The organism is Thermodesulfobacteriota bacterium, assembly GCA_035325995.1.
In the GTDB taxonomy this organism is placed as follows: Bacteria; Desulfobacterota_D; UBA1144; order Nemesobacterales; family UBA2774; genus JADLGH01.
In genome coordinates this window covers 288,358-344,592 of record DAOKYU010000001.1, presented here as the reverse complement: position 1 = coordinate 344,592, position 56,235 = coordinate 288,358, and the positions used below count along the sequence as shown (strand labels likewise).

Sequence of the window (56,235 nt, the reverse complement as noted above, 5' to 3'; positions counted from 1 at the left end):
AAGGCGCGGATTCCGTCGGCTATCCCGATTACGGTATTAACCCCAAGCCCAAATACCCCATGATAGCCAAAAGATACGGCTACGAGGGCCTCGTCATCCTCAACGTATACGTCCTCGAGAACGGCCGCGTGGGAAAGATACAGCTTAAAAAATCGTCGGGTTACGACGTCCTCGACAATTCGGCTTTAAAAGCCGTCAAGGGCTGGGTGTTCGTCCCCGGCCAGAGAAACGGAAAACCCGCGTCGAGCTGGGTGGTCGTTCCTGTAAGATTTAATCTGACGAGCGGTTAATTCCCGATACAACCACGCATTAAGGAGAAACCATCATGGCCAGACATCCTCGCGCGAACCTTTCCGCGATCCCAATTGTGATTATGATTCTCATATCCTTTGTCGCCGCATCCTGCACGGGGGGCGACGGCTCTTCGGACACAAAGAACGAACAGGAAGTCCTAACGATTTATTCCGGGCGCAGTGAAAAGCTTATCGGTCCCATAATAGAGCAGTTCAGCGAAGTGAGCGGCATCAAAACCGAGGTCAAGTACGGCGGCACCGCCGAGATAGCGGCGACCCTGCTCGAAGAAGGCTCGAAGTCCCCCGCCGACATCTTCATAGCGCAGGACCCGGGCGGCCTCGGCGCAGTCGAGGCGCTGCTCGCGCCGCTTCCGGAGAACATTACCGGCCCTGTCGCCGCCCGCTTCAAGTCCGCAGACGGCAAGTGGGTCGGGCTTTCGGGGCGCGCACGCACGGTTGTCTACAACACGAACAAGCTCTCGGAGAGCGACCTCCCGGACGACATATGGGGCTTTACCGGCCCTGAATGGAAAGGCCGCCTCGGATGGGCCCCGACGAACGCATCGTTCCAGACGATGGTAACGGCGATGATAGACCTCTGGGGCGAAGAGAAGACGGCCGAATGGCTCGCCGGCATACAGGCGAACAACCCCAGGGCCTACCCCAACAACTCGTCCATAGTGCTCGCGGCCGAGTCCGGCGAAATCGACGCCGGCTTCGTCAATCATTACTACCTCTACAGGCTCCTCGCCGAAAAGGGTGAGAATATCCCCGTAAGGAATTACCACCCGCGCGCGGGCGGGCCCGGGGCGATCATCATGGTCGCCGGGGCGGGCATTACCGAAACCTCCGGCAATAAAGAGGCAGCCGAGAAGTTCATAAAATTCATGCTCTCCCCCGTGGCGCAGCAGTACTTCACCGGCCAGACCTACGAGTATCCGGTCATCGAAGGAGTCGTCACGAACCGCCTTCTCGTCCCGCTGAGCGACATCAACGCGCCGGACATGGACACGAAAGAGCTCGCCGACCCCGAGGCCACGGTCAGGCTCTTAAGAGAGCAGAACATCATCCCCTGATGAATGGAAGAACCGGGACAGATAACGTAACGTCCGGAGGCGGCGAGTCCTCGCTTCGCCTCCCCGACCTCTACTCTGTCTTCTATCTCGCGGCGATTTTCACCGCCCTCCTCGTCCTCGTTCCGATCCTCTATCTCGCCGTGAGGGCGGCCGGCTCCGAGGGCGCGTTTACGGACCTCGTTTCGAGGCCGAGGACGTGGGAGATTCTGAAAAGGTCCATACTCCTCTCCTTCTCGGTAACGTTCATCTCGGCGCTCGTATCCGTCCCGCTCGCGTGGATACTCGAACGGACGGACCTCCCGCTCAAAAGAGTGTGGACCGTCCTCACCACGGTGCCGGTCGTCATACCGTCCTACGTCGCCGGGTTCGTGACGGTCGCCGCGCTCGGGCCGAGGGGGCTCGTGCAGCAGCTTCTCGAACCGTTCGGCGTCGATAGGCTCCCCGAGATATACGGCTTCTGGGGGGCCCTACTGACGCTGACCCTGGTCAGGTACCCCTACGTCCTTCTGCCCGTGAGGGCCGCCCTTTCCAGGATGGACCCGTCTCTCGAAGAGAGCTCGCGGAGCCTCGGGAAGACACCGTTCCAAACGTTCGTGAAAATTATACTCCCCCAGATGAGGCCGGCGCTCGTGGCGGGCTGCCTCCTTACGGCGCTCACGGCCCTCGCCGATTTCGGCGCCGTATCGCTCCTCCGCTACGAGACGTTCACCTGGGCGATATACATACAGTACCAGTCCCTCTTCGACAGGTCGGCGGCCGCGTCGCTTTCCCTCGTCCTGGTAGCGTTCGCCCTCTCCCTGCTCATGCTCGAATGGCTCACCGAAAAAAAGGCCCCGACGTATTCGGCCTCCCGCGGCAACCGCCCGCCCCTCCAGCCGATACGCCTCGGCAAGTGGAAGGCCCCGGCGCTTTCGCTCTGCACCGTCATAACCCTCGGCAGCATCGTGGTCCCGGTCTCGATACTCGGCATGTGGCTCGTAAGGGGAATAGTCTCGGGCGAGATAATGCCGGGCCTGGCGGAGCCCCTTTTCAACTCGGTCTACATCTCCGCCATGGGGGCGCTCGCCACGGTCCTGCTCGCATTCCCGGTCGCCTGGCTCGCCGTCATGAAGCGGAGCAGGCTCACGTCCGTACTCGAAAGGGTCTCATACCTCGGCTTCGCCCTCCCGGGAATCGTCATAGGCCTCGCTCTCGTCTTTTTCGGCATAAGATACCTCGCCCCCGTATACCAGACGCGGACGATGCTCGTCGCCGCCTACGTCATACTCTTCCTACCGATGGCCCTCGGGCCGCTCCGGACCTCCTTCCTCCAGCTAAGCCCACGGCTCGGCGAGGCGGCGCGCTCGCTCGGGAAATCCCAGTCCGCCGTGATGGCCCGGATAACCATACCGCTCTCCGTGCCGGGTATAGTTACCGGTACATTGCTTACGTTTCTCGTTACCATGAGGGAGCTCCCCGCAACCTTGATTCTGTCGCCCATAGGGTTCAGAACGCTCGCGACTTCTACCTGGTCGGCGTCCTCCGAGGCCTTCTTCGCACAGGCCGCTCTCTACTCTCTCGTACTCATAGCTATTTCGTCCGTACCGATGGCGATACTCATACTCAAACGAAAGAACGGGGGATATGCATGAGCAAGGCCCTCGTCCTCACCGGGGTGTCGAAGAGCTTCGGGTCGGTGACGGCCGCCGAAAGGCTCGACCTCTCCCTCGAAAAGGGCGCGATACTTTCCCTCCTGGGATCGAGCGGCTGCGGGAAAACTACCGTCCTCAGGCTCATAGCCGGCTTCGAAACGCCCGACGAGGGAACGATAGAAATCGACGGCCTGACAGTCTTCGGCGCGGGCGTAAACCTTCCCCCCGAAAAGAGGCGGGCCGGAATGGTGTTCCAGGACTACGCCCTCTTCCCTCACCTCGACGTCTACAAGAACACCGCCTTCGGGCTCTCCGGGAAGGAGGAGCTAAAAAAGGCGCGCGTAGGCGAGGTGCTTTCGCTCGTGGGTCTCACGGGACTCGAGCGCAGGATGCCGCACCAGCTCTCCGGCGGGCAGCAGCAGCGCCTTGCCCTCGCGCGGGCGATCGCCCCCGCCCCCGGCGTAATGCTTCTCGACGAGCCGTTTTCGAACCTCGACACCATGCTCAGGGTCCAGATACGGGGAGAGATAAGGGACATCTTGAAGCGTAGCGGGGCCAGCGCCGTCTTCGTCACGCACGACAGGGACGAGGCCTTCTTCATGGGCGACAGGGTGTCCGTCATGAGCGGCGGCAGGCTCGAGCAGACGGGTACCCCTTACGAGCTCTTCCACCGCCCGGATACGAGATTCGTCGCCGAGTTCCTGGGAACGGCCGACTTTCTTCCGTGCTCCATACGGGACGGAATCGCCGATACCGGGATAGGTTCGCTCCCGGCCCCCGGCTACAGCGAAACCGGCGGCGAAGGCCTCCACGTTCTTGTCAGGCCCGACGACATAACCGTGACGGAATCCTATCCGGAGGGCAACGGCGAGGTCTCGTCGCTCACGTTCCGCGGGACGAATTACCTCTACCGCGTAAAGCTCGATTCGGGGACCGTCGTCCACGCGTACGGGCCGCACGATAAAACGCTCCCGCGCGGCGTCCGCGTAAAAGCGGCCTTCGATCCGCACTACGAACCTCTTGTTTTCAGGGATGGAATCAGGGTCAAATCCTGAGGCGCGCTAGAGCGGGCTGCATCGACGAGCTCCCCCCTGCCCCTTACCCGGCAGCCATTATATTCAAAAAAGTGTTACCCATGTCCCCGAACGTTTGTTGCCGCGCTCGCCGGTCTGTACACCGCTCTTTTACCGGCGGGGCGCATGCGGCGTCTCCCCGGAACGAAGACGCCGCATTCCCGGTTTTCAACGTCGCCCTACCAGGAGTAAGAGAGCGTCGCCAATATGTTTCTCTTGGCTCCGTAATAACAGTTATTCACGTTCGTACATGTAGATACATACGTCTTGTCGCCGATATTCTGCGCGTTGACGGCAACCTTGAGCCCGTCGAACCTCGAGCAGAATCCGCCGAAATCGTAATAAACGGCGGCGTCGAAAAGCGTCACCGACGGTATCTTTATCGTATTCGCCGGGTCGCCGTATGTATCCCCCATGTAACGTATGCCGCCGCCGATTCCGGCCCCCTTCAGCGGCCCCACCTGGAGCGTGTAATCCGCCCACGCGGAAGCCTGGTTCTTCGGTACCTGTATCACCTCGTTACCCTGCTGGCCGGGGACGTTGCTCTTCGTGTACTCGGCGTCGGTGTAGGCGTATCCGGCCACCACGTTAAGCCCTCTCACCGGGCTCGCCTGCCCTTCGAGCTCCACGCCGCGCACCCTTATCTCGCCCTGCTGCACCTGGAAGAACTCGTTCACGGGGTCGGGGGTGAGGACGTTTGTCTGTTTGAGCGTATATATCGCTGCGGTGAAAAGTCCCGGGAACCACTGCGGCTGATACTTTATGCCGCCCTCGAACTGCTGTCCGCGCGTCGGCTTGAACTGCTTTCCCTCGAAGCTTGTGCCCACCACCGGCTGGAACGACGTCGAAAAGCCGAAGTACGGCGCGAGCCCGAAATCGAAGACGTAATTAACGCCCGCCCTCCCGGAAAACGCGCTGTCGTCCTGCGAGCTCTTCGTATCCGCTATGACGTTCTTGTCCTTCGCGTCCACCCAGTCGTGGCGGCCGGAGAGCGTAAGTATGAGCCCCTTGAAAGAGATCTGGTCCTGTACGTAAATCCCGTACCTGTTCTGTGTCAGTATGTTGTGGAATAGCACGGGGGGCTGCTCGACGGGCTGCCCGTAGACAGGATCGAATACGTCCAGCGTCGGCCCCGTGCCGAACGCGAACGGCAGGTTTTGCCTGAACCAGAGGTACGTAAAGCCGACCAGCACCTCGTGCGTGACAGGCCCCGTGTTAAGGAACGCCAGCCCCTGGTTATCGACCTGGAACACCTTCGAGTCGCCGACTATGTCGTACGTCCCGCGGTTAAGCGTCCTCAGGTCGGGCTCGAGGCCGTTTCCGTAAACGGCCCTGTTCTGGTCGAGCTCGACGTCGCTGTACCTGAGATTCTGCCTGAACAGGAACATGTCGTTGAACCTGTGCTCGAACTCGTACCCGATAAAATACTGGCTCTTGTCGAAGCGGTCAAAGCTCGGCTCGCCGACGTATCTCTTAACCGGTATCTTGCCGTTCGGGTTAAAGAACAGTGTGCCCTGGGAAGGCAGAAACTGCGTCGCGAGCCCGCGGTTGTCGTCCTTCTGGAAATAACCCATTATGGTTATAGACGTCGTATCGAGCGGCTGCCACGTAACGCTCGGGGCGATGAAGATACGATTGTTCTCCACGTAATTGGTCTGCGTGTTGCTGTCGCGGACGAGCGCCGTAAGCCTGTAGAGTAGCGTCCCGCCCTTGTCTATCGGGCCGCCGAGGTCTATGGCCGCCTGGTAGCGGTCGTAGCTCCCGTATTGCAGAAGCACCTCGTAGAGCGGCACGGGGGTCGGCCTCTTGCTTATCATGTTGACGAGCCCGCCCGGCGGGACCTCGCCGAACAATGCCGACGACGGCCCCTTGAGCACCTCTATCCTTTCCAGGCCGTAAGGCTCGATGTTGGGCGAGCCGTGGCCCGTGCTGTCGGGGAACAGGAGCGTATTGAAATAAAGCGCAGGCGAGAAACCGCGCACCGTCAGGGACTCGAAGCGTGTATCCTGCTCGAACGGCACGGTGAACACGCCCGGCGTATATCTCAGGGCCTGGTTCACGCTCTGGGCCGACTGGACCTCGATCTGCTTCTCCGTGACGACGGATATCGACTGCGGCGTCTCTATGATCGGGGTTTCCGTCTTGGTGGCGCTCGACGCATCCTCGGCGACGAACTCCTCGTCGGCCGTCTCCTGCTGCTCCTCGACGGTCACCTCCGGAAGGGTGAAGTCGGGCGGCGGCGCGCCCTCCGCCTGCGGAACCTCTCCGGGCCGGGCTTCTTCCTGCGCCCGGGACGGGCCGCCGGCCAATGAAACCAATAAGAACGAAGCGACGAACATAATCCTGAACAGTGTATTCATCTTATACCTCCTTTTGTTTTACCGGGACCTCAAACGACATCGCCGCGGACGCGGAATCAGGCGGCCGCGGTCTCCCTTCTTTCAAGCTCTGTTATACGATCTTCCGCTATACACACGATCTTCTGCGGGACGCTTCCTGTGAGTCAGCCACAGGTATAATCCGCTCCCCAAAACCACGATGGTTACAATATCCAGCGCCGCCCAGATTATCTTCATCGGCATGCCTCCGTAGTCCCCGAAATGAAGCGGCTGCGAGATGAAAAGCGCCGTCACGTACCACGGCATCGCCCGGGAATCCGTAAACTCCGACGTCTCGGCGTCGACGAGAACGGGCGTCCTGATCCTGGACGTCAGCGGTGTGCTGCCGTGCATGAACAGCGTATAATGGTGATCGCTCGAAAACGCCGAGCCCGGAAAGGCCATGAACGACGGCGTCATTCCCGGCGCCGCCTTCCTTGCGTTCTCGACCGCGAGGTCTATGGACGAAAATTTTTGGGCCGGGGGCGTCCCCTCGTACGCGGACACCATTTCGGCCAGCTGCCCGTTCCGCCACCCGGTGAGCACTATGTCCGAAAGTGTATTTATAACCCCCGTCGCGCCGACGACCAGAGCCCACGTGAGAGTCACGATCCCGAGAAGGTTGTGAAGGTCGAGCCACTTCAGCCTCGACTTCCCCTCCATCCTTACGACGCCGAAATCGAGCTTCCTCATAAACGGGCCGTAAAGCACCGCGCCCGAAACCAGCGACACGACGAAGAGAAGCCCCATGAATCCCAGGAACAGCATCCCGTAGAGTCCGGCGAAAAGATCCGTGTGGAGCTTGAACATAATCCGGAGAATGCCGTCGAACCTGGGCTCGGCCACAACCTCCGCCCTGTAGGCATCCACCGCGACCGACCGGAACTCTCCCGTCATGTCGTAGCGCGACGGCACGAGAGTCACGAACATAAGGCCCGGCTCGTGGTCGTCCCAGATGAGGAACCTCGCGTACTCCCCCGGGTACTCGTCCCGGGCTGCATCGACCACGTCGTCGAGACTCGCCTTCGGAGTCCCCTCCGGAACGGCGGCGGTATGTATCTCGCCTTCCACGAGATGCTCCAGCTCGTGCAGGAATATAAGGGGAAGGCCGGTAAGGCACAAAAGCAAAAGAAACGCCGTGCATACGAGGCTCGTCCACTTATGCACCAAAAACCATATTCTTATTGTTTTGGCTCTAAGCATGTTCCGTACGGCTCCTCATGCCGTGTTCTCACGGATCACATTCCTCCAGGCGCAGCCCGGACGCCGCCTTCTCGCCAGTCGAAAGTGAGCACCGCGGGAATAAGACAGCGGCTTCCCGAAGAAACGTCGGTCCGCGCCGGAGCACTCGCTGCGAACCTCTTACCGAAGAGGTTCCGTTCGCTTAATGCGATGAGTTTCGGGAAAACCTGTGCCGTGGCAAGCGCTCACGCCCGCCGTTTTCGCTGCGGCTGCTTCGCGATCCACACGTACCAGGCAACGACGGCGACTATATACCCGAGAGCGATCCACGAAACGACGTCCAGCAGCCCGTCACCGACGAGCGCCGCAATGAGGCCGGCCATGCTTATCAGAGCGAGAATCATCGGCCTTCCGAATACGTGAAGAAATACCGAATTATGCGAATTTGAATCAGGTTTCATCATCGGGCCCCCCTGGCCGGAGCCCCGCTTCTTTCGAGCTCGGATATGCGCTCCTCTATCGGCCGCTTCCTGTGAGAGAGCCATAGATAGAGCCCGCTCCCTAAAACTACGATCGTAATCACGTCGAGGACGGCCCATATTATCTTCATCGGCATGCCGCCGTAATCGCCGAAATGGAGCGGCTGCGATACGAGAAGCGCGGTCACCCACCACGGGAGCGTGCGCGAATCGGTGAATTCGGACGTCTCGGCGTCGACGAGAACGGGCTTCAGGAGCCGCGATGTCAGGGGCGTTTCCCCGCGCATGAATACGGCGTAGTGATGGTCGCTGGTGAAGAACGGGCCGGGAAACGCCATGAACGAAGGCGTCATTCCGGGCGCGGCTTTATGCGCGGTTTCGATGGCCGCGTCTATGGACGAAAAGTCGACTGCCGGCGGCTTGTCCTTGTACGGCTCCACCATCTCGGCGAGCTGCCCGCTCTGCCATGCGAAAAGGACCACCTCGGCGAGCGTGTTTATGACCCCTGTAGCCCCGACGACGAGGGCCCAGGTGAGCGTCACGACGCCGAGGAGGTTATGAAGGTCGAGCCACTTAAGACGCGTGACCCCGCCCTTCCTGACGACTCCGAAATCGAGCTTTCTCATGAACGGGCCGTACAGCACCGCTCCCGAAACGAGCGACGCGACGAAAAGGATCCCCATGAGCCCGAGAAAGAGAGTTCCATAAAAGCCCGCGAACAAATCGACGTGCAGGTGAAACATAATGTCCAGGAACTTGTTCAGCGAGAAACCGTGAACGTCCCCCGTATGGACGTCTACGGCGACGCTCCTGAACTCGTCCGACGTGTCGTACCGCGACGGGACGAACGTTACAAAGAGAAGGTCCGGCTCGTGGTCGTCCCACGCGAGGAACCTCACATATTCGTCCGGGTACTTCTCACGGGCGTTCGCGACCATCTCGTCGATACTCTTCCTGGGAGTCCCGGGCGGCGGCGCCGCCGTCGCGACCTCTCCGTCCAAGAGATGCGAGAGCTCGTGTATGAATATAAGCGGCAGCCCCGTCAGGCACAAAAGGAGAAGAAACACCGTGCATACGAGGCTCGTCCACTTATGCACCGCGTACCAGATTTTTATCGTTTTAGCGCTAAGCATGTCCCTACACCATACTGGTTTTATCCTACCAGTTGTAGCTCAAGGTCCCCAGCACGTTGAGCTTGTTGCCGTACGAACAATAGTTCTCGTTAAAGCAGGTTACGTACGTTTTGTCTAAAAGGTTGGACGCGTTCACGGCGAGCTTTAGCCCCTCGAACCTCTGGCAGAGGCCGCCGAAGTCATAATAGGCAGCCGCATCGACAAGCGTAACCGAGGGCATCTTTATCGCATTATCGGTATTTCCGAAGAAATCACCGACGTAACGAACGCCCGCCCCGAGGCCGAACCCCTTCAGCACCGACGTCTGGAGCGTATAATCGGCCCACCACGACGCCTGGTTTCTGGGTACGTTCGGCATCTCGTTCCCCTCCTCGCCGGGGATGTTGCTCTTCAATATCTCCGAGTCCGTGTAGGCGTACCCGCCGACCATGTTCAAGCCCGGAAGCGGGCTCAGCGTAGCGTCTATCTCGAACCCGCGCACGCGCACCTTCCCCGTCTGCACCTGGAAGAATTCGTTCACTGGGTCGGCGGTGAGGGCGTTCTTCTGCTCGAGGTTGTAAACGGCGGCCGTCACTATCCCGGGAAACCACTCGGGCTGATATTTTATGCCGGCTTCGTACTGCTCTCCGCGCGTCGGCTTGAACGCCTTGCCGGCGAAATTCGTACCCACAGTCGGCTGGAACGAGCGCGAGTACGCTATGTACGGAGCGACGCCGAAATCGAAAACGTAGTTAAGACCCGCGCGATACGAAAATGCGCTGTCGTCCTGTGAAGACTTCGTATTCATAAGCAAGTCGCGCGTCGATATGTCTACCCAGTCCTGGCGCCCCGTGAGCGTGAGCACGAATCCTTTAAAGAAGACCTGGTCCTGGAGATATACGCCGAACTGGTTCTGCTTCTGTATCGTATCCTGGAACGGCGCCGGCGTATCGAACGGCTGTCCGTACACGGGATCGTATAAATCTATCGGAGGCGCAAGGCCGAAATCCATGGTGAACTTGTTCTTCGTCCACAGGTAATCGAAACCGACCAGGACCTCGTTCCGGACCGGCCCCGCGTTAAAGACCGCAAGCCCCTGGTTATCCACCTGGAAGTTATCCGCGAAGTCCGTAATATCGTAGACGGCCCTGTTTAACGTCCTGAGGTCGGGCTGAAGGCCTTCTCCCCTCACTGCATCGTGAACGTCCAGGTTGACGGTGCTGTAACGAAGGTTCTGCCGGAACGCGAATATTTCGTTGAACGTGTGCTCGAGGCTATACCCTACAAAGAAGGTCGTCTTGTCCACGCGGTCGTACCCGGGCTCGCCGACGTACCTGCCCACGGGTATTTTCCCGTTCGGATTCGGCTGAAGAGTGCCCTGGGCCGGAAGTGTCTGGGGCGAAATCCCCTTGTTGTCGTCCTTCTGGAAATATGCGCTCAGCGTAATGGACGTATTCTCGAACGGACGGATGGTGACGCTCGGCGCGAGGAATATGCGGTTGTCCTCGGCGAATTTCGTCTGCGTATCGCTCTTCCTCAAAAGTCCGGTCAGACGATACAGTATCCGGCCGCCGTCGTCTACCCGGCCCCCGAAATCGAAAGCGCCCTGGTACCTGTCATGGCTCCCGTACTGAAGCATAACCTCGTGAATCGCATAGGGCTTCGGGCGTTTGCTCACCATATCTATAAGACCGCCCGGAGGAACCTGCCCGTAGAGCCCCGAGGACGGCCCCTTCAATACCTCTATACGCTCGAGCCCGTACGGCTCTATGCGAGGGGCCCCGAATCCCTGGCTGTCCGGCAAAAGGAGCCCGTCCAGATACAGGGTCGGAATAAACCCCCTGACTACCGGGGCGTTATCGTAACGGACGTCGCTCTCGTAAGCCGCGAAGAAGCCGGGCGTATATCTGAGCGCCTCGGACATCGTCTGAGCCTGCTGCTGCTCTATCTGCTCTTCGGTCACGACGGATATCGACTGCGGTATCTCGATGAGCGGCGTATCCGTTTTCGTAGCGCTCGTGGCCTCTTCGTCTACGAACTCCTCTTCGGCGACCTGCTGCTTGTCCTCGACCGTCACCTCGGGAAGGCTGAATCCGTCCGTCCTCTGGCCGGCCCCCGGCTGCGAGGGCTCGGAAACAGCCCCCGGAGAGCCTTCCGCGTCCTTATCCTGCGCCGAAACCAATCCCGGGGCGATAAAAATCGAAATTGTGAAAATACATAAACTTATGGCTTTAACCAGCTCCATTCCTTTAACCTCTTCTTTTGGAAATTAATCGACGCCCCAACCTTAACACCCGGATCGGAACGCCGACATACTTAATGTTTTATTTATAAAATTAGACTTAATCACCCTATTTTGTTCACAATTCTAAAATCGATTAAATCTTTATGTATGAGTATAGGTATATTACGATACTGATTATCATTATCAATTCAGAGCTAGAAAGATAACTTTCGCGATAGAGCGTGTCAAGGTTGGAGCGCGGCGCCGCGCGGGCCTCGCTCCAACCTGCATTCAGCGAAATCGAGACGGGGTCTTCAGAACGTGAATCCGACCTCTCCCCTTATCATGAACGGGTCACCGGGGATCACGTACTCATAGCTGTACGAAGCCGGGAAGTAGCGCTTGTCGAACAGGTTTTCTATGTTGACCTGCGCCCTGAACCGCCCCCTCGTGTAATACGCCGCCGCTTCGGCCAGCCAGTACGAAGGCAGGTCAAAGGTATTCAGCAGATCGCCCGACTGCTTACTGTAATACTGTCCCCCTACCCCCGCGCCGAGCCCCCTGAGCGGCCCCGTCTGGAGCACGTACTTCGTCCAGAGGCTGAGCGCATTCTTGGGCACGTTGATCGTTGGGGTCCCCTTCGGGATGAACGTATCCTTCAGAACCTCGGCGTCGGTGTACGCATAGGCCCCGATAAAATCCCACCCCGGTGCGGCGTTCGCTGCAACCTCCACCTCGAAACCGCGGCTCCGCTGCTTCCCCGTGTTTATGGAGAACCCGGGATTGAGCGGGTCTTCGATCGCCACGTTCTCCTTCGTTATCTGGTAAACCGAAACGGTGGACTGAAGCCTGCCTTCGAAATAAAGGGTCTTGAATCCTCCCTCCCACTGCTCCCCGGTTTCCGGGGGAAGAGGCTTGCCCGATGCATCCGTGGACCCGACCTGCGGATAAAAAGACCTGCTGTAATTTCCGTACACCGATACGCCCGGCACGAATTCCCACGCTATTCCCACTCGCGGCGAGAATTTATTGTCGTCCTTCTTGTAATTGATATCGAGTATCCTGTCTTCGTTATCGGTCCATACGAAATCCCAGCGCCTGCCGACCAGTATCATGAGCTGGTCCCAGAGGAGCGCCTGCTCCTGTGCGTATATCCCGAGCTGCTTCTGCGTATCCCGCTGAAGCGCAATCGGGGCGAACTCTCCCGGCTTCGCGCCATACACAGGATCGAATATGTCTATCGGCGCGATCCCGGCGAACGTCGCGGAAAAATCGGCCGTCTCGTAGAAGAAGTCGGCGCCGATAAATGCGTAATGCTTTACAGGGCCGGTCTCGAACCTGGCCGACCCTATATTGTCCACGTTAACAGCCTTGTTCCTTTCGTGGCTCTCGTAAACGAAGCGCGTAAGGGTCCGCATGTCGGGCTCGAGAATCGAGTTGTATATGCCCCCGAACTTCGTCTCCTGCCATCTGAAGCGGAAGTTCTGCCTGAATGAGAACACCTCGTTAAAATTGTGGGAAAACTGATACCCCAGCAGCGCGCGGGTGCTGTCGGTTATGTTCTGATATCCCGGCTCGCCCAGGTTACGCGATATAGGCAGCCTGCCGTTGGGGTTGTTAAGCACGGTCCCCGGGGCCACGAGCGGCATGGCCACGGGAACGTTGTCGTGAACGAACTGTGTCAGGATAGTAAGGTTCGTGTTGGGGCCGAGCGCAATGCTCACTGCCGGGGCCGCGTAGATCCTCTCTCCGGTACTCAGGAAATCCGTGAACGTCCCCTGCCTCCTGTAAAGCGCGTTAAAACGCCCGGTGACGGCACCGGATTCCACGAGCGAGCCGCCGACGTCCGCCCCCACCTCGACAAAGTCGTAATTCCCGACGCCGACGTGAAGGTCGGCGAAGCCCCCCGGCCTGGGCCTTTTGCTCACCATGTTCACGAGCCCCCCACGTTGCTGTACCCGTAAAGCGCCGACGCCGGCCCCTTAAGGACCTCCACCCGCTCGAGCCCGAACACTTCCTCCGAGATCGATATGTAACGGCGAAGGGGGAGCCCGTCCAGGAATGTGTTGTTCCCGGACTCAAAGCCCCTTATCCGGTAATAGTCGTAATTCTTGTAATAGCCTCCGGGTATGACTCCGGCGACATTCCTTAAAACGTCGTCGAGATTTGTCGCGTACTGGTCGTCCATGAGGTTACGGTCCACGACCTCGACCGAAAACGGTGTCAGCAATATCGGGGCGTCGGTCTTGGTCGCGGTGTTGGCGTCCTCGGCGATATAGCCCTCGGTCCCGCCTTCCTCGGCCGCGTCGGTTACAGTAACTTCCGGCAGCTGGAACTGGCCCTGGCTGTCCGTTTCGCCGGTTTCTGGCACCGTTTCCGCCTCGTCCGCCGCATATACGAGATGCGCCCGGGTACCCGCCCCGAGGATTAACATAAGACACAAAAATATCCGGTTGACTCTCCTCATTTTTCTCTTTCCCCCTTATTTCTCTGGTCTGTTCTTCACGATTAATATTCAGGCTGTATTTTCTACGGGCCTATTATGATAATGAATATCATTATTATAATTATCAGGCTGGACGGGCATTGTCAAGGAATGGCGGCAGCTTACATTTATATCTTAAGGAAGCACTTCTTATTTATGTAGATACATGAATCGATAGAAACTACTCGTTGGGCCTGATAATAAAGGAAAATGTATATACAATTCTATTTGGTGTAGCTACATTGATTAGCCACGGAATTAACCCCGGAAAATTTTGCTTGATAAGGCCGGGGCGCATCGTAGACTATTACATTGAAAGAGGGAATTTAGTCACATGAAGACACCTTCCGCAAACGATAACTCCGCCTCGCCTATAGCGAGACAGTCAGTGCTCGTCCTCCTTTCAGCGGGCGCGCTCATTATTTGCGGAAGCTATGTCCTGGACGGTTTCGGCGAAAACAGCGGCTCCGCCCGGGAGCCGCACTCGGTCTCGCATCACCTCAATTCCCGGGCCGGGCAGTACGCCGCAAGCACGGACACCGGGGACGAAGACGGAGGAGGCTACGGCGCGGGGTGCCAGCTCGCAAGGCTCTCCGATTCCGCTGCGGGTTACGTGTTCGCCGGCTCTCTCAGCCCGTATTGGTACTCCGTACAAATACCGGTCAATCCGTTTAAGTACGAATCTCATTTCGGCTTTTCTCCCCTTAGATCACCCCCGCATCTCTCCTGACACAACTCTTTTCAGCCGAATGGATATACACGAGACCCTTCGGGCCTTTTCCGTCTGGAAACGGGTTCGGTGCGGTCGTCAAATACAAACGTAAACGGAGGTTTTACGACAATGAAGAGATTAGCGAAAATAGGAAACATATTGATGGTGGTAATGCTCCTGGCCGGCGGGGTGACTTCCTTCGCCGCCGCAAAGAATTCCATGAGCCAGGCCTCTGCCAGGCCGCATGTAATGATGGGGCAGATAACCTCGATCGGCAACCACAGCCTTACGCTCAAGGACAAGAACGGGAAGATGCAGACAATACAGCTCACGGACACCTCGATGACGAGCGGGCTCAAGAGCGGTGACAGGGTGAGCGTCGCCGTCGAGAACGGCCATGCGTCCTCCATCAGGAAACTCGCGGGGACGTCTACAGGTTACAAGTAAAATCACTCTCCATACGGGTGAACAATACCAACCGGAAGGGGGCGGGCCGAAAGGCCCGTCCCCTTTTTTGTTTGCTCCTCCGGGGTATTCATCCGATAATAAATTATAATCTGCGAGCATATGGCATACGACGAAACTCTAGCGAAACGATTGAGGTATGCGCTCCGCGGCGCGGGGGCCGTGTCTGAAAAGAAGATGTTCGGCGGTCTGGCCTTCATGCTAAGCGGCAACATGTGCTGCGGAATCACGGACGACCTGCTTATGGCCAGGGTCGGGCCGGCGGCGTACGACGACGCGCTTGCAAGGCTGCACGCGAGGCCGATGGATTTTACGGGAAGCCGATGAAGGGATACGTCTACGTCGAGCCGGGCGGCATCGAGTCCGACCGCGAGCTCAGGGAATGGGTCGGCAGATGCGTCGGGTTCGTTCGAACCCTTCCGGAGAAATAGAAACCCGGCTGATACTACTGTCAGGCGGAAGGCTTAGAGAACCGCTCCGGCCTCAGCACCACCACCGGAATCTCCCTCTCCCCTGCCCTTTTCCGGTATTTCTCGTATCCGTCATAAACGCCGACGGCCTTTTCCCAGAGCCTGTCACGCTCCTCGCCCACGGCGTCCGACGCCGTGCATTTCACAGTCTCACCGTCGACGAAGATTTCGACCTCCGGATTCGCCCTGAGGTTTACATACCACGCCGGGTGCCTCCTGTTCCCTCCCCTGGACGCTATAAGGACGAAATTATCCCCGTCCCTCAGGTACAGGAGCGGGATGGTCCTCTCTTTTCCAGTTTTCGCGCCGGTGGTTTTAAGGAGAAGGCACGGCCACGCGAACGTCATGTTGAGCTTCCCGCCCGAAGCCCTTATCAGCCGCCTGTCCACCGCCGAGCCGACGTTGATTATGGTCCACGCCCCGGCCCGTGTCGAGCCGAACCACCCGAGAAGCCTTTTCCCCGCGCCGTCCCTTTTTTCGTTCATTGCCGGGACCCCCGCTATATGATAAAACATGCGCGGCAAAGTCCGCAAGAAGCCTCCAACATTAGCGTCAAGCCTCCTGTATAGTAAATAAACGCACGCACGCCACACATTATGAAAAGAACGCACCTCACAAAGCTCGCCCTGACGCTGGTTTTTTCCCTGACGGCAGCGTCCTGCGCCAACGTCGGCAGGTTCACCGACATAATGAACCCCGAGGAGCTGTCGAAGGAAGAGCTACGGAAGCTCCCTTACGAGACCACGCCGGGATACCGGTTCATGGTAGCCGTCGAGCCCGGTGCGGCGCCCGGAGGGGGCGAAGGGCTGCTCGAAGACATCGACGCCCGGTTTACGGAATTCAGCAGATGCTTCGGAATCACGGACGGCGGGAAGGAAGTGTCGGACTACCTTATAACCGTAGTCCACGGAACGTTTACCTGCGTCTACCACAGGGGGAGGTGTAACGGCGAGTTCGACCCGGACTTTTCCCTTATAATCGTCAGCTACAAGGCGTTCAACCGAAAAGGGACCCTGCCTCTCCTCGAGCACGAATGGGCGCACGCATACGGCATACTCTCGAGCGATCACGAAAACCTGGACGAAGTCCAAAAATGCACAAGATATTGAAAGCGGCCGGGATATGCGCCCCGCCGGACGCCGGAATCAATACCCTCTATATCCCGTCGGCTTACTGTAGTTCCCGTCGATGAACATTTCCCTTGCGGGGTCGGGGTCTTCCCCGCTGCCCCGGAGCTTGTTAAGCTCGTCTTCGCGCTTGGCCTGGTTAACCGGCTCGTAGGTGTACACCATCTTCACGGTATGGTCCTGCGTGTTCGTATGAAGGACTATCCTCACGTCGGGGATGTGCCAGGTCCACGTCTTGAAGTAAAGCATGCTGTCCGAGCTCGCGGGCTTGCCGTAGGTTTCGGTCAGATACTGATTCAGCATCTTCTGGTACTCACGCTCCTCCGACGAATCCTTCGCCGAGAAAATAAGGGCGGACGACAGGAGCTTCTTGTCGTAAAATTCGAGCCCCGTGCTGACGTCCGTACCGTCGAGCGCCAGCGGAAGCTCCGTGATTACGCCCTGCATCTGTATGGTTCTTATCTCCTTCGAATCCACCTCGTCGTTCATTATCCTCTTGCCCCGCGATTCGATTAACTTTTTGGCGTCTTTTTCCGACATGCCGAACGAAAACCCGAGCGGCGCGAGGTTCGCCTGATCGGCGGACGCAAAATGAGAAAAAGCGAAGAACGATATCACGGTGATTATTAAAAAGGATTTAAGCGGACCCGGCATAGGACTATCCCCCCGTTTTATATCTCTCGTTACGGCTCGATTGTAAAAAGCCTTAACGTAAAAAGTTAAAAGATGACCCGCCCAAAATCAAGTTTTTATTTGAGCCAGTACCTGTCGGCCAGGTAGCTCAGGAGCAGTATCGCCGCCATGTACGAAACCAGCCACACATACCTCGCTTTCCACTTGCCGTGCCCGTGCGAGGCGTCGTAAACCCCGGCCGTGTAGCCGCCATAAGGGTATATAAGGCTCACGCCGTACCCCACCGCGACCGCCGAAACGCAGCCCGTAAGGTTCCACCAGAGCCACGAGACTTCAGGGAACCCCAGCCATAGGACGAGATTAACCGCGATCCCGGTCGCTACCCCCGGCTTCACGCCCGAAGGGCCCGATCTTTTGAAAAGAAGGCCGAGCAGGAACGCCGCCAGGACCGGGCCGTAAAAAATCGAGCCCACCTTGTTGACGGCCTCTATAATCGTGTCCGAGATCCCCCCCACGACGAACGCGAACCCCGTGCAGACGACCCCCCAGAAGACGGTCATTATCCTCGACCACCTGACGTAATGCGCGTCGTCGGAATCCGAATTCACGTATTTCTGATAGATGTCCTTCATCGACGCCGCGCTGAGTGAGTTGATTGACGAATCGAGGCTCGACATGAAGGCCGCGACGATCGCCACGACGATGAATCCTATAAGCCCGTGGGGAAGGTAGTTGAGCACGAATATGGGAACCATGTAATCGAGCTTGTCCTTGGGGATGAGGCTCATGAACTCGGGATTCTCGTACGCGTACGCCCCCACTAAAAGCCCCATGCCGACGTAAGCCGATACGAGCAGGAACCTCGCGAACCCGTTCAGCAGCAGCGACTTCCTCGCGTCGTCGAGCGAGCTTGCCGACATCTCCCTCTGTATCTGGCTCTGGTCGCATCCGTAATAAGAGACGTAAAGGAAAAACCCGCCCAAAAAGAGCGCCCAGAAGCTGAAGTCGTCGCCGTCTCCGAAGCCGTGGGTCCCGAGCTTCATTATGTGAAGCCGCTCGGCGTCGAATCCCGAAAGGACGCCCTCCCGGCCCCCGGACAGCATATAGGCCGCGCCGCCGCATACGAATATCCCGAGCGTGAGAACGACCATCTGGAGCACGTCGCTCCACACGACGGCCTTCATCCCTCCCCACGCGTCGTAGATAATGGTTATAGCGCCTATCGCGAGAATGGTCGGCGCGAGGGGGAGCTTCCAGACGGCGGACAGCACGAGCCCTATGGCGTATATCGACACCCCCGTGGCGAGCGCCCTCCCGATGAGGAAGATCGAGCTTACGATAGACCGCGTTCCGGAATCGAACCGCTTCTCCAGGTACTCGTAAACGCTGACTATATCCTCCCTGTGGATTACGGGAATGATAAAGATCATCACGAATACCACGGCCGCGGGTACGGCGAATTCGTACCCCAGCCACGACAGGCCGCCCCCGGGCTTGAGCGCGACGAACGCGGGGGCGGATATGAAGCTTATGGCCCCGAGCTGCGTCGCCATGGTAGACATCCCTATCGCCCACCACGGCATCTCCCTTCCGCCCAGGTAATAATCCTCGACGGTTCCCTGCCCCTTGCCGAAATACCGCCCGAGGAAAAGGAGGACGAGTACGTAAACGGTTACGACGAGCCAGTCGAGTGCGTTCATAAAAAGATCACGGTCCTCCCAAACGGCCGGAGACGGCAAAAGGCTAATGTATCAGGTGCCCGATTCCGAATATTCGACAGGGGTCTGATCGATTTCGGACAGCGTCAGCTCCCCTATCTCTATCCGGTTAATGAACTGCTCCGCCGTCAAGACCCATCCGTACGACTCCGCTATCTGGCCGAGGGACGCCTCGTGGTACTTCCGCTCCCGCGAAGCGACGCAGTCGCTAAGGAGTATGACGTCGTAGCCCTTGTTGAAAGCGTCCCTTACGGAGCTCTCGACGCAGATATACGTGTCTATTCCCGTGAATATTATGGTGTTCGCCCCGAACGACCTCAGCCACAGCTCGAACTCCGTATCCTGGAAAACGGAGTCGCGCCTCTTCTCGACGATATAATCGTCGTCCGTCGGGTAGATCTCGTCTATGACGTCGGCGTCCCATGTGTCCCTTATGCACAGATGCATGCTGCCGAGCTTCTCCTGCCTGCTTTCCGGGAGTATCCTGTGCACCCTGTCCAAAAGATCCAGGCCCGAAGCCTCCCTTATCGCCTTCGCATAGTACACCGGGACGCCCTTTATGCGCATGAAATTTATCATCTTCCCGAGCGTCGGAATTATGGCCCTGTAGGGGGCGATGTTGAATCCGAACTTGTCGAACGAACCGCCCACGCCGCAGAACCCGTTCTGCATGTCTACCACCAACAGGACTGCCTTGATTTCCATGCCGGCAAACCTCCCCTTGCCGCCGGGCGGCAAGTGTTTGGATTAATTACTCCCGGCCCCCACGATAGCCCCCGGCGCGCTCTCCTCGCTGAGCTCCCTCAGATAAGCCGCCGTCTCGGGCGTTCCGTAATGGTTCCCGAGATAACGGTAGCTGCTGCCGAAATCCACGAGCTCGACGTCGGCTACGGCTACGTCCTTTCCCTTGTAGTGCTTCGAAGCCAGGGCCTGTATCATGTCGTGCACCCCCGTCCCTTCCTGGGCCGGAGACTTCTCCCTGTATGCAAACTCCCTCGGTATACCCTTCCTCATCGACAGCTCCCTGTGGACGCGCTTTCCGTAAACATCGTCCCCGCCCGTTAACTTCAGATGCGGGGCTATCCTCATGGCGGTCCTCATGACCTCGCGGTCGAGGAACGGAGCCCTTAGCTCTATGGAATGCGCCATGGCCATCCTGTCTTCCCTTTCGAGCGTGTCCTCGTACAGCTTGTCTATATCCTCCCAGAGCTTCTGGTGAAGATAAAGGTGCCCGTGCTCCCTGACGACGTCCCTGTACCAGGAATATCCGGCGAAGAGCTCGTCGGCCGCCTGCCCGCTGAACATCACCTTGTGGCCGTCCCTCGCACAGTTTCGTGCGGCTATGTACATCGGTATCGCCACCTCCACCTGCAGAAGCCCGTTAAGCTCGATCGACTTTATGACCTCCGGCAGACACGAGCTTATCGAGGCGTCCGTCAGGTACTCGACGTTGATCTCGAGCCCGAGCTCGCGCGCCGCCTTTACGGCCATATCCACGTCCCCGCTCCCCTCGGCCCCGACTGTGTAGCAGGTGACCCTGAGCCCCTTCTGCTGAAGCGCCCTTGCCACGAGCACGCTGTCTATGCCCCCCGAAAACAGCACCCCGACCCTGTCGAGCCCGCGCACCCTCTTTTCCACGGCGCGGTCGAATGCTTCCCCGTAGGCGCATATGGCCTCTTCCATGTCGTTTATCTCTATAGGCGGCCTTTCGACCTCATAACCACCGTGGACCGAAACCCCGTCGCCGTTCACCAGGACCAGCTTTCCGGGAAGAACCCTCTTGATTTCGTCGTTGCTCCGCGCGTGTAGAAGGGCCTTTCTTTCCGAGGCGAAATAAAACGGCAGCCCGTCCGTGTAGTAAAGGGGCTTCTTCCCTATCGGGTCCCTCGCCAGCACGAGCGAATCGCCGTCGGTCACCGCCAGCGCATACATGCCGTCCAGAACGGGCATGGCCTGCTTTACGGCGCCTAGCAGATCGCCGTCGTAATACTCTTCCAGAACCCTGAGAACGACCTCGCTGTCGCTCCCCGTTCCGAAATCGTCGACCAGGAGCTTCCGGAGCTCCCTGTGGTTGTATATCTCGCCGTTGTGGACGAGCGTGAGCCTTTCGCCCGCTATGGGCTGTACGCCGTCTCTCCCGCCCACGATTTCGAGCCGTGACTGGGCGAGGCATATGCTCCCGCTCGATCTCTTTAATTTGAGGCCCGAAATCTTTTCCGCCGAAGACACTTCGCCGTCGAGGTATACACCCACCTGGTCCGGCCCCCTGTGCCTTATTTTGGACAACATATCAAGGCCTTCCGAGAGCGGGACGTCCTCCCCCTCGTCCATGAATCCGCATAATCCGCACATAGTGTTATTCCTCCTTGGATGAAATGCACAACGATTAACATGCCGACCGGCAAGGAAAAGCTTGGGTTCGGGAAAAATCGAAAAGTGGCGCTGCCGGAAGACGGCAATCGGTGCTTAATTCAGTTTTCGGATTGTAATTCTTCTAATGCTTGTCTAGATAGATTACCTTACAAACCGCCTGATATCAAGCCGTTTTCGATTTCAAGCGTATATATATTATTTATGCGCTATCTGTTATATTATATATTATGCAGGTGTATCGCGCCGGTCCGATCCGGCCATTTGAGACTCGGCGCGAAAGGCAATATAATCTATGATGAATGAAAACTGTTATCGGCGTGATAGGGGCTTCCGAAGCGGCTTCGGGCGAGCGCGAAACGGCGCTTGAAGTCGGCAGGCAAATCGCCGGTAAAGGGGCCGTCCTCTTATGCGGAGGCTCCGGGGGAGTGATGGAGGCCGCCTGCATGGGGGCCCGCTCTAAAGGGGGACTGACGGTAGGCATCATACCGGGGGTGTCCAAATCGGACGCCAACAGGTACGTGGACATACCGATAGTTACAGGAATGGGGCACGGAAGGAACGTCATCGTCGCAAGCTCGTGCGACGCGGTGATTGCGATAGGCGGAGGGTTCGGCACGCTGTCCGAAATAGCCTTCGCCCTCAGATTGAAAATACCGGTCGTAGGGATAAGAACCTGGGATGTATCGTCTGAGATTAAAAAAGCAACCGGCCCCGACGAGGCAGTGGATATGGCTGTTGAGCTCGCTCGTGCTCGTACTGACGGCGGCCTGCGGTAGCAAGAAGACTTTTGCCCCGCCGCCTCACACCGAGGTAGTGCCCAGGGTCAGCGAGGAAGACATAGCCAAATGTCTCAGAGAACCCGTCACGCTCAGGGCGGGGAACGGGTACCACGTGCTCGAAGCGGGCGAGACGCTCTACAGGGTCTCCAGGATCTACGATACCACAGTCGACGAGCTCATAGAGATAAACAACATACAGGACTACACCGACATCCCGACGGGCACCCGCCTCAGGGTCCCCGGCGTCACCCAGCCTTCGAGCTTCATCCGGCCCCTTCCCGGCGGCATCTCGTCCGGGTACGGTAAAAGGGGCCGGAGGTTCCACTGGGGCATAGACATCCCGGCCCCGGGCGGGACGCCCATAAGGGCCCCTGCGGACGGGCTCGTGCTAGTGAGCACGAACGGCATGAGGGGATTTACGGGCTACGGCAGGGTGGTCGTCATAGAGCACGGAAACGGAATAAGCACATTATACGCGCACAATAAATCGAACGAAGTCAAAGCGGGCTCGTGCATCAGGGCCGGGGAGGTGCTGGGGAGGGTCGGCGCCACTGGGAACGCCACGGGGAATCATCTCCACTTCGAGATAAGAAAGAACGGAAAGCCCGTAAACCCGCTCGATTACCTTCCCTAGATTACAAGGAGAAAGCTGAATGGTAGAGCTTAGAGAATATATAAGGGATATACCCGGATTCCCGCGTGAGGGAATAATATTCCACGACATCACACCGCTCCTTCAGAACGCAAAGGCGTTCTGCGGGGCAATAAGCCGTATGGCGGAGCTGCTCGGGGACAAGGAGATAGACTTCCTCGTCGGCATAGAATCGAGGGGGTTCATATTCGCCTCGGCGCTCGCGCTCAAGCTCGGGACGGGGCTCGTCATCGTAAGAAAGCCGGGTAAGCTCCCCTACGTCACGATAAACGCATCATACGACCTCGAATACGGCTCGGACTCCCTCGAGGTTCACAGGGACGCGATACACGACGGCAGCAGGGTCGTCCTCATAGACGACCTCCTCGCGACGGGAGGCACGGCCAGGGCTGCGGGCGATCTCGTCCGCCAGCTCGGCGGAGAGATCGCGGGCTACTGCTTTCTCGTCGAGCTCACGGGGCTCGGCGGCAAGGCGAAGCTCGCGCCCGGCCCCGTATGGTCCGTGCTCGAATACGACCTATGAAAAAGATAGGCATTATCCTGAACCCCTCGGCCAAGATAAACAGCAGGAAAACCGCGGGCGTCCTCAAGAGCCTCGGCGACACGTTCGGCGACAAGGCCGTTCTCCGCACGACGAAAAACAAGGGGGAGCTCCCCGGCGCCGTAAAGAAGCTCAGGAAGGAAAAGATAGAAATCCTCCTCATAAGCGGCGGCGACGGCACCATCTGCAACGTGCTTACGGAATACGTAAACCAGCACGGCGAAGACGGGCTCCCGATAGTAGTCCCCCTCATGGGCGGGACCATCAACATGATAGGCTCCGACGCCGGGCTAAGGAACAGCCAGCTCTCGATCGCGAGGAAGATCAACGATTATATAGACAAGGGAAAGCCCCTCCCCTTCACCGAGCGGAGCCTCGTCCGCGTCACCGACGCGAGCCGCGAAAGCCCCGCCTACGGGTTTACGTGGATAGACGGCCTCCTCTACAACTTCCTCCTCGAATACTACGGCCAGGGCGCCGGGATCCAGGTGGCCTCCGTGATGACTATGAAGATGCTCGTGGCGCTCATATCCAACGCCGACAGCAGCACATTCAAAAACATCGATTCCGCCGTGCACATGGACGGCGTAAGGCTTCCCCACGAGGGCCACGTCCTCCTGATAGCCTCGGGGCTGAGGAAGCTCGTCTTCGGCTTCGACATCTTCGCCGAAAAGTCCGAGCCCGGCGTCACGTTCAACGCCGTCTACATAAGAGAGGAGTACCTCAGGAAGAACAGGCACACGCTGCCCCTCGGGCTCTACAGGAGCCTCAAGTCCGACCCGGCCGGCAACTTCGTAAACAGGGCGCTCTCGTCCTTAAGGGTCGAAAGGAACATGGGCTACATAATCGACGGCGAGATATTCAAACACGAAGAGCCTGTCGATGTCACGATGGAGCCCGGCCCCGGAATCAGGATAATATCCTTCCATGGCGAGAAGAAGCTCCCGCCCGAAAACAGGATAGAAATCCCCTACGGAAAAATCGAATGAACACGATAAGAGTCAACCTGAAAAAAGAAGAAGACAAATCCTACGACATAGTCATAAAGGAAGGGGCGCTCGGCGGCGTTCCGCGCGACCTCGGGGAAGCCGGTCTCGCACACAGGCTCGCGATAGTGACGGATTCCAACGTCGCCCCCATCTACGGAGAAAAGCTCCTGTCCGCGTGCGAGGCCGAGGGGCTTGCCCCCCTTCTGATTACATTCCCCGCCGGCGAGAGGCATAAGAGCAGGGAAACGAAGGCCCTCATCGAAGACCGCATGCTCGAAGCCGGGTTCGGCAGGGACTCGGCCGTGATCGCGCTCGGGGGCGGGGTCGTCGGCGACGTCGCCGGGTACGTGGCCGCTACCTACAGCCGCGGCGTCCCGTACGTCCAGATTCCGACCACGCTCGTCGCGTGCGTGGACAGCTCGGTCGGCGGGAAGACGGGCGTCGACACCCCTCACGGGAAGAACCTCATCGGTGCGTTTCACCAGCCCTGGCGCGTATACGCCGACGTCGAGACGCTCATGACCCTCGACGTGAAGGAAATAAGAGAAGGCCTCGCCGAGGTCATAAAATACGGCGTCATTGCCGACCCGGCGCTCTTTTCGTACCTGGAAGACAATATCGGCAAGATCCTCGAATACGACCGCGCCGCCCTGGAGCACGTCGTCGTCAGGGGGTGCGAGATTAAAGCCGGGGTCGTCGAGAAGGACGAGCGGGAATCCAATCTCCGGAAGATTTTAAACTTCGGCCACACGATAGGCCACGCCGTCGAGAACCTCTCGGGCTACGCCGTCACCCACGGCCAGGCCGTGGCCATAGGCATGGTCGCCGAGGGCAAGATAGCAGTCGGCATGGGGCTCTTCGGTGAAGCCGGGCTCGAAAGGCTCGTCCGGCTCATCGAAAAGGCGGGCCTCCCGACGGAGGTCCCGGCCGGCATGGACGCCGGAGAGATAGCGGGGGCGATGAAGCTCGACAAAAAATCCCGGGGCGGGAAGATAGAAATGGTCCTCCCCGAGTCCCTGGGCCGCATGGCCGAGCCCGGCGGAAGCTACGGCATAAGGATAGACGAAGCGCTCATACCGGCCGCGATAAAGTAAAATACCGGCATCGATACCGTAAGGACCCCGCAATTGAAAAAGCTCCGCGATATTAACCCGATACTCGACGTATCGCTCCATACGATCCCGCTCGACCTCGAAAGCGTATTCGGCAACGCAGGCGAACGCGCCCTCGAAATAGGCTTCGGCGACGGGGACTTCCTCATAGAATGCGCCCTCGCCGATCCCGGCGCGAACTTCCTCGGCGTGGAGGTAAAAAAGAGGCGCTTCAACACGGCGGTAAAAAGCGCCGCGAGAAGGAAGGCCGCCAACGTAAAATTCCTCCACATGGAGGCCGTCATCGCGGCAAGGGAGCTCTTCCCGCCCGATTCCTTTTCGGCCGTCTACATCAACTTCCCTGACCCCTGGCCAAAGGACAGGCACGAAAAACACAGGATAGTCAACCCCTGGTTCCTGACGCTCCTTTCCGGGATCATGAAAAAAGGCGGCGTCCTCGAGCTCGCGAGCGACCACAGGGAATACGTCGCCAACGCCCTCGAGACCCTCGGCGCCATGGAGTGCTTCTCCCCGGTTTTCGGCGAGCCCGGATACGTTAACGAGATTCCCGGAAGGCCGCTGACCGGCTACGAGAGGGAATTCAGGGAAGAGGGAAGAGAGATTTATTATGCGAAGTTTACAAACCTCAAATGATTCGCGATATTTATTCCCGCAACCGGGTGGGAAAATACCCGCGTGGTAAAATACAGAAGAACCGAATTAAAGGAGGAACACTAATATGAGAACCGGAGCGATGATAGCCAGCCTAATATTTTCAGGACTGTTTCTTACCGGCTGCGACGGCGGAGAGCCGGGATACCTCTTCCACCTTATATTCGTGGTCGCCCCTGTAATCGGCATCGGAATACTGCTACTGAAACGTGCGGACGGCACGAACGATTCCCTCTACATCCTCGAGGGCCAGGTAAAAAGGCTTTCGGCCAGGCTCGACGCTATAGAAGAAAAAATGACGGAGCTCCTCGAAAAGGACACCAAGGGCAAGACCAAAAAGTAGTTATTACGGGGGGGTGTGGGGTCGGCTTCAGTCGTTACTGTTTTCCGGGTTCTCGAGGGCCTCTACCTGGTATTCGATAGGGACCTGGCCCAGGTCGTTAGTAGCGTGGAGGACGCCGTTTTCGTCCGTCCACGTAAAGAGGCCCCCCCTGACGCCGGGGACAGAAAGATCGTCTCCTTCGGGACCGGCCATCTCGCTCGGAGCGGAAGGCCCCGCTTCCGCGCCTTCTTCCGCTCCGGATTCCTTTTCGGCGGCGGCCTCTTCTTCGGCCTTCTTCCGGGCGGCTTTTTCCCTCTCTTCCCTGCTCTTCCGGAGCGCCTCGTTTACCTCTATGTTACTGCTTGGCTGCGTCGTAGTCCCCAGGGTCCCCTCCCCCTTCCTGTAGTCGATCCCCGTAGTCTTTTGCATAGTCGAAAGGTCGTACGGGTTCAGATCGTCCCTCGGGGTCACAATATACTGCGGGAAGTCCGGGGGCGTCGGTGCCCCGGGCGCGGGAGCAGGTGCCGGAGCCGTCTGGGATATAGACTCGGCGGGCAGGGCGAGAAAGCTCACAAAGAACGCCGCCGCAAAAACGGCAGCTATGGACATTTTACGCCTCATCATCGCTATAATATACACCCTCGAAGCTCATTTCACAACAGTATACCGAACAATTATTTAAACGTATATCGGGTATAGCAGTTAAAACTTAAACTCGATTCTAGCACCATGCAGGGCCGGACTTAAAGCGGCTTATTCGGTTTATTCAGGCTATTCGGCAACACTCAGAAGGTAAAACGCACATATAACAAGGGAATGTGTGATCTTCCCCGTTCTGACGAGCCCGGGCACGTCCGAAAGCGGGGCCGTATAGGCGACTATATCTTCCGTCGTGTCGAAATGGGGCTCCTCGATTTTCTTCGCCGACCGCGCGAGGAAGGTCGCGCACCTGTTGTTCTGTATGGCGGGGTTCGGAACGACGGCTCCGAGCTCGACCCACTCGTCCGAGGCGTACCCGGTCTCTTCGAGGAGCTCCCTTCTGGCGGCTTCGAGCGGCGTCTCGCCGGGGTCTATCATACCGCCCGGTATCTCTATGGTCTCGGAACGTATTCCGTGCCTGTACTGCCTTATGAGCACGACGTCCCGGTCGCCCTCTCCCGTGAGCGCGACTATATTAACCCAGTCCGGGGCCTCGATGACGAAAAAGTCGTGCCGCTCGCCGGTGACGGGCGATACGGCTGCGTCCTTCCGTGTCGAAAATACCCTGTTCGACGTGATACGCTCCGATTTTACGAGATCCCATTTCTTTACCATGAGCCTTCCGAGTGGATGAGTCACAGCCTCCTGGCGGCTGCACGTAAATTCTTACGTCAGTCCCTGATTTCGACCTTCGCCAGCTTCTTCTGCGTTTCCTCTTCGTACCATACGTGGACGAAATCCCTGATCGAGAATTCGTCCTCCCTGTCTATCCTGCCCAAAACGCGCTTTTTAAGGAGGTTTTTAGCTGTGCGGAAGGCGTCTCCCGAAATGGCGGCGAACGACGATGCCGCGCTTGCGACAGCCGCCTCGAATTCCTCCGCCGTCGGCGCTTCGTCGACGAGCCCTATGGCCAGGGCCTCTTCGGCCGAGAACATCTTCCCGGAATAAAGGACCTGCTGGGCGCTCCTCGCGCCGATGGCGAACCTCAGCATCTCGGCTATGCTCGTGAAAATAGTCACTCCCAGCGTAAGTTCGTTCAGTGCTATCTTGGGCTTGCCCGAAACCATTATCCTCCGGTCGCATGCGAGCGCGAGTACGCACCCTCCGGCTACCGCGTGGCCGTTCAGCGCGCCGATCACCGGCTTCGGAAAGCCGAAGACATACTTCACCAGCTCCGAGAACGCCGTTACGAACATCCTGAACGAATCCTTCGGGTAATCCATGAATCCCGGTATGTCGAAGCCGAAGGAAAAGAAGCTCCCGCTTCCCGTAAGTATCACGGCCCGCACGGAGCCGTCCGTTTCGGCTTCCCTGAAGGCGCCGTGAAGCTCGGCCACCATATCCTCGTTTATGGCGTTCACCTTCGGCCTTTTTAAAGTTATCGTCGCCACGCCGTCATTCACGGCTAAACCGACATATCTCATACGCTCCTCCTTCTGAAATAGCTCTCCGCACGGATTATCCCGCGGCCGCCTCCCGGCCGCAATATTATCACTATACAAAGCCCTCTTAGCTGTTAATATTATCACAGTTGTAAATCTCGTACAGAATTGGGAGGTTCTGAAATGAGAACTGTTTACGTTGTGCTCTTGACCGTTCTGTGCCTTTCTCTCGGCGCGGCGGTGAGCAGTGCAGAAACAAAGGGTGATGCAGCTAAGGGTAAGACGACTTTCGAGAATACGTGCGCGGCATGCCACGGGCCCGGGGGCAAGGGCGACGGTCCCGCCGCGGCGGCGCTCGACCCGAAGCCGAAAAACCTGACCGACGCCGAGCTTCTGTCCAAGCAAACCGACGACTTTATATACAAGGTCATCAGCGAGGGCGGCGCTTCCGTAGGTCTTTCCCCGATGATGGCCCCCTGGGGAGGGGTGCTCTCCGAGCAGGATATATGGAACGTCGTGGCATTCATAAGGCAGGATCTCTGCAAGTGCCAGTATAAGAAATAAATCCTCGAAGCGGGGCGGTAACAGCGTTCGCCGCCCCTTTCGACCATAAAAGACATATAATTAGAAGAAACGCCGGATCGAGACGAGGGAAAGGATGACGAAGATAAAAATGCTCAGGTTAATTCTTCTCGGGCTTTTCACAGCGCTCCCCATGGGCTGCGCGAGCGTCGAGCCGGGGACAATAAACGATCCCGGTCAGGCCGTGGGCGCCCCGACCGAGCCTTCCGAAATCAGCGAGGGCATGGAAGAGGGCGACGATTACCCGGAAGAGTACGAATGAAAATACCGGCGGAATAGGCCGGGCAAGGTTGTTTATCGAGTTTCTGCACTATTTCCTTTGACCTGTATTCCAGGGATGTTACAATCTTCCTGATTTTCAGATATACGCCGGAGAGGTGACCGAGTGGCCGAAGGTGCACGCCTGGAAAGTGTGTAGGGGGTTAACGCTCCCTCGTGGGTTCAAATCCCACCCTCTCCGCCATATATATTCGGCGCAGTAACCCCAAGGAAATCAGACGCACGGATGTCAGCCGAGCCCCCGGAGAATAATTATCCATAATCGGGTATTTTTATTGTGAGCGTCCCGACAGGGGGATGCCTTTTTAACGGACAAAAGATTCACCAGTTAGTCAGGCCCGTACGTCAGGGGCTTGTGAACCCCGCCAGGCCCGGAAGGGAGCAACGGTAACGAATCCCCCTGAGCGTTGCGGATACCTGGCTAACTGGTTTTTTCACGGTGACAGATGTCCTACCTCGTCCTCGCAAGAAAATGGCGGCCCGGAACGTTCGACGATATCACGGGTCAGGAATACATAACCCGCAGCCTGAAGAACGCTGTTTCGACGGGGAAGACCGCCCACGCGCTTTTATTCTCGGGGCCGCGAGGCGTCGGCAAGACGTCCAGCGCGAGGATCCTGGCAAAAGCCCTTAACTGCAAGCACGGCCCTACCCCCGATCCCTGCTCCGAATGCTCGTTCTGCATCGAGATAGCCGAGGGCAAATCGCTCGACGTCATCGAAATAGACGCCGCTTCACACACCGGCGTAAACGACGTCAGGGAAATAATAGAGAACATCAAGTACCTGCCGACATCGGGCAAGTACAAGATTTATATAGTCGACGAGGCCCACATGCTCTCGCAGTCGGCCTTCAACGCACTCTTGAAAACGCTCGAAGAGCCTCCCCCGCACGTCGTCTTCATTCTCGCGACGACCGAGGTCCACAAGGTCCCGGTAACGATTCTCTCCCGCTGCCAGCGTCACGACTTCAGGAAAGTCCCCGTCGAGCAGATAAGGGCGAGGCTCACGACGATAACGACGGCCGAGGGAATAGAGGTCGGCGAAGAGACGCTCTACACCGTCGCCCGCGAGGCCGACGGCAGCATGAGAGACGCCCTCAGCCTCATGGACCAGCTCCTGGCGACGTTCGGCAGCACGATAGCCCACGACGACGCGCTCCGCATTCTCGGGGTCCTCGACAGGAATATACTCAAATCGGTGCTCAGGGCCGTAATCGGGAAGGACCCGAAGGCCGCCATAGAGGCGCTTAACCTCGCCATGGAAAAAGGCATCGAGCCCAAGCGCTTCGCCGAGGATTTACTGAGGGGCCTCAGGCACGCCCTCCTCATAAAGGCCTGCGGCAGGGACGCCGTGGCCGAGCTCCCGGACGAGGAAAAGCGCGAGATCGAAGAGACGGCCTCGGGCGAAAGCGTCGAAACCCTGGAGGTCCTTCTCGGGCAAATGCTCGAAGGCGCCGAGGGCGTGCAGAGGTCTTTCTACCCGCAGACCGCGCTCGAATTCACGCTCATCAAGCTTGCGACGCTGGAAAGAACGATACCGATAGAGAGCATAATAAAGAGGCTCGAAGGCCTCTCGGCGGGCGCTTCTTCGGGCGGAGCGCGTCCCGGGCCCGCCCCTTATACGAGAGAGCCCGCCCCTGGGCGCGAGGCCCCTTCGAGGCCTGAGCCCGAGAGGCCCCCCGAAAAAAGGCCCGCCACGCCCTCCCCCCACGGGCGAGAGAGAGAAACTCCTCCGCAGCGCCCCACAGGAAAGACGGAACCCTCACAGGCCGGCCTCGACGGATTCATACAGTACGTTAAGTCAAGAAACAGCGTAATAGGAACTTACATAGGCAGGGCGAAGGAAGTTACCCTCGACGGAGGCGTTCTGACGCTCGCCTTCGAAAGCTCACTTCACGCCGATCGTTTGAGGAATAAGGACCGGTATGACTCTCTCCGGGAATATCTCGGCGAGTACTTCACCGAAGCGCCGAAAGTAGAGATAGTCGAGGTCGCTCACTCGGCCGAGCCCGCGAAAAAGAGCGCCAGGTCGTGCAGGGAAGAAAAGAAGAAAAAAATCCACGACGACCCCGTCATAAAGCAGGCGGAGCAGATTCTGGGGGGCAGGGTCGTAAGCGTAAAACCAAGGGAAAAGGAGTAGAGATATGAAATTCGGCGGCGGAAATATAAAGAACCTCATGAAGCAGGCCAGCAAGATGAAGGAGCAGATGGAAAAGCTCCAGGCCGAGGCGGGCGAAAAGACTGTCGAGGCGACATCGGGCGGCGGTATGGTCACGGTGGTGGCCAAGGCCAGGGGCGAGGTTATCTCCATAAAGATCGAGCCCGAAATAGTAAACGACAGCGACATCGAGATGCTCCAGGACCTCGTCACCGCGGCAGTGAACGAAGCCCTTAACCGCGGTCAGGACGTCATGAAGGAAGAGGTAGCCAGGCTCGCCGGCGGCCTCGGGCTTCCCCCGGGCCTCATATAAACACATGTCATCGACCGGTATTCCCGAATCCATAGCGAGGCTCATCGGCGAGCTCTCGAAGCTGCCCGGAATCGGCGAGAAAAACGCGACCAGGCTCGCGTTTCACATATTCAGATATCCGAGGGAGAACGCCGACAACCTCGTAAAGGCCATAATAGACACACGGACGAAGGTCGTCCTTTGTGATGAGTGTTTCAGCTTCTCTTCACAGTCGCCTTGCAGCATATGTACCGGTGTCGACAGGGACGCGGCCTCCCTGTGCGTCGTCGAGGAGCCCCTCGACATGATAGCCATCGAGCGGAGCGGCGAATTCAGGGGGCGCTACCACGTCCTTCACGGCCTCATATCCCCGATAGAAGGCATAGGCCCCGACGATCTCAAGATAAAGGAGCTCCTCGCGAGGCTCAAGGACGGCGGCGTAAAGGAGGCCCTACTCGCCACCAATCCCAGCGTCGAGGGCGAGGCCACCGCCCTCTACCTCGCAAGGCTCATAAAGCCGCTCGGCGTGGAGGTTACGCGTATAGCGCACGGCATCCCGATGGGCGGGGATATCGAGTATATAGACGAAATAACTTTAGGCAAGGCAATCAGGGATAGGCGGCATATGTAACATGTAAAGTATATATATTATATGTTCCATATCTTGCATATAATAGATATCGAATCCGGAGGAGGTTGGCATGCCGCGAATAGGCAAAGCGTTCAGGGAGCTGAAAAAGGGAGACAGGTTTTCCGAGAGAATCACGGTCACCGAAGCCCACGTCGTAAAGGCGGCCGGGCTCTTTAACGACTACAACGCCCTTCATACGAACGCGCTGGCGATGGAAAAGGCCCGTTTCGGGAAGAGGATAGTCCACGGCGCGCTCACGTTCAGCCTGGCTGTCGGTGTATACAGCAAATACTTCAACGATACCGACATTTCTACAGTCGAGGCCTCGATCAAATTCACCGCCCCCGTATTTATAGGCGACACCATCTCGATGGAATGGACGATCGACGAGCTCGAAGCCAAGCCCAAGCTGAATGGCGGGCTCGTGGCGATGTCGTGCGAAATCAAAAACCTCGAAGGGACGCTGCTGGCCGCCATGGAGGCGAAGATACTCGCCGCCAACGAGACTATCTTCCCGCTGGACGACTGATCCGCTCCCGGCTTTGACTTGGCCCGGACGATGTGCTACCTTCTGAATTAAACGGCTGAAGATTTTGCAAGGGAGGCTCCGATGCGTTTTCTCCATACCATGATAAGGGTCGGCGATCTCGACAAATCCATAAAATTTTACACCGAGGTCATGGGGCTCAGGCTCAACCGGAGGAAAGACTATCCGGATGGGAAATTCACCCTCGCCTTCCTCGGCACGGAAGACCAGCCCGAAATACTCGAGCTGACGCACAACTGGGACACCGCCGGCTACGACCTCGGCGCCGGCTACGGCCACGTCGCCTTCGGGGTCGAGGACATATACGCAGCGTGCGAGAAAATAGCCGCCGGCGGCGGCAAGGTCGTCCGCCCGCCCGGGCCGATGAAGCACGGCACCACGGTCATAGCCTTCATAGAAGACCCGGATTCTTACAAAATAGAGCTCATAGAAAGGAAATAACCCGGCCTCAGTCCCTGCCCCGGCGCTTCTTCCACTTGCTTTCCAGGTATTTTCTGAGGGCTGCCTCGCGCCCGATGTCCGTGGGCTCGTAGAACACGGCGTCCTTCAGCTCGTCCGGGAGGAAATTCTGCTCCACGAAATGGCCGGGCGCGTCGTGCGAATATTTGTAGTCCTTCCCGTACCCGATATCCTTCATCAGCTTCGTCGGGGCGTTCCGGAGGTGCATGGGTATCGCGACGCCGGGCCTTCTCCTCACCTCCGAAAACGCGCCTTGAATCGCCATGTACGAAGCGTTACTCTTCGGGCAGCTAGAAAGATACGTCGCCGCCTGCGCGAGTATCAGGCTCGCCTCCGGCATGCCCACGTAATCCACCGCCGTGAACGCCGCCGTCGCCAGCGTAAGCGCGTAAGGCTCGGCGTTCCCTACGTCCTCCGAGGCCAGCACAATGAGCCTCCTCGCTATGAACTTCGGGTCCTCCCCGGCTTCCAGCATGCGGGCCAGGTAATAAACGGCCGCGTCCGGGTCGCTCCCCCTGACGCTCTTTATGAACGCCGAGATGGTGTTATAGTGCTCGTCCCCCGCCCTGTCGTACCTGTAGTGATGGGTCTGATACGCCTCCCTCACGACGTCCCGCGTGATCTCGGCCCCTTCGTCCCCGAAGTCGCTTATGTCGTACGCGACCTCGAGCGTATTCAGCATGACGCGCGCGTCCCCGCCGCTCTGCGTGACGAGCTCCTCCCTCGCCTCCGGCGTTACCAGCGTCCCCTTTATTATCTCGTCCTCTTCGAGCGCCCGGTCGAGGAGCGTTTCGAGGTCCTCCCGCGTCAGTGCTTCGAGGACGTACACGCTCGAGCGCGAAAGGAGCGGCGATATCACCTCGAACGACGGGTTCTCCGTCGTCGCTCCTATAAGAACGAGCGTCCCGCTCTCGACGCTTTTCAGGAGGGCAGCCTGCTGCGACTTGTTGAAGCGGTGTATCTCGTCTATGAACAGCACCGTCCGCCTGCCGATACTGCGCGACTTCTCGGCGGCGTCTATGATCTCACGGAGGTCCTTGACGCCGGACGATATGGCGTTTATCTGGACGAAGTCGGCGTTTAGCCTCGTCGCCAAAAGACGCGCGAGCGTAGTCTTCCCCGAGCCCGGCGGGCCCCAGAGGATCATCGAGCGTATGCTGTGCCGCTCCAGCATCTTCCGTATGACCCCGCTCTCCCCGACGAGGTGCCTCTGCCCGGTGAACTCCTCGAAAGTCCCGGGGCGCATCCTCTCGGCGAGCGGCGAAGAGCCCGGAGGGGGCTTGAAGAGCGGCTGCTCCCCCTCCCCGCCCGTAAATTTTTTAGCCATAGAGAAAGGGTAGAGGGCGGGGGAAAAGAAATCAATAGCGAAGACGCCCCGAATTACTGTAAGATATACATACCGAGGAAAATCGGACGCGAAATGACGGACTCCGGCAGCAGAAAATACGACATCGGGCTCGAGAAAAATCCCGCTAACTACGAGCCGCTCTCGCCGCTCTCGTTCATCGAAAGGGCGGCCGCGGTCTTCCCCGGCCGCGTTTCGGTGGTTCACGGCGAGGCGCGTTATACGTGGCGCGAGACGTACGAAAGGTGCGTCAGGCTCGCCTCCGCGCTCTCGCGCATCGGGATAGGGAAAGGCGACACGGTGGCCTTCATGGCCCCCAATATCCCCGCGCACTACGAGGCGCACTTCGGCGTGCCTATGACCGGGGCGGTGCTTAACTCGCTCAACATCAGGCAGGACGCCGAGACCATAGCCTTCCTCCTCGGTCACGGGGAAGCGAAGGCGCTGATTACCGATACCGAGTTCGCCCCCGTCATAAGAAAGGCGCTCGCCATGCTCGGGAGAAGGCCCGTCGTCATAGACATCGACGATCCGTATGGCCCCGGCGGCGAAAGGCTCGGCGAAGCCGAATACGAGGACTTCCTCGAATCCGGCGACCCGTCGTTTCCGTGGCAAGGCCCCGGCGACGAGTGGGACGCCATATCGCTCAACTACACTTCCGGCACAACAGGCAACCCGAAGGGAGTCGTCTACCACCACAGGGGGGCCTACCTCAACGCCGTCGGGAACCTCGTCAACTGGGGGATGACCGGCAGGCCCGTATACCTTTGGACCCTCCCCATGTTCCACTGTAACGGCTGGTGCTTCACGTGGTCCCTCGCCGCCATAGCGGGCACGTCGGTCTGCATGAGGAAGATCGATTCCGCGCATATATTCGAGGGCATAAAGAAACACGGCGCGACCCACCTCTGCGGCGCCCCCGTAGTCATGAACATGATAATCAACGCCGCGAAGGAGCTGAAAGAGGGAATCGACCATCAGGTGAATTTCCTTACGGCCGCCGCCGCACCGCCCGCCGCCATTCTCGAACGGATAGAGAGAATGGGCTTCCGCGTAACGCACGTCTACGGTCTCACGGAAACCTACGGCCCCGCGGCCGTATGCGAGTGGCACGACGAATGGGACGCCCTTCCCCCGCATGAACGCTCCGCGATGAAAGCCCGCCAGGGTGTGCGCTACACACTCCAGGAAGGGCTCATGGTGGGCGACCCCGAAACGGTAGAGCCCCTCCCCTGGGACGGTGAGACCATCGGCGAGGTATTTTTCAGGGGCAACATCGTCATGAAGGGATACCTCAAGAACCCCGGCGCAACGGAAGACGCGTTCAGGGGCGGATGGTTCCACACGGGCGACCTCGGCGTCACGCATCCCGACGGATACATCGAAATAAAGGACCGCTCGAAGGACATAATAATCTCCGGCGGCGAGAATATCGCTACGCTCGAAGTGGAATCGGTCCTCTACCAGCACCCGGACATACTCGAAGCCGCCGTGGTCGCCAAACCCGACGAGGCTTGGGGCGAGACGCCCTGCGCCTTCGTCACGCTGAAATCCGGCGCCCCGGAAACGAGCGAGAAAGACATAATAAGCTTCTGCCGCGAGAGGCTCGCCCATTTCAAGTGCCCGAAGACGGTGATATTCATGGAGCTCCCGAAAACCTCCACGGGAAAGATTCAGAAATACATCCTTCGGGACATAGCGAAGAAGCTGCAGCACCGATAGAACGAAACGTCCCGCTATTTTTCAACGGTTATCTTAAAGATTTTTCCCGTAGGAAAGTCGAGAATATAAACGCTCCCGTCCGGCCCCTCTCCGAAGCTTCCCGGCTGAAGGTCGGTGTCGAGGAGCATCGTCCACTCCCAGCCCCCGCCGTCCTTTTTCCTGAGCCCCCATAGCTTCCCCGTGCAGAAGTCAGAGAAGAGATACGTGCCGGCGAGCGCGGGAAATTCCTTTCCCCTGTATACGTACCCGCCCGTAACCGAGCATCCGTCTTCCCTCCCGTATTCGAATACCGGGAACGTAATGCCGCCCGTATCGTGCCCTCGGGGCATCTCGAACTCGTGCGAGCCCTCCGTATAATCCCAGCCGTAGTTCTCCCCTCCCCCGCTCGCCCGCGGCTGAAAATTTATCTCCTCCCAGAGGTTCTGCCCGACGTCCCCGATGTACATGTCCCCTGTTTCTAGGTCGAACGAGAATCGCCACGGGTTCCTGAGTCCGTACGCCCAGATTTCAGGCCGCGCACCACCCCTGTCCTTAAACGGATTGTCGGCAGGTATGGCATAGGGCTTCTCGCCGTCCACGTCCAGGCGCAGTATCTTGCCAAGGAGCGCGTCCAGGTTCTGCGCGTTCCCCCACGGGTCGCCGGCCGAGCCGCCGTCGCCCATGCCTATGTACAGGTATCCGTCTGGGCCGAACCTCACCTGCCCGCCGTTGTGGTTCGAGGCTGGCTGCTCTATCCTGATCAGCACCCTCTCGCTCCCCGGATCGGCGCGGTCGGGATCGTCCGCAAGGCCGAATTCCGAAACTACCGTATCGCCGTCGAGGTCTGTATAGTTGACGAAGAACCTCCCGTTCTCCGGGAATTTCGGATGAAAGGCCAGTCCCAGGAGCCCCTGCTCGGTTCCCCTCGAACGGACCCTCGATACTATGTCGAGGAAGCTCCCCTCCCCGACCTTCCCGTCCCTGACAATCTTTATTCGGCCGGGCTTTTCGACGACGAATATGCGCCCCGAGCCGTCGCCGGCGTGCGTAAGGTCCACGGGAAGCTCGAGCCCGGACGTAAACTGCGTGAGCCCCACCTCGGCCCACTTGCTTCCGCGCGAGGCTGGGGCGCGCCCCTCCACCGCTCCGCCCTTAACGAGCGCGCTCGTTATGTAATGATAACCTTCGGACAGTGCCCCCCTGAAGTAAACGGCGAGGGCGAGCACAATAAGAAGCACGGGTATCAGCAGGCGCGGATTTTTCATGGCATGTTCCATCTTGGGAGATTTTCCTTTAGGGAGCAGTCGCTTTAAATTAGAAAGTATACCGATATCGAGGCAGAATCAGACTGGAAATGTATCGATACGGCTTTCCGGTTCCCGCGCTCGAAACGCCTTTCCATACCGAGGGAAGAGCCGTATCGGTTTTGTTTATAGCACCCTTTGGGGAGAGGGTGCGGTTTATCCGGGTCCACTTGAAAGAGAAGCCGCCGGGCCATATCATTACCACAAATCCGGCCGGCGTGGAGTGCGCCGGAGACGGCCGATCGATACCCATGAAAGATACGCTCAAAGAGCTCGAGCTGCTTATACGCTCCCGCTACAGCCTCATATTCCTCGAAGCCGACGAGGAAGAGCGCGCCGAAACCGTGCTCAGGCTGCTCGCGGCCCGGCTGGGGATTCCCTATTTCCTCTGGACGAGGACGAGGGGGCTCATGCGCGGGGACGTCGAATCGAAGGGCGCGGTATACGGCTCCGCCGACCCGGTCAAGGCGCTCATGCACGTCGAAGCGTCCGGGTTCCCGGCCCTCTACCATTTCGTCGGGCTCGACGGCTTTAAGGGCGACAGAACCACGTCCGAGCTTTTGAAATACGCCTCCGGGCGTTATCTCGGCAACAACGGGGCCGTCATAGTATCCGGCAATTCCCACGACATTCCGGAGAATCTTAGGAGCGCCTCCGCCGTGTTCAGGCTCCCCGCGCCCGGGAGAGAAGAGTACAGGGAGCTCCTCGGAAGGGTCACGCGCGACATGCTTTCGAGGATGAACGTTAAGATAAGCATCTCCGGGGAAGATACGAACAGGCTCCTCAACAATCTAACGGGACTCACGCTCACCGAGGCCGGGAAGATAATCACTAAGCTCATCGTCGAAGACGGGGAGCTCTCGCCCGCGGACGTTAGAAAGGCCGCCGAGGCGAAGAGGGTCATAGTCGAAAGGGAGGGCGTCCTCGAGTACTATCCCGCCGAGGAGAACATGTCCGACATCGCCGACCTCGCCGCGCTTAAATCGTGGCTGTCGAAGAGAAAGGAAATAGTCGCCAACCCCGAAAAGGCCCGCGAATTCGGCCTCACGTTCCCGAAGGGCATACTCCTCCTCGGCGTGCCCGGCTGCGGTAAGAGCCTCTGCGCCAGGGCCGTCGCGATGGAATGGGGCCTCCCGCTCTTGAGGATGGACCCGTCGAGCCTCTACAACAAATACATAGGCGAGAGCGAAAAGAATTTCAAACGCGCGATGAGGACGGCCGAAAAAATGTCCCCCGTCGTCCTCTGGATAGACGAGATAGAAAAGGCCTTTTCGTCGGACGGCGGGGCGGCCGACGGAGGGCTCTCGGCGAGGATATTCGGGACGTTCCTCTCCTGGCTCCAGGAAAGAAAGGGCGACGTGTTCATAGTGGCCACGGCGAACAACGTAAAGGCCCTCCCGCCCGAATTCATGAGAAAGGGGAGATTCGACGAGATATTCTTCGTGGACCTTCCGGACGCCGAAACGAGGAGGGCGATATTCTCGATACACCTCGAAAAGCGCGGGAAGAACCCCGACCTGTTCGACCTCGCGGAATTGTCGGACCTTGCCGGCGGATTCAGCGGCTCGGAGATAGAGCAGGTCATAGTCTCCGGGCTCTACAGCGCCTTTTCCGAAAGGAAAGAGCTCTCGACCGAAATACTCCTGAGCGAAATTTCAGCGACGCGGCCGCTCTCGGAAACCATGTCCGAGAAGATAGCGCTTCTCAGGGAATGGGCCCGGGACAGAACCGTATCCGCCCATTAACCACGGGGCCGCGCCCGGCTACTTCCCTTTAAGGGCGAAAGCGACCATCACCATCGACAGGCCGTTCATAAGGAATGCGATACCCACCAAAAGTCCGAGAATAAAAGTGCTCGTCTCGGGGAACCCGGCCCATACCATTATGCCGAGTATCACCGATGCCGCGCCGCTCACGAAAAGCCATATCCAGCTCGGAAGCGGCCTTAGCTGAAACGCGTGGATTATCTTGAAGAAGCCTTCGACGAGGAGGAACGCCGCCAAAAGCAGCGTCAGCGTGAGTACGCCCGCTATCGGATTCTTGAGGAGCAGAACGCCGACGATTATATAAAGTACGCCGCTCAGGAATATGAACAAAAACCTCTTCCAGTCCCCCGCAAGAAAAGACCCGCCCACGGAGATAATTCCGCCGACTATAAGCACGATCCCCAGCAGCAGCTCCAGAGCGAGAGTCGCCGCGCCCGGCATGCCGATGATAAAGAAACCCATTATTACGTAGATAATCCCGAGGGTCAGGAGCCAGCCCCAGGAGCCTTTAATATCCTGTGCAACAGACGTACCGTTCATATACATACCTCCGAACATAGATGACTGAAGCCAAGCCCGGTGCAACGGTTTTACAACTCCGCCGGATGCGGCTCATGCCAAAAGATAATCCCATATTCCGGCAATTACAATCTGCGGTAAAGACTTTCACACGGGGTTAACTTGAAAACATAAAAAGGAAATGTGTCCCGGAATACCGATCGTTATTCCGGCTCCGGCGACGGCCCCCAGACGCAGAATATCGATCTCACCTCCAGCATATCCTTCTGCTCGGCGAATACGAGTATCCTGTCTCCCGGCTCTATCACGGTAGACCCCCGCGGGACGAACGTCGTGTCGCCCCTTCGGATCAACATCAGGAGCGCGCTCTCGGGAAGCCCGAGCTCTATCACCTGTTTTCCGACGGCCGTCGACTCCGGCGGTATGGTGAGCTCCACCCTCTCCGTGTGCTCGTCGTAAGGGAACTCGAAGTCGGCGCTCCGCTCTCGCTTCTCCACCCCCGGAGCGTCCAGACCGAGCCACCTCGCGACCATTGTCAGCGTCTGCCCCTGGATTAAAACCGAAGTTACGACGATGAAAAACACTATATTGAACAGCATATGCGACTCCGGCACGCCCGCGATAAGCGGGAATGTCGCCAGGATAACCGGCACAGCCCCCCTCAGTCCGACCCACGATATGAATGTTTTCTCTCTCAGGCCGTATTTACTGGGAATAAGCGAAATGAAGGTTCCTACCGGCCTTGCCACGAACATCAGGAACAACGCGACGGCAAAACCCGACAAGGCCACGGGGAGAAGCTGCGATGGAAAAACGAGGAGCCCCAGCACGACGAACATTACTATCTGGAAGAGCCACGCTATACCATCCATGAACCGCATTATGCTTTTCTTGTTCACGAACTCGCTGCTCCCGACCATGAACCCGGCTATGTAGACGGCCAGTACGCCCGAGCCGCCGATAGATGCCGTCAGCCCGTATGCGAACACGACGAGCGCCATCATCAACACCGGGTAAAGCCCCTCGTAGCCGAGCCTTAAACGGTTGACTATGAAGATAATCACCTTCCCCATGATAAAGCCGAACAGCGCACCCAGCGACATCTGCTTTAACAGGAGAAAAACCATGCCCCAGACCGAAGTGGCCGGGTTCATGATGAGATGTATAAAACATATTGTCAGTATGATCGCCATCGGGTCGTTACTTGCGGACTCGAACTCGAGAAGGTCCTTCAGCCCGCCCTTCAGGCTGGAACCGTCGGAGCCCAGTATCGCAAAGACCGCAGCGGCGTCCGTCGATGAAACGATAGAGCCGAGAAGAAAAGCTATTAGTATCGGGAATCCCAGGAAATAGTGAGCGAACAGCCCGAGGAGCATGGCCGTGAGAAACACGCCCAGTGTGGAAAGTATCACCCCGTCCCAGAGCACCGGGGCTATCTGCTTCCAGCTCGAATGAAGCCCGCCCGAGAAGATAATGAACGCCAGGGCGAGCACACCCAGGAACTGCGCCGACCACGGGTCGTTGTAATAGATTCCCCCCGGCCCTTCCGATCCCGCCAGTATGCCGACCAGTATGAATATAAGCAGGGCTGGCACCCTCAGAAAAGCCGCCGCCTTGCTCGCGAAAATGCTGAGGAGGCAGAGAACCGAAGCACCGAGAAGGACATATTCTATTGTATAATTCAATGTAAAAACGCTCCCTGGTTACAGGATAATTCCGGAAGGCCGCAACGCGGCCCGGTCATGTGAACAAATCCGTACAGGACACGCGGTACGGACATGATAGTATAACGAAAGAAAACAGTGTATATAAACAAAATCCGTCGGGCAGACAGTACGAAGGCAATCCGGGCCGTCCACGGCTCCCCGGCTGCGTCGTCTATTCCTGGAGCTCCGGGTTCAATACCTCGGCGAACTCCCTGAATATCGCCGTCGGAACGTGCTCGCCGACCCCGAACCTGTTCGCGATGATTACGACCACGGCCCCGCTTCCGGGCTCGTACATCACGAGGTTCGTATAACCTATATACTCGCCCGTGTGCCCTATCCAGCCGCTTAGCTCGCCGATCCCCAGCCCGTATCTGTCATATTCCGGGCAGCTCCTCTTTTCCCTGTCCGGGTCATCGTCGTCGCATGGATCGTACACGATGGGCGAAAGGCTGCTTATACGCTCGGCCTGAAGCTCTTCGCTCAGAAGAGATCCGCTCCCGAGAGCCTCACCCCATTTTTTGAGGTCCCCGAGCCTCGATATCATTGCGCCCGAGCCCGCGGACGACGAGGGGTCGCAGAAGCTTATGTCCTCCGGCGGCTCGAACCCGTAGCCGTGTGCGAACGGAAGCGGCATGTCGGGCGTCGTCGGATACGACGTGCCCCCGAGGCCGAGCGGTGCGATTATCCTGTCGGTTATCTCCTCACCGAGAGAACGCCCGGTCACCTGCTCGACTATCATCCCCAGAATGACCGTATTGGTGTTGGAATAGTGCCAGCCCCCGCCCGGAGGGAAGTAGGGCACGTTCCTGTCGGCAACGTCTACGAGCTCCTGGTCCGTCCAGACGCGAAGGAAATCGCTTTCCACGAATTCCGTCACGAACTCGGCGTCCTCCGTATAATTGAAGATGCCGCTCCTCATGTTCGCGAGCTCGGCTATGGTGGCGCCGGGGTTCTCGACCCCGGGAAGGTAATCCCCTACCGGGTCGTCAAGGCCGATCAGCCCCTCTTCCGCGAGCTGAAGGATCACCGTAACGGTGAACGATTTCGTGACGCTCCCGATCCTCACGTGATCGTCCTTTCTTACGGGTGCGCCGGTCTCTATGTCCCCGACGCCGTCCTCGATGACGAGATTCCCCTTGCCCGGTATCCATACGCCCGCGATAATCCCCGGAATCCCGAACTCGTCTTTATAGCTGTGGACTATCTCCCTAAGCTCGGCTTCGAGCCCCGGGTCGAATTTGTTTCCGCCGTTTTTGTCGCACGACAGAACGAAAGCGAACGCAAACGCGGCGAGAGCTATACACGATAACCTTTTGTACATGAGCGGCCTCCTCTCCGGCAGTTGTATAATCGTCCCGGCGGGCTCCACGGAAAGGAGCCGGCCGTATCTCATCCTTAACGGTTAATTGAGGTCGTATATAATCTCTGATATCTCGCCCTCGTCGTCGAACACCTCGAGCGCTTCCGTAATGTCCTTAAGAGTGCCTATGTCGTTCACGTACAGCGCATATACGAGACGCCGCCCGCTCTTTGCGTCGATGTAGCCCGCGAAAACCTGCGCCTTGAAAAACGTTCCCAGGACCGTCGTCCCCGTTTTTGCGTACACCTTTCCGATCGCAGGCGCTATGGCGGGATTCGGAGGATCGACGCCTACAGTCGCGAGCGAGCCGTCGACGCCCAGTACCGGGAACGAAGCGAAGTAAGCCGGGAACACCTCCCTCCTGCTCATTTCCCTTAGCAGCTTCACCGTGGCGTCAGGTGCCGCCTGGCTGTCCGGGCTCCCGCTGCCGTTGGTCGGGAAATCGAACTCCGGGCCCTTTAAGCCGAAGTCGTCGATCAGGGTTTTTCTCTCGGCGGCAAGGGCAGTGTCGATGGTCCTTGCGCCCTGCGTAAGCCCGAAGAGCATCAGGCTCAGATTCGCGCCCAGGTTATGGCTCACTTTCAGAATCAGCCTCGTGTATTGCGAGTACGGGAGTGATACGAGCTCCGCGACTTTGGCGTCGCCCTTGTACGAGCCCGGCGGAGGAAGCAGCCCCCGATTGTTTTTGGCTACCGTATCGGCCGCGACTTCGACGCCCGCCCTTTCGAGCGCCTCTATAAGCACGATACGCGCGTATGTCGCCGGGTCCTGTATGCTGAAAGTCTGGACGAGCGTCGGTATACCCGGCAGGGACGGCTTGTAGCCGACCGGTATCTGCCCCGTCACCTTCCCCACGCAGCCCGGAAGGCCCACGCAATCCGGATTATCCATGGTCAGTCCGACAGTCATATCCTCGCCCTCGGCCGCGGTTACGACGTCAGATTCCACGACGAGCGCGGCGGACTTCGGCCTCCACTCGACTGTAGCCGGCTTGCCGGGCTCCGTCGGTATTATCGTAACGTCGACGAGATTGTCGTTGATAATCATAGGGGTGATGAGCACGTTTCCGTTGGGCACCCTGAAGAGGTCGAAGAGCCTGTCGTCCACTACCACATCCCCGTTCACCTTGGTAATGCCCGAAGCAGCCACCTGCGCCGCGAGCTCGTCTATCCCCTGGAGCGGATCGGGCTTTGTGAGTATCGCGCTTCCGAGCGAGTTGGCCTCCGTGTGGTCGAAGCTCGTGAAGGCGACTGTGCCCTCCGGCGTATTCCTCCCGCCCATCGTCAGGTCCCCGTTCGCGACGAGTATCAGGTCGCCCGAGAGAACCCCCTCGGAGCTCACGTCCCCCTTCCTGTAAACAGGGGTCCTGAACCTGTGGTCTGGGCCGAGCTCGTTAAGGGCCATGCCCACGGAAAACGTCTTTCTTACTGATCCCGTATAGGCCAGGAGCCCCGAATTGAGGTCGTATATATTCTCGCCGGATTCGAGATCGACAACCTTAAGGCTCCATGTCGCATCGGCGTAGAGCGGCTTCCGCATTACCTTTAGTATTTCATCCGGTACAGGTCCGGGCGTCGCTTTATTGTCGCCGCCGCCCGCCCCCGCGGAAAGAAAAGACACGGATATAATGACAAACGCCATGAATAAAACTGTCTTGTTTCTTTTCATGACCCCTCCTCCCTTTTCAATGCTAATCGAATACTGCTGCGTCGTCCGTAGGCGGGCGGCAATGCTTCTGACTTGTTCTGGCACAGGAGGAATCGAGGCCGGCCGCAAGGCTCCTGCCTTCAAGCCGTGGTTTTCTCATCCTCTCACATCCGGTTTGTTTTTCAATAGAAATCCTTCGGGGGCTTCGGCTCCCCACGCCGCCCCGGAGCCCGCCGCTCGGCCGCTCCCTGTTGGCGCGAACAAATGCTAATGAATTACATTATAACCTAACTTTTCACCAAATATTGAGAAGCGATTCTTACCCTGTCCGCGACGATAAACGGCGGGCACGAGAAGGCTTCCGTGCCCGGTTACTCGAACCCTATTATATCGTTCGTAAACGGAAGCTCTTCCTTCTTCATACTGCCGTTCCCCGTGATATCGACTTCGGCGGGATTGCCGGCCATGAGATTATCGTTGGTTTCCTCGAGACTGCCGCCTATAACCTTCCCCTGGTACGCCCACGAATCGAAGACGTAAGGCAGGCCGTTCGAGTTAAGCGGAGCAGGGCTGTCCATTACGTGGAAGTGAAGGTGCGGCCCGTCGGTATTCCCCGAGTTTCCGAGGTTTCCTATGTGCTGCCCCCTCTTCACGAAGTCCCCCTCCTTCACTGTTATGCTGCCGGGGATCATGTGCGCGTAAAAGGCGTACCGGCCGCCGCCTATATCCACGACGACGTGGTTACCGCCCGCGGTCACTATCGTAGCGTCCGTAGGGAGCTGGCCCGGCGGCTGGTCCGGAAGTCCGTCTAAAACCCCGACCACCCTGCCCTCCGCGGCGGAATGGATGTCGGCTCCGTAGTAATGCCAGTTGGCCAGGACCGACTGGTCGCCGGTATAGAGTCTCCCGTCCTCGTCGAGCCGGACGAAGTCTATCGCGTAGCGCTCCGAAAGCCTGAGCTTGCCGTCTATAGGATTTACGACGAACCGGTGGAGGCCTATCGTTTCGCAGCAGCCGTCCGCATCGAGCCAGCGGTCGCCCTTGAGCGGCGGGCTCAGAACGACAGCCCTGTCGGTACTCACCTCCGTATATCCGCCTGTCGCCGTAACAGTCCCTCTGTCCGGGAAGTCCGGGAGAGACATCGTTACCCTGTGGCCGAGAAAACGGGGGACCTCCTCCTCGTTTTCGAAAGTGACGGTCATGTACATTACGCCGAACTGTCCCGGGCCGAGCATGTCCGAGTAATTAGCCGTGCCGAATGTGATCGGCACGTCGAAATTCCTGAGCTTGTACGTTATGTCCGTCCCGTCGAAGGCGGTATTCTTTACCGTGGATATAACCCTGTCGTCGTTTTCCGGATCGACGACCTCGACGGAATCTATCCTGACCGTCGTCGCCGAGCCCGTCACGTTCGCGAATTTTATCTCGTAAGCCAGGTGTACGAGGCCGTCGGACCCTGTCACCGGATACACCGGCGTCGCCACGACCGACCACTCGATCCCGGTCAGCGTCCCGGGGTTGTCCACCCTCGTTACAGGATTGTCCGGCGCCGCCCCGCCCGACCCGCCGTCGCACCCCCCGGCCACGAACAGCGCCGATACCGACAACAATAATATTGCAGATACTGCAAGCAGAATCTTCATTCTCCACCCCCGGGATTCGTTCACATGAATTATAGCCCGTTTCGGTCCCGGGGAGTAGCTCTTGTGCGGAGAAGCCGCGAGCCGCCGGCGGCCCCTCAGCGCGCCGTGCCCTTGATTCCCGATAGAGAAGCGAGGTATCGGCACATCCGCCTTGCCGCGAGAAACGAGAGAGACGACACGCAGATTATCACGACGGCCGCTCTCAGGGACGACGCGGCCGATACGGAAATTCCGATCCCCGTCGCCAACGCAACGTAGGCCGCGATGCACACCGGGCACTTGGGCAGGAGCACCAGCACTGCGCCCGGTACTACCCATCCGGCCGTGTCCCGGAGCCGCCGAAAAAACGACCGCGGGCGCACGCCGGCGCGCGTGGTCTGTTTCGGAACCGCCTCGCCGTCAGGGCTCCTCGATCCTGCTCCGCAGCAACGACGGCCGCTCACGGGCGCCGCCGTCCTTGCCCGGCCCGGATACCGCGCTCGACCTGGGCGTTCCACTCCCGGGACGGCCGGGCGTCGCCATATTCGTCGTGCCGGTTCCACCACTCGTACGGCGGGGTCTGAGGGTAGCCCTCGGGCGAGTCCCCCCACTCCTCCTGGCGCCCGAGCGCAGTCATATCGAGGTAGCTCCAGGTGCTCCCGAGCGCCTCGTCGCCCCGCTTGTCGATGAAGTAGGTACGGAACACGCGGTTGCCGTCGCGAATAAACGCGTTCGTGCCGTGCCACTCGTCCACGCCGAAGTCTTTGTCGAAGTCGTCCGTGATGGTGTACCACAGGATATGCCAATCCATTCGCGCCTTCAAACGCTCGATGTCCGCCTGCGGCGCGCGCGAGGCGAACGCGAGCGTGGTGTCGCGGGCGTTCAGATGGGCAAGGTGGCCGACTTGGTCGGCTACCATGGAGCAGCCGATGCAGGCATGCTCGGGCCAGCCGGACACGCCGGGCTCGAAGAAGGCACGATAGATGATCAGTTGACGGCGGCCTTCGAACATGTCGAGCAAACTCGCCTTGCCTTTCGGCCCGTCGAACTCGTACGCCTTCCCGACGGCTACCCACGGCATCCGCCGGCGCTCGGCTGCCAGCGCGTCACGCGCGCGGGTCAGCTCCTTCTCCTTTTTCAGTAGCTCCTCCCGGGCCTCCAGCCATTCCGCCGGGGAAACGATTTCATGCTTCAGCGTTTGGTTTTTCATTGTTTATTACCTCAGGATTACTATGATTTATTTTGTTAATGACCTCTTGCACCACGGATGTGCAAATGCTATGCCATGCGTTGGTGCCGGGAATATCCGGAATATATTGTGTGATTTCGAGGAGCCGTCGGTATCGATAGGGCTCGGGGTCGATGTACGTCCGGGAGAGATGTACCGTGGAGCACAATCCGCATTATATGGAAATACACAGATGCTCGCGGTCAGTTCATTAATACCGCTCATCGTGTAAACAATCTCCCAAGGTTGCCAAGGCAAACGGTCCAGCCCCTCCTGTGGGGCTCCCTCTCGGAAACCGTGAGCAGCTCGTGCATTATCGTCACCTCCGTCCCGCCGGGCACCGGGCGAAAGCTGACGGTAACGACCGTATCCTTCGCGAAGTTCGAGTTCCACGTAAAAACGAGCTTCTCGTGCGGCACGATCTCCCTGTACTCGCCCGTATGCATGTATTCCGTCCCGTCCACCGAGCGCATGTTGATACTGAACCCGCCCCCTGCTTCGAGCGTGTTCGATACCTCCGCCGTCCCCTCATCCATCCCGTAAAACCATTCGTTCATGATCTCGGGCTTCGTAAACGCCTCGAACACCCGCTCCGGGTCGGCTTTTATAACCCTTTTGACGACTACCGCTGCTTCACTCACCGGCGTCACCTCCTGTCTTCCGATTTTCAAAGTATTTTTCGAGAGAATCCATGCGCGCCTCCCAGAACCGCCTGAATTCGTCCAGCATGTCCGAGACCGATTCGAGGGGCCCGTAGCTCACCCTGCAGAGCCGCTCCCGGCCCGATTTCCGCTTTACGACGAGCCCCGACTTCACAAGCACCTGTATGTGCTTGGACACGGCCTGGAGAGACATTTCATATTTCTCCGCCAGCTCGTTCACCGTGAGGTCCTCTTTCGCGAGCTGAAGGACGATATTTCTCCTCGTGGAGTTAGACAGCGCGTGAAGGACGTTATCCAGATTCGCGTTCTTATATTCAACCATACAGTTGAGTATAGAATACTGCCCGGCATTTGTCAACCACTTAGTTGATTATTATTTTATAACAGCCCGGCTCTCGATTTACGCCCCTTCAAGAACGCGCCGGTTGGTGTATAATTCATTCGTAATAAAGCCGGCTGTCCATACGATGATTTTCCCACGATTTACTACACTTTCGTTGCTTGTGATACTGGCGGGGACGCTCGCGTATACGTCCGTGACGGACGGGGCCCGCGCCGCATCTTCCGCCTCGGCGTCTGCAACGCAATCCATAGGCACCTACACAGCCGGGTGCATGAGGAACTCCGCGGCCATCCCGATGGAAGGCGAAGGCTTTCAGGTCATAAGGCCCGGGCGGGGCAGATACTTCGCGAACCCCGAGACCATAGAATTCATCGTGGACCTCGGGAAGCGCGTGAACGAGTACGTAAACGGAATCATCCTCGTAGGCGACGTCGCCCGGCAAACGGGCGGCCCCATGCTCGACGAGCACAGCAGCCACCAGACGGGCCTCGACGCCGACATCCTCTACTGGCAGCACCCCATAGCCCTTCAAAGGAGCCTCACCGTCCGCGAGCGGGAGAGCATTTTCCCCCAGTCCGTCCTTAACGATCAGCGAACGGGGGTTGACGATTCCAAATGGGACGACAGAATAGGCAGGATAGTGAAGGCGGCCGCTTCCTACGCCGACGTAGACAGGATATTCGTGAATCCGTTCATAAAGAGAAAGCTCTGCTCCGAATACCCCGGCGAGTCGTGGCTCGCGAAGCTCCGCCCGTGGTACGGGCACGACGGCCATTTCCACGTTCGGCTCAAATGCCCCGAGGGCAACGGCTCGTGCGTGCCGCAGGATCCGGTAAACACACACGACACCGGGTGCGGTAGCGACCTCGCCTCGTGGTTCACGGCCGGCGGGAAAATCAAGCCGAAGAAGAGCTCGGGCCAAACCGTGAGGCCGAAGCTTCCCGAAGAATGTATCGCTATACTGGACGGCGGCGCATGAAACCGGCGGTCGGACGAGGCCGGTGTAGTAATAGTCCTTCCTAAACTTCTATCTCGAACGTGCTTCCCAGCTCCGGAATCACGACGTCCCTCATCCCCTCCCTTTCGAGGGCGGACTTGAACTTCTCCTGCCTGTCATACTCCCCGTGGACGAGGAACACCTTCTTCAGCTTCTCCCTGTCGAGCCCCGAAAGATAGCCCAGCATCTCGTCTTCGTCGCCGTGGGCGCTGAAGGAATCCATGATCTCGACGTGCGCCCTGAGCGTCCTTTCCTTCCCGAATATCCAGAGCTTCTTCTCTCGCCGCCTTATCTTGTCGCCGAGCGTATACGGGGCGCAGAAACCTACGATGAGAATCGTGTGGCGCTCGTGCTCTACGGTGTTCACCAAATGGTGGAGCACCCTTCCCCCCGTGAGCATGCCCGATCCGCTTATGATGACGGCCGGCCCCGTCAGGCTGTTGAGCCGCTTCGACTCCTCCGTGGTACGGATATATTTCAGCTTGTTGAAACCGAAGGGATCGGGGTCGTTCAGCACATACTCCGCTATGCCCTCGTCGAAGCACTCCGGATGGAGCCTGAAGACCTCCGTCGCGTTGATGGCCATCGGGCTGTCCACGAAGACGGGTATCTCGGGCAGGCGTCCCTCGTTCTCGAGCTTGTCGAGTGTGTAGACGATCTCCTGGGTCCTCCCCACGCTGAACGCCGGGATGACAAGCTTCCCCCTTTTTTCGATGCAGTCGTTGATTATGCGGAGAAGCTCGTCCTCGTCCTGCGGGAGCTGGCTGTGCTTCACTCCGCCGTACGTGCTCTCGGTAATCAGGTAGTCGAGGTCCTCCATGGGCACGGGGTCCTTCAATATGGGCCTCTTCGGCCTCCCAATGTCCCCGCTGAACCCGATTTTTACGGGCGGCTTTCCGTTCCGGTCTATTCTTAGCGTAACGCTGGCGCTCCCGAATATGTGGCCGCAGTCCCTAAGCTGCACGGATACGCCCTTTCTTATCTCGTGCCACACGTCATAGCTTACTCCGACAAAGCTCTGGAGCGATTCGAACACGTCCTTGTCGGTGTAAAGCGGCTCTACCGCCGGACCCTTGATCTTGCGCCGTCCCCTCTCCCTTTTCCTGTTCTTCTTTTTTATATAGCTCGCGTCCTTTTCCTGTATCTTGGCGCTGTCCAGCAGCATCACGGCCGAAAGGTCCCTGGTCGCGCTCGTCGTCAGTATCTCCCCCCTGTATCCGTCCCTGACGAGCCTGGGTATGCGGCCGCTGTGGTCTATGTGCGCGTGCGACAGCACCATCGAGTCTATGTCCGCGGGATCGAAGAGCCACGTACGGTTAAAGTCGACCAGCTCGTCGTCCCGCCCCTGGTAAAGCCCGCAGTCGAGAAGTATCTTGAACCCGTCGTCCAGCGTCAGCAGGTGGCAGCTTCCCGTCACCGTCCTCGCCGCTCCGCAAAACTTTATATTCATTCCGCTCCTCCGGAGGGGTATTTCTCCTTACCCCCGGGCGAGAAAGTCCCCCATCCGACGTACTCGGCGCAGAACCTGCACACGAGATAAGCCAGCACTATGCCCGCCGCGTTGGCGGCGGCATCGGCGGCGTCCATGGACCTGCCCGGGACGAATTCCTGAACCAGCTCCAGCACGACCCCGAGAACGACGGAAGAGAAAAGAAGGTAGAGTTTCCTCTTCATGGTCGTGACAGCCGTCCACGCGAGGACGCCCATGACGAAATACGCCGCCAGGTGCGCAATCTTGTCATTGTACGCCACGACGCTTGTGCCTGCTTCCGGGACCAGGCTCGCGGCGATTACGAAAACCACATAGGCGATGAAAATGAGCTGGAGCATGTTTAATCGTTGGATTTCGGTTGCTTGGAACTTAATTATACACTAATATGGCCCTGTCCTCCCCTGACAAAAAAGACCGCGGCCAGAGCCGGACGGAAAAAGAACGTTTCATGTAAATTCTTACAGACAAGATGTTTTGCCGGAATGTCTGCGATCTTTCATTAATTCAAGCTTCTCGCAATACAATCACCTTTAGCTAATTGCCGGAAAGCTGAAAATACGCATTAGACTCCCCGTGCCGGGCCCGTTTCACTTTACAAATCGGCGTGATAACAGCCGGTTACGACTTTTCATCCGGCACTACCGTCTTGAAACCGTTACGTGAAATAATCTTAAAGTGATACTCAAATTATGACGTCCAACTTCCCGAATCTTGAATCAAACCTGAGAGGCTTGGCGCAAAAATACTCCTCCCGTTCGCCAACATACCCCCGCAGAGCCTTTCCATTTCCCACAGAATTCCGGTTAGGGCCGCGCAAGGCTTAAACGGCATTCTTAAAAAAAGCTTCATAGTGACGGCGATGACGATGTGTCGGTATTGGAGTTTTGAATTAAAAGGGCTCCTCGAATTCACGGGCGTTTTTTGAAAGGAGATGACGCGAGGCTCTTTAACCCCGACACCAGCTCCGAGCCCGAAAGGCTGCAGTACCCGGTTTTTATAAACACGTCCGCGAGCGCCCGAAACGGAACGGAACGGCTCCCGCACATGTAAACAGGCCGCCACGCTGGATTGAACTTGTCCTTGAACCTGAAGAGGCTTTTGTAATTGTAAGCGAACCTCAGGAAATGCCCGGAGCCGAAAAGAAACCTCTCCTTGAGTGACTGCATGCCGGCAGCCTCCACCGTGAGCCCCGGCGGACGTACGAAAGGCACCTCCCCCAGGCTGAGCTCCCTGTAACCATCCCCGCCGAGCGCGCGTATGACGTATACGAAAAGCGACTCCATAACGCCGACGGGAGACCGCGCCGACCTCAGCATCGCCTCGACGTGCGCCGAGTCGGGCCCCGTCCTCGAAACGGTCACGGCCCCGAGCCACCCGCCGTCCTCGTCCGCGTGAACGAAGCACCTCATGTCCTCGTCGTATCCCGTCCGGAAGAGATATTTAAGGAACGGCTTTCCGCCGTATGGAGTGCGCGTCCGGAGCGCTTCGAGCCTTTTCATATTCTCCTGCGAATAGGCGATTTCCTTCACTCTCCCCGGCTTGAGGCCGCGCCGCGAAAGCTCGCCGAGGGACGCCCCGGGCCTCCAGCCCCCGATGTCTATAACGGCTTCCGAGCCCGTAACGACCGCCTCGCACCCGCTCCGCCCGAGGAAATCAGCTATCTCGGGAGAGCACCCCCTTATGAGGAACCCGCTCCCGAACCTCGACAAGAGCTCGCCGTATATCTCCTCGAACGAGCTTTCGAGCGGCACGCCTCCCGTGTAGATCCAGTCCACGTGCGAGAGCGGGAGTGAAACGCTCCTCAGAATCATCGAGGTCTTCCGGCTTCTATACCAGCTTAGAGGAATCGAGCTAATCATTTATCGTCTTCAGATATATAACTAAATTACACCAGTCTCCGGCAGCCGCAACCACGGCCCCGGTCTTCAAAATGCAGTATTATTAAAATTACGTCCATGCTATATAATTTTTCTAGGCGTTCCGGCTCCTGATAAAAATATTCGAGCGGCGGCGCCCGGAGGATATCGAAATGAAAAAGTTTCCGACCTTTATGCTGATTGTTCCCGCAGTGCTCATGGCATCCGTGTCGTGTACGGCCGAGGATAAATCCCCCGATTCGGGCAAGACATTCGACAACCCGTTCACCTACTGCGAGTCGGCGGGGACTGTAGACTCCCCCGGCGCGGATTACACGGGCCCCGAGGTTCCCGAGTCGATAGCCAGGGGCCTTAAGAAGGCGTTCGGCTCCCCCGAATCCACACCGCTCGACATTTTCATGAAGGGGACTTACTGGAGATGCATGGACGGTAAGGTCTATGCGTGCAACGTCGGGGCCAACCTCCCCTGCGAATCGAAGGCCGACGTAAGCAAGGAGCCGACGGAAGGTATGAACGAATACTGTAAGGAAAATGCAAACTCCGACTTTATCCCCATGTACGTAACGGGCCATTCGACCGTCTACGACTGGAAGTGCGACGGCACGACCCCCGTCGCCGGAAAGCAGCTCTCCGAGGTAGACGCGCAGGGGTACCAGAAAAACATCTGGTACGAGATAACCCGGCCCTGATGCGGCGGCTTTCGAGGGGGCGTACCGGTGCCCCGGGTTTCCGGCGTCAGCGCTTCCCGCAGGATATGAATACCCCGCTCACGGTTTTCTCGGAGACCCCGAAGACGGCGGCTCCCTTCGACGGCTACGCCGTTATTCATATCCTCCGGATTCCGGGTAAAGTCTCACCTCGAGAAAATTGTAATATACTTTTACCGGCCGCCGGGATTCGTTCATAAAGAAAATCCCGCCGGTTTTGTATTCCGCACCCGGAGCACTTCTGACGTGAAAGAAAACACGGCGAAGAACCGCCGCACAGCCAGGCTGCCCCTCGCCTGGAAACCGAGGCATCGCGGCGACCTTATGAGGCTCGGCTCGGAGCACGACGGCGGATACGTCGTCACCGAGACGGCCCTCCGCGGCACGGGCGTCCTCGTCGGGCTCGGCGTCGGGCATAACTGGGCGTTCGAGGAGGAATTTCACAGAATGTCGGGCTGTGCGGTGCATTGCTACGACCACACCGTCAGCCTCCGGAAATTTCTGGAATCGGCATACCTTCATACGAAGGATTACGTGAGGGGACGCACACCGCTCGACAAGGAAGTGATAACGCTCCCGTTCAGGTTCGGGAAATTCTTCTCCGGCCGGAGAAGGCACTATGCCGAAAAAGTGGGGACAGGCAACGGCGACTCGGATGTCGGAAAGATATTTTCGAGGGTTCCGGAAGGCGAAGCGGTGTTTATAAAGATGGACATCGAGGGCTGGGAATACAGCGCCGTCTCCGGCATCCTGGAATATTCCCCCCGCATAACCGGCCTCGTCGTCGAGTTTCACCACGTAAGCTCGCTCGGCGGCGCCGCGGAATCCGGCATAAGGGAGCTTGGCAGATGCTTCGACGCCGTGCACGTCCACGTCAACAACCACGACGACCTCGGCGAAGACGGCTTGCCGACGACGATTGAGGTAACGTTCGAGAACAAATCCCTCCGCGAAGGCCCTTCCGTCGAATCGGGCCGCGATTATCCAGTCGAGGGCCTCGATTCCCCGAACAATCCATCCCTGCCTGATTATCTTATCGAATTTTATTAGACGGCCCGGGGACAAGCCGGCAAGACGCGCCCGGTCATCCGGACAATGGCTGCGACACCCTCTTCCTCATGACGACGCGGTTCCGCCCCCCTTCCCTCCTGTACGCTATCTCGTCCATGTAGGTCTGAATGAGGTGTATGCCCAGCCCGCCGATGTGGCGCTCCTCTATCGGCGACGAAAGGTCCGGCGGCTCGTAGTCTAGTGGATTGAACGGCTTCCCGTCGTCCTCGACCTCTATTTCCATGACGCCGTTCCCGCACTTCGCGCTTATCGCAATCGAGTGATCGAGGCCGTCCTCCCAGGCATACGATATTATATTCGTCACGAGCTCGTCCAGTGACAGCATCACGGCAAACGCGCAGCTCCGGGGGAGTTTCAACGATTCGCAGAACTCCCTAAGCCTTTCCCTGAGCCCGGTCAGTTCGCCGAAATCGTTCCTGAGCCGGATATTCAACTCGGAGGACATCGGTTAATTATATCTGATGGCGAGGAGCGTCATATCGTCCGCCTGCGGGACCCCTTGCGAAAAGGTTTCGACGTCCCCGAGAACGGCCTTGACGGCATCCTTTGGAAGTCCTGCGCCAATCCCGGACAATACCTTCGCGAGCCTCTTGTCGGTGTATAATTCGAGCCCCCTGTTCGCGGCTTCCGTCACCCCGTCGCTGTAAAGAAATATCGTGTCTCCGGGACCGAGCTTCATAGTCCCGACATTATAAAGTGAATCCCCTTCCAGGACCCCTAGCGCGATCCCGCCCGTAGCGGGCAGGGCTTCCACCCCGGCCCCCGCACGGACGAGAAACGGAAGCTTGTGGCCGCCGTTCGAATACGCGACCTCTCCCGTCCCGGCGTCCAGTATGCCGCAGAACGCGGTTATGAACATCGAAAATTCATTTTCCATGCAGAGTATTCTATTGGCCTCGGCAAGGCACCTGTCGGGCGCGTTGCCCTTCACGGCCTCTGCCTTTATCATGGTCCTCGTAACCGCCATGAACAGCGCCGCCGGAACGCCTTTCCCCGAGGCGTCGCCGATGGCGAAATAGAGTTTATCACCCTCCAGGATGCAGAAATCGTAGAAATCGCCCCCGACGTCCCGGGCCGCCTTGATGTCGCCGTATATGTCGAACTCGCTCTTTCCCGGAAAGGCCGGAAATGTCCTCGGTATCATCGAGAGCTGAATCCTCCGGGCGACGTCGAGCTCCTGCCTGATAGCGGCCAGCCGCTCCCTGTCCCTGACGGCCTGCTTCAGGGCAAGGGCCTCTTCCACGGTCTTCAGTATGGTCACGCCGAGGTCGTCCAGGTCGATGGGCTTCGTCAGGAAGTCGAACGCACCCAGATTGAGGGCGCGCCTGATGGTGCGCATGTCGCCGTACGCCGAGATTATCACCGATCTTATATTAGG

The 56,235-nt window shown here is 58.4% G+C and carries 57 protein-coding genes, 1 tRNA gene, 1 other RNA gene and 1 pseudogene (2 of these 60 cut by a window edge); 30 read left to right on the top strand and 30 right to left on the bottom strand.

The features are described 5' to 3' along the window. The 4 genes in view from PKC29_01570 to PKC29_01555 are tightly spaced (at most 35 nt apart) and all read left to right on the top strand, a layout consistent with a single transcriptional unit that may run on beyond the window. Nucleotides 1–290, top strand: partial view of a TonB family protein gene (locus tag PKC29_01570; protein ID HML94097.1) — the final stretch only. Its footprint begins 466 nt before the window's first position; the window shows 290 of its 756 coding nt (coding positions 467–756); its start codon lies beyond the left edge, outside the window; the stop codon is at nt 288–290. Nucleotides 291–325: 35 nt separating this feature from the next. Continuing rightward, nucleotides 326–1,369 carry an iron ABC transporter substrate-binding protein gene (locus PKC29_01565; protein ID HML94096.1) on the top strand — a complete coding sequence of 348 codons (1,044 nt, stop codon included), beginning with the start codon at nt 326–328 and terminating at the stop codon, nt 1,367–1,369. Continuing rightward, the gene (locus PKC29_01560) at nt 1,369–3,000 is read left to right on the top strand and encodes an iron ABC transporter permease (GenBank protein ID HML94095.1); all 1,632 of its coding nucleotides are present in this window, start codon (nt 1,369–1,371) and stop codon (nt 2,998–3,000) included. Before PKC29_01565 ends, PKC29_01560 begins: the two co-directional genes overlap by 1 nt. Further along, complete coding sequence (locus PKC29_01555; GenBank protein ID HML94094.1) at nt 2,997–4,055, top strand: ABC transporter ATP-binding protein; 1,059 nt, start codon at nt 2,997–2,999, stop codon at nt 4,053–4,055. Before PKC29_01560 ends, PKC29_01555 begins: the two co-directional genes overlap by 4 nt. 197 nt (nt 4,056–4,252) lie before the next feature. Here the strand turns inward: PKC29_01555 and PKC29_01550 are convergent, their stop codons facing one another. From PKC29_01550 to PKC29_01520, 7 genes are all read right to left on the bottom strand, one after another. Next, entirely contained in the window at nt 4,253–6,433 is a 2,181-nt protein-coding gene (locus PKC29_01550) for a TonB-dependent siderophore receptor (GenBank protein HML94093.1), read from the bottom strand. An 81-nt stretch (nt 6,434–6,514) separates the two neighbouring features. Next, nucleotides 6,515–7,654 (bottom strand): PepSY-associated TM helix domain-containing protein, encoded by a 1,140-nt coding sequence (locus PKC29_01545; protein ID HML94092.1) that lies wholly within the window; start codon nt 7,652–7,654, stop codon nt 6,515–6,517. A gap of 224 nt (nt 7,655–7,878) precedes the next feature. Beyond that, a complete protein-coding gene (locus PKC29_01540) occupies nt 7,879–8,094 on the bottom strand; it encodes a hypothetical protein (protein ID HML94091.1) in 216 nt (71 codons plus the stop codon). Further along, on the bottom strand, nt 8,094–9,245 hold the full coding sequence (locus tag PKC29_01535) for a PepSY-associated TM helix domain-containing protein (protein HML94090.1): 1,152 nt from the start codon (nt 9,243–9,245) through the stop codon (nt 8,094–8,096). Before PKC29_01535 ends, PKC29_01540 begins: the two co-directional genes overlap by 1 nt. A gap of 25 nt (nt 9,246–9,270) precedes the next feature. Next, nucleotides 9,271–11,469 carry a TonB-dependent siderophore receptor gene (locus tag PKC29_01530; GenBank protein ID HML94089.1) on the bottom strand — a complete coding sequence of 733 codons (2,199 nt, stop codon included), beginning with the start codon at nt 11,467–11,469 and terminating at the stop codon, nt 9,271–9,273. A 293-nt stretch (nt 11,470–11,762) separates the two neighbouring features. Further along, nucleotides 11,763–13,379, bottom strand: coding sequence for a TonB-dependent siderophore receptor (locus tag PKC29_01525; protein ID HML94088.1), 1,617 nt, complete (start codon nt 13,377–13,379; stop codon nt 11,763–11,765). A gap of 2 nt (nt 13,380–13,381) precedes the next feature. Continuing rightward, nucleotides 13,382–13,819 carry a TonB-dependent receptor plug domain-containing protein gene (locus tag PKC29_01520; GenBank protein HML94087.1) on the bottom strand — a complete coding sequence of 146 codons (438 nt, stop codon included), beginning with the start codon at nt 13,817–13,819 and terminating at the stop codon, nt 13,382–13,384. 448 nt (nt 13,820–14,267) lie between these two features. Here PKC29_01520 and PKC29_01515 point away from each other — a divergent pair, with 448 nt between their 5' ends. The 3 genes and pseudogenes from PKC29_01515 (at nt 14,268) to PKC29_01505 (ending at nt 15,541) form a co-directional block, all read left to right on the top strand. Continuing rightward, nucleotides 14,268–14,663: a hypothetical protein gene (locus PKC29_01515; protein HML94086.1), complete on the top strand. Its 396-nt coding sequence runs from the start codon at nt 14,268–14,270 to the stop codon at nt 14,661–14,663. 111 nt (nt 14,664–14,774) lie between these two features. Then, nucleotides 14,775–15,092 carry a hypothetical protein gene (locus PKC29_01510; GenBank protein HML94085.1) on the top strand — a complete coding sequence of 106 codons (318 nt, stop codon included), beginning with the start codon at nt 14,775–14,777 and terminating at the stop codon, nt 15,090–15,092. A gap of 120 nt (nt 15,093–15,212) precedes the next feature. Next, nucleotides 15,213–15,541, top strand: a pseudogene (locus PKC29_01505) (TfoX/Sxy family protein). Nucleotides 15,542–15,561: 20 nt separating this feature from the next. Here PKC29_01505 and PKC29_01500 read toward each other — a convergent pair. After that, nucleotides 15,562–16,065 (bottom strand): nitroreductase family deazaflavin-dependent oxidoreductase, encoded by a 504-nt coding sequence (locus PKC29_01500; GenBank protein ID HML94084.1) that lies wholly within the window; start codon nt 16,063–16,065, stop codon nt 15,562–15,564. Nucleotides 16,066–16,176: 111 nt separating this feature from the next. Here PKC29_01500 and PKC29_01495 point away from each other — a divergent pair, with 111 nt between their 5' ends. Next, nucleotides 16,177–16,689, top strand: coding sequence for a hypothetical protein (locus PKC29_01495; protein ID HML94083.1), 513 nt, complete (start codon nt 16,177–16,179; stop codon nt 16,687–16,689). Nucleotides 16,690–16,725: 36 nt separating this feature from the next. Here the strand turns inward: PKC29_01495 and PKC29_01490 are convergent, their stop codons facing one another. The 4 genes from PKC29_01490 to PKC29_01475 form a co-directional block, all read right to left on the bottom strand. Continuing rightward, on the bottom strand, nt 16,726–17,361 hold the full coding sequence (locus PKC29_01490) for a hypothetical protein (protein ID HML94082.1): 636 nt from the start codon (nt 17,359–17,361) through the stop codon (nt 16,726–16,728). 95 nt (nt 17,362–17,456) lie between these two features. Further along, the gene (locus tag PKC29_01485) at nt 17,457–19,040 is read right to left on the bottom strand and encodes a sodium:solute symporter (GenBank protein ID HML94081.1); all 1,584 of its coding nucleotides are present in this window, start codon (nt 19,038–19,040) and stop codon (nt 17,457–17,459) included. A gap of 51 nt (nt 19,041–19,091) precedes the next feature. Next, the gene (locus PKC29_01480) at nt 19,092–19,763 is read right to left on the bottom strand and encodes a cysteine hydrolase (GenBank protein HML94080.1); all 672 of its coding nucleotides are present in this window, start codon (nt 19,761–19,763) and stop codon (nt 19,092–19,094) included. Nucleotides 19,764–19,805: 42 nt separating this feature from the next. Next, a complete protein-coding gene (locus PKC29_01475) occupies nt 19,806–21,410 on the bottom strand; it encodes an asparagine synthase-related protein (GenBank protein HML94079.1) in 1,605 nt (534 codons plus the stop codon). Between the two features lie 320 nt (nt 21,411–21,730). Here PKC29_01475 and PKC29_01470 point away from each other — a divergent pair, with 320 nt between their 5' ends. The 7 genes from PKC29_01470 to PKC29_01440 all read left to right on the top strand — a co-directional run bounded on the left by PKC29_01470 (nt 21,731) and on the right by PKC29_01440 (nt 26,498). Then, entirely contained in the window at nt 21,731–22,207 is a 477-nt protein-coding gene (locus PKC29_01470) for a TIGR00725 family protein (protein HML94078.1), read from the top strand. Continuing rightward, nucleotides 22,167–22,844: a LysM peptidoglycan-binding domain-containing M23 family metallopeptidase gene (locus tag PKC29_01465; GenBank protein ID HML94077.1), complete on the top strand. Its 678-nt coding sequence runs from the start codon at nt 22,167–22,169 to the stop codon at nt 22,842–22,844. The genes PKC29_01470 and PKC29_01465 overlap by 41 nt, the downstream gene beginning before the upstream one ends. A 19-nt stretch (nt 22,845–22,863) precedes the next feature. After that, on the top strand, nt 22,864–23,385 hold the full coding sequence (locus PKC29_01460; protein ID HML94076.1) for an adenine phosphoribosyltransferase: 522 nt from the start codon (nt 22,864–22,866) through the stop codon (nt 23,383–23,385). After that, nucleotides 23,382–24,392, top strand: a complete 1,011-nt coding sequence (locus PKC29_01455) for a diacylglycerol kinase family protein (protein HML94075.1) — start codon at nt 23,382–23,384, stop codon at nt 24,390–24,392. The genes PKC29_01460 and PKC29_01455 overlap by 4 nt, the downstream gene beginning before the upstream one ends. Continuing rightward, a complete protein-coding gene (gene aroB / locus PKC29_01450) occupies nt 24,389–25,486 on the top strand; it encodes a 3-dehydroquinate synthase (GenBank protein ID HML94074.1) in 1,098 nt (365 codons plus the stop codon). Before PKC29_01455 ends, aroB begins: the two co-directional genes overlap by 4 nt. Before the next feature lie 33 nt (nt 25,487–25,519). Next, nucleotides 25,520–26,137, top strand: coding sequence for a tRNA (guanosine(46)-N7)-methyltransferase TrmB (gene trmB, locus PKC29_01445; GenBank protein HML94073.1), 618 nt, complete (start codon nt 25,520–25,522; stop codon nt 26,135–26,137). Between the two features lie 85 nt (nt 26,138–26,222). Then, on the top strand, nt 26,223–26,498 hold the full coding sequence (locus PKC29_01440; GenBank protein ID HML94072.1) for a hypothetical protein: 276 nt from the start codon (nt 26,223–26,225) through the stop codon (nt 26,496–26,498). A 27-nt stretch (nt 26,499–26,525) separates the two neighbouring features. Here PKC29_01440 and PKC29_01435 read toward each other — a convergent pair whose 3' ends face one another. From PKC29_01435 to PKC29_01425, 3 genes are all read right to left on the bottom strand, one after another. Continuing rightward, a complete protein-coding gene (locus tag PKC29_01435) occupies nt 26,526–27,086 on the bottom strand; it encodes a hypothetical protein (protein HML94071.1) in 561 nt (186 codons plus the stop codon). A 162-nt stretch (nt 27,087–27,248) separates the two neighbouring features. Beyond that, on the bottom strand, nt 27,249–27,791 hold the full coding sequence (locus tag PKC29_01430) for an NUDIX hydrolase (protein HML94070.1): 543 nt from the start codon (nt 27,789–27,791) through the stop codon (nt 27,249–27,251). Nucleotides 27,792–27,847: 56 nt separating this feature from the next. Then, a complete protein-coding gene (locus tag PKC29_01425; protein ID HML94069.1) occupies nt 27,848–28,600 on the bottom strand; it encodes an enoyl-CoA hydratase/isomerase family protein in 753 nt (250 codons plus the stop codon). Nucleotides 28,601–28,741: 141 nt separating this feature from the next. Here PKC29_01425 and PKC29_01420 point away from each other — a divergent pair, with 141 nt between their 5' ends. The 9 genes from PKC29_01420 to gloA all read left to right on the top strand — a co-directional run bounded on the left by PKC29_01420 (nt 28,742) and on the right by gloA (nt 33,489). After that, complete coding sequence (locus tag PKC29_01420; GenBank protein HML94068.1) at nt 28,742–29,122, top strand: cytochrome c; 381 nt, start codon at nt 28,742–28,744, stop codon at nt 29,120–29,122. Between the two features lie 94 nt (nt 29,123–29,216). Then, the gene (locus PKC29_01415) at nt 29,217–29,402 is read left to right on the top strand and encodes a hypothetical protein (GenBank protein HML94067.1); all 186 of its coding nucleotides are present in this window, start codon (nt 29,217–29,219) and stop codon (nt 29,400–29,402) included. A gap of 109 nt (nt 29,403–29,511) precedes the next feature. Further along, nucleotides 29,512–29,603, top strand: a tRNA-Ser gene (locus tag PKC29_01410). A gap of 145 nt (nt 29,604–29,748) precedes the next feature. After that, nucleotides 29,749–29,846, top strand: an RNA gene (ffs, locus tag PKC29_01405) — signal recognition particle sRNA small type. Nucleotides 29,847–29,865: 19 nt separating this feature from the next. After that, a complete protein-coding gene (gene dnaX / locus PKC29_01400) occupies nt 29,866–31,560 on the top strand; it encodes a DNA polymerase III subunit gamma/tau (protein HML94066.1) in 1,695 nt (564 codons plus the stop codon). A gap of 4 nt (nt 31,561–31,564) precedes the next feature. Continuing rightward, nucleotides 31,565–31,891, top strand: coding sequence for a YbaB/EbfC family nucleoid-associated protein (locus tag PKC29_01395; GenBank protein HML94065.1), 327 nt, complete (start codon nt 31,565–31,567; stop codon nt 31,889–31,891). Nucleotides 31,892–31,895: 4 nt separating this feature from the next. Then, nucleotides 31,896–32,501 (top strand): recombination mediator RecR, encoded by a 606-nt coding sequence (gene recR / locus PKC29_01390; protein ID HML94064.1) that lies wholly within the window; start codon nt 31,896–31,898, stop codon nt 32,499–32,501. Between the two features lie 70 nt (nt 32,502–32,571). After that, the gene (locus PKC29_01385; GenBank protein HML94063.1) at nt 32,572–33,030 is read left to right on the top strand and encodes a MaoC/PaaZ C-terminal domain-containing protein; all 459 of its coding nucleotides are present in this window, start codon (nt 32,572–32,574) and stop codon (nt 33,028–33,030) included. 81 nt (nt 33,031–33,111) lie between these two features. Beyond that, complete coding sequence (gene gloA, locus PKC29_01380) at nt 33,112–33,489, top strand: lactoylglutathione lyase (GenBank protein ID HML94062.1); 378 nt, start codon at nt 33,112–33,114, stop codon at nt 33,487–33,489. Nucleotides 33,490–33,496: 7 nt separating this feature from the next. Here the strand turns inward: gloA and PKC29_01375 are convergent, their stop codons facing one another. Beyond that, on the bottom strand, nt 33,497–34,834 hold the full coding sequence (locus PKC29_01375; protein HML94061.1) for a replication-associated recombination protein A: 1,338 nt from the start codon (nt 34,832–34,834) through the stop codon (nt 33,497–33,499). 93 nt (nt 34,835–34,927) lie between these two features. Between PKC29_01375 and PKC29_01370 the strand changes: the two genes are divergently transcribed. Beyond that, entirely contained in the window at nt 34,928–36,574 is a 1,647-nt protein-coding gene (locus PKC29_01370; protein HML94060.1) for an acyl-CoA synthetase, read from the top strand. A gap of 14 nt (nt 36,575–36,588) precedes the next feature. On the opposite strand, the gene PKC29_01365 is transcribed toward PKC29_01370, so the two are convergent. Then, nucleotides 36,589–37,818 (bottom strand): PQQ-dependent sugar dehydrogenase, encoded by a 1,230-nt coding sequence (locus PKC29_01365; GenBank protein ID HML94059.1) that lies wholly within the window; start codon nt 37,816–37,818, stop codon nt 36,589–36,591. 290 nt (nt 37,819–38,108) lie between these two features. On the opposite strand from PKC29_01365, the gene PKC29_01360 reads away from it, so the two are divergent. Next, the gene (locus PKC29_01360) at nt 38,109–39,602 is read left to right on the top strand and encodes an AAA family ATPase (protein ID HML94058.1); all 1,494 of its coding nucleotides are present in this window, start codon (nt 38,109–38,111) and stop codon (nt 39,600–39,602) included. An 18-nt stretch (nt 39,603–39,620) separates the two neighbouring features. Here the strand turns inward: PKC29_01360 and PKC29_01355 are convergent, their stop codons facing one another. The 5 genes from PKC29_01355 to PKC29_01335 all read right to left on the bottom strand — a co-directional run bounded on the left by PKC29_01355 (nt 39,621) and on the right by PKC29_01335 (nt 46,501). Beyond that, nucleotides 39,621–40,163 (bottom strand): DUF308 domain-containing protein, encoded by a 543-nt coding sequence (locus PKC29_01355; protein ID HML94057.1) that lies wholly within the window; start codon nt 40,161–40,163, stop codon nt 39,621–39,623. 182 nt (nt 40,164–40,345) lie between these two features. Then, nucleotides 40,346–41,827, bottom strand: coding sequence for a potassium/proton antiporter (locus PKC29_01350; protein ID HML94056.1), 1,482 nt, complete (start codon nt 41,825–41,827; stop codon nt 40,346–40,348). A 193-nt stretch (nt 41,828–42,020) separates the two neighbouring features. Further along, the gene (locus PKC29_01345) at nt 42,021–43,172 is read right to left on the bottom strand and encodes a serine hydrolase domain-containing protein (GenBank protein ID HML94055.1); all 1,152 of its coding nucleotides are present in this window, start codon (nt 43,170–43,172) and stop codon (nt 42,021–42,023) included. Nucleotides 43,173–43,253: 81 nt separating this feature from the next. After that, the gene (dacB, locus tag PKC29_01340; protein ID HML94054.1) at nt 43,254–44,879 is read right to left on the bottom strand and encodes a D-alanyl-D-alanine carboxypeptidase/D-alanyl-D-alanine-endopeptidase; all 1,626 of its coding nucleotides are present in this window, start codon (nt 44,877–44,879) and stop codon (nt 43,254–43,256) included. A gap of 350 nt (nt 44,880–45,229) precedes the next feature. Then, entirely contained in the window at nt 45,230–46,501 is a 1,272-nt protein-coding gene (locus PKC29_01335; GenBank protein ID HML94053.1) for a M23 family metallopeptidase, read from the bottom strand. A 63-nt stretch (nt 46,502–46,564) separates the two neighbouring features. On the opposite strand from PKC29_01335, the gene PKC29_01330 reads away from it, so the two are divergent. Beyond that, nucleotides 46,565–46,759 carry a hypothetical protein gene (locus PKC29_01330; protein HML94052.1) on the top strand — a complete coding sequence of 65 codons (195 nt, stop codon included), beginning with the start codon at nt 46,565–46,567 and terminating at the stop codon, nt 46,757–46,759. A 181-nt stretch (nt 46,760–46,940) separates the two neighbouring features. Here the strand turns inward: PKC29_01330 and PKC29_01325 are convergent, their stop codons facing one another. The 3 genes from PKC29_01325 to PKC29_01315 form a co-directional block, all read right to left on the bottom strand. Next, nucleotides 46,941–47,690 carry a DUF899 domain-containing protein gene (locus tag PKC29_01325; protein HML94051.1) on the bottom strand — a complete coding sequence of 250 codons (750 nt, stop codon included), beginning with the start codon at nt 47,688–47,690 and terminating at the stop codon, nt 46,941–46,943. A gap of 239 nt (nt 47,691–47,929) precedes the next feature. Beyond that, complete coding sequence (locus PKC29_01320) at nt 47,930–48,349, bottom strand: SRPBCC domain-containing protein (GenBank protein HML94050.1); 420 nt, start codon at nt 48,347–48,349, stop codon at nt 47,930–47,932. Then, on the bottom strand, nt 48,342–48,692 hold the full coding sequence (locus tag PKC29_01315) for a metalloregulator ArsR/SmtB family transcription factor (protein ID HML94049.1): 351 nt from the start codon (nt 48,690–48,692) through the stop codon (nt 48,342–48,344). Before PKC29_01315 ends, PKC29_01320 begins: the two co-directional genes overlap by 8 nt. 181 nt (nt 48,693–48,873) lie before the next feature. Between PKC29_01315 and PKC29_01310 the strand changes: the two genes are divergently transcribed. Further along, nucleotides 48,874–49,692: a penicillin-insensitive murein endopeptidase gene (locus tag PKC29_01310; GenBank protein HML94048.1), complete on the top strand. Its 819-nt coding sequence runs from the start codon at nt 48,874–48,876 to the stop codon at nt 49,690–49,692. Between the two features lie 40 nt (nt 49,693–49,732). Here the strand turns inward: PKC29_01310 and PKC29_01305 are convergent, their stop codons facing one another. From PKC29_01305 to PKC29_01295, 3 genes are all read right to left on the bottom strand, one after another. Further along, nucleotides 49,733–51,160, bottom strand: a complete 1,428-nt coding sequence (locus PKC29_01305) for an MBL fold metallo-hydrolase (GenBank protein HML94047.1) — start codon at nt 51,158–51,160, stop codon at nt 49,733–49,735. After that, the gene (locus PKC29_01300) at nt 51,157–51,540 is read right to left on the bottom strand and encodes a VanZ family protein (protein ID HML94046.1); all 384 of its coding nucleotides are present in this window, start codon (nt 51,538–51,540) and stop codon (nt 51,157–51,159) included. Before PKC29_01300 ends, PKC29_01305 begins: the two co-directional genes overlap by 4 nt. A 570-nt stretch (nt 51,541–52,110) precedes the next feature. Continuing rightward, nucleotides 52,111–53,013, bottom strand: a complete 903-nt coding sequence (locus PKC29_01295; protein HML94045.1) for a phosphatidylglycerol lysyltransferase domain-containing protein — start codon at nt 53,011–53,013, stop codon at nt 52,111–52,113. 218 nt (nt 53,014–53,231) lie between these two features. On the opposite strand from PKC29_01295, the gene PKC29_01290 reads away from it, so the two are divergent. Next, the gene (locus PKC29_01290; protein HML94044.1) at nt 53,232–53,768 is read left to right on the top strand and encodes a hypothetical protein; all 537 of its coding nucleotides are present in this window, start codon (nt 53,232–53,234) and stop codon (nt 53,766–53,768) included. Between the two features lie 264 nt (nt 53,769–54,032). Then, nucleotides 54,033–54,836, top strand: coding sequence for a hypothetical protein (locus tag PKC29_01285; protein HML94043.1), 804 nt, complete (start codon nt 54,033–54,035; stop codon nt 54,834–54,836). A gap of 34 nt (nt 54,837–54,870) precedes the next feature. Here PKC29_01285 and PKC29_01280 read toward each other — a convergent pair whose 3' ends face one another. Both PKC29_01280 and PKC29_01275 read right to left on the bottom strand, forming a co-directional pair. Further along, nucleotides 54,871–55,302, bottom strand: a complete 432-nt coding sequence (locus PKC29_01280) for an ATP-binding protein (GenBank protein ID HML94042.1) — start codon at nt 55,300–55,302, stop codon at nt 54,871–54,873. Nucleotides 55,303–55,305: 3 nt separating this feature from the next. Then, a protein-coding gene (locus tag PKC29_01275; GenBank protein HML94041.1) for a SpoIIE family protein phosphatase crosses the window boundary here: on the bottom strand, nt 55,306–56,235 show its 3' portion. 273 nt of this gene lie beyond the right edge of the window; only the last 930 of its 1,203 coding nucleotides appear in the window; its start codon lies beyond the right edge, outside the window; the stop codon is at nt 55,306–55,308.

What these genes read in the sequence shown, in the direction of transcription:
- PKC29_01565 (HML94096.1), top strand. Translation starts at nt 326, where the DNA reads ATGGCCAGACATCCTCGCGCGAACCTTTCCGCGATCCCAATTGTGATT.
- PKC29_01560 (HML94095.1), top strand. Translation starts at nt 1,369, where the DNA reads ATGAATGGAAGAACCGGGACAGATAACGTAACGTCCGGAGGCGGCGAG.
- PKC29_01555 (HML94094.1), top strand. Translation starts at nt 2,997, where the DNA reads ATGAGCAAGGCCCTCGTCCTCACCGGGGTGTCGAAGAGCTTCGGGTCG.
- PKC29_01550 (HML94093.1), bottom strand. Translation starts at nt 6,433, where the DNA reads ATGAATACACTGTTCAGGATTATGTTCGTCGCTTCGTTCTTATTGGTT.
- PKC29_01545 (HML94092.1), bottom strand. Translation starts at nt 7,654, where the DNA reads ATGCTTAGAGCCAAAACAATAAGAATATGGTTTTTGGTGCATAAGTGG.
- PKC29_01540 (HML94091.1), bottom strand. Translation starts at nt 8,094, where the DNA reads ATGAAACCTGATTCAAATTCGCATAATTCGGTATTTCTTCACGTATTC.
- PKC29_01535 (HML94090.1), bottom strand. Translation starts at nt 9,245, where the DNA reads ATGCTTAGCGCTAAAACGATAAAAATCTGGTACGCGGTGCATAAGTGG.
- PKC29_01530 (HML94089.1), bottom strand. Translation starts at nt 11,469, where the DNA reads ATGGAGCTGGTTAAAGCCATAAGTTTATGTATTTTCACAATTTCGATT.
- PKC29_01525 (HML94088.1), bottom strand. Translation starts at nt 13,379, where the DNA reads ATGGTGAGCAAAAGGCCCAGGCCGGGGGGCTTCGCCGACCTTCACGTC.
- PKC29_01515 (HML94086.1), top strand. Translation starts at nt 14,268, where the DNA reads ATGAAGACACCTTCCGCAAACGATAACTCCGCCTCGCCTATAGCGAGA.
- PKC29_01510 (HML94085.1), top strand. Translation starts at nt 14,775, where the DNA reads ATGAAGAGATTAGCGAAAATAGGAAACATATTGATGGTGGTAATGCTC.
- PKC29_01500 (HML94084.1), bottom strand. Translation starts at nt 16,065, where the DNA reads ATGAACGAAAAAAGGGACGGCGCGGGGAAAAGGCTTCTCGGGTGGTTC.
- PKC29_01495 (HML94083.1), top strand. Translation starts at nt 16,177, where the DNA reads ATGAAAAGAACGCACCTCACAAAGCTCGCCCTGACGCTGGTTTTTTCC.
- PKC29_01490 (HML94082.1), bottom strand. Translation starts at nt 17,361, where the DNA reads ATGCCGGGTCCGCTTAAATCCTTTTTAATAATCACCGTGATATCGTTC.
- PKC29_01485 (HML94081.1), bottom strand. Translation starts at nt 19,040, where the DNA reads ATGAACGCACTCGACTGGCTCGTCGTAACCGTTTACGTACTCGTCCTC.
- PKC29_01480 (HML94080.1), bottom strand. Translation starts at nt 19,763, where the DNA reads ATGGAAATCAAGGCAGTCCTGTTGGTGGTAGACATGCAGAACGGGTTC.
- PKC29_01475 (HML94079.1), bottom strand. Translation starts at nt 21,410, where the DNA reads ATGTGCGGATTATGCGGATTCATGGACGAGGGGGAGGACGTCCCGCTC.
- PKC29_01470 (HML94078.1), top strand. Translation starts at nt 21,731, where the DNA reads ATGAAAACTGTTATCGGCGTGATAGGGGCTTCCGAAGCGGCTTCGGGC.
- PKC29_01460 (HML94076.1), top strand. Translation starts at nt 22,864, where the DNA reads ATGGTAGAGCTTAGAGAATATATAAGGGATATACCCGGATTCCCGCGT.
- PKC29_01455 (HML94075.1), top strand. Translation starts at nt 23,382, where the DNA reads ATGAAAAAGATAGGCATTATCCTGAACCCCTCGGCCAAGATAAACAGC.
- aroB (HML94074.1), top strand. Translation starts at nt 24,389, where the DNA reads ATGAACACGATAAGAGTCAACCTGAAAAAAGAAGAAGACAAATCCTAC.
- PKC29_01440 (HML94072.1), top strand. Translation starts at nt 26,223, where the DNA reads ATGAGAACCGGAGCGATGATAGCCAGCCTAATATTTTCAGGACTGTTT.
- PKC29_01435 (HML94071.1), bottom strand. Translation starts at nt 27,086, where the DNA reads ATGTCCATAGCTGCCGTTTTTGCGGCGGCGTTCTTTGTGAGCTTTCTC.
- PKC29_01430 (HML94070.1), bottom strand. Translation starts at nt 27,791, where the DNA reads ATGGTAAAGAAATGGGATCTCGTAAAATCGGAGCGTATCACGTCGAAC.
- PKC29_01425 (HML94069.1), bottom strand. Translation starts at nt 28,600, where the DNA reads ATGAGATATGTCGGTTTAGCCGTGAATGACGGCGTGGCGACGATAACT.
- PKC29_01420 (HML94068.1), top strand. Translation starts at nt 28,742, where the DNA reads ATGAGAACTGTTTACGTTGTGCTCTTGACCGTTCTGTGCCTTTCTCTC.
- PKC29_01415 (HML94067.1), top strand. Translation starts at nt 29,217, where the DNA reads ATGACGAAGATAAAAATGCTCAGGTTAATTCTTCTCGGGCTTTTCACA.
- dnaX (HML94066.1), top strand. Translation starts at nt 29,866, where the DNA reads ATGTCCTACCTCGTCCTCGCAAGAAAATGGCGGCCCGGAACGTTCGAC.
- PKC29_01395 (HML94065.1), top strand. Translation starts at nt 31,565, where the DNA reads ATGAAATTCGGCGGCGGAAATATAAAGAACCTCATGAAGCAGGCCAGC.
- recR (HML94064.1), top strand. Translation starts at nt 31,896, where the DNA reads ATGTCATCGACCGGTATTCCCGAATCCATAGCGAGGCTCATCGGCGAG.
- PKC29_01385 (HML94063.1), top strand. Translation starts at nt 32,572, where the DNA reads ATGCCGCGAATAGGCAAAGCGTTCAGGGAGCTGAAAAAGGGAGACAGG.
- gloA (HML94062.1), top strand. Translation starts at nt 33,112, where the DNA reads ATGCGTTTTCTCCATACCATGATAAGGGTCGGCGATCTCGACAAATCC.
- PKC29_01375 (HML94061.1), bottom strand. Translation starts at nt 34,834, where the DNA reads ATGGCTAAAAAATTTACGGGCGGGGAGGGGGAGCAGCCGCTCTTCAAG.
- PKC29_01370 (HML94060.1), top strand. Translation starts at nt 34,928, where the DNA reads ATGACGGACTCCGGCAGCAGAAAATACGACATCGGGCTCGAGAAAAAT.
- PKC29_01365 (HML94059.1), bottom strand. Translation starts at nt 37,818, where the DNA reads ATGAAAAATCCGCGCCTGCTGATACCCGTGCTTCTTATTGTGCTCGCC.
- PKC29_01360 (HML94058.1), top strand. Translation starts at nt 38,109, where the DNA reads ATGAAAGATACGCTCAAAGAGCTCGAGCTGCTTATACGCTCCCGCTAC.
- PKC29_01355 (HML94057.1), bottom strand. Translation starts at nt 40,163, where the DNA reads ATGAACGGTACGTCTGTTGCACAGGATATTAAAGGCTCCTGGGGCTGG.
- PKC29_01345 (HML94055.1), bottom strand. Translation starts at nt 43,172, where the DNA reads ATGTACAAAAGGTTATCGTGTATAGCTCTCGCCGCGTTTGCGTTCGCT.
- dacB (HML94054.1), bottom strand. Translation starts at nt 44,879, where the DNA reads ATGAAAAGAAACAAGACAGTTTTATTCATGGCGTTTGTCATTATATCC.
- PKC29_01335 (HML94053.1), bottom strand. Translation starts at nt 46,501, where the DNA reads ATGAAGATTCTGCTTGCAGTATCTGCAATATTATTGTTGTCGGTATCG.
- PKC29_01325 (HML94051.1), bottom strand. Translation starts at nt 47,690, where the DNA reads ATGAAAAACCAAACGCTGAAGCATGAAATCGTTTCCCCGGCGGAATGG.
- PKC29_01315 (HML94049.1), bottom strand. Translation starts at nt 48,692, where the DNA reads ATGGTTGAATATAAGAACGCGAATCTGGATAACGTCCTTCACGCGCTG.
- PKC29_01305 (HML94047.1), bottom strand. Translation starts at nt 51,160, where the DNA reads ATGAATATAAAGTTTTGCGGAGCGGCGAGGACGGTGACGGGAAGCTGC.
- PKC29_01300 (HML94046.1), bottom strand. Translation starts at nt 51,540, where the DNA reads ATGCTCCAGCTCATTTTCATCGCCTATGTGGTTTTCGTAATCGCCGCG.
- PKC29_01295 (HML94045.1), bottom strand. Translation starts at nt 53,013, where the DNA reads ATGATTCTGAGGAGCGTTTCACTCCCGCTCTCGCACGTGGACTGGATC.
- PKC29_01290 (HML94044.1), top strand. Translation starts at nt 53,232, where the DNA reads ATGAAAAAGTTTCCGACCTTTATGCTGATTGTTCCCGCAGTGCTCATG.
- PKC29_01280 (HML94042.1), bottom strand. Translation starts at nt 55,302, where the DNA reads ATGTCCTCCGAGTTGAATATCCGGCTCAGGAACGATTTCGGCGAACTG.